This is a genomic window from Hippea sp. KM1 (assembly GCF_000526195.1).
Taxonomy (GTDB): Bacteria; Campylobacterota_A; Desulfurellia; order Desulfurellales; family Hippeaceae; genus Hippea.
This window is the reverse complement of sequence record NZ_JAFP01000001.1, coordinates 470,001-527,671: the sequence shown is the minus strand read 5'-3', so window position 1 is coordinate 527,671 and position 57,671 is coordinate 470,001. Positions and strand designations below refer to the sequence as shown.

General features: G+C 41.2%; 50 protein-coding genes, 2 tRNA genes, 2 rRNA genes and 1 CRISPR repeat array (2 of these 55 cut by a window edge). Of the genes, 27 read left to right on the top strand and 27 right to left on the bottom strand.

The features are described from left to right. From D891_RS0102690 to D891_RS0102665, 6 genes are all read right to left on the bottom strand, one after another. Positions 1–445: the beginning of a PDC sensor domain-containing protein gene (locus tag D891_RS0102690; protein WP_025209495.1), read on the bottom strand. The gene continues 749 nt to the left of window position 1, outside the view; the window shows 445 of its 1,194 coding nt (coding positions 1–445); the start codon lies at positions 443–445; its stop codon lies off the left edge, out of view. Then, the gene (locus D891_RS0102685; RefSeq protein WP_025209494.1) at positions 438–1,478 is read right to left on the bottom strand and encodes a sensor histidine kinase; all 1,041 of its coding nucleotides are present in this window, start codon (positions 1,476–1,478) and stop codon (positions 438–440) included. The genes D891_RS0102690 and D891_RS0102685 overlap by 8 nt, the downstream gene beginning before the upstream one ends. A gap of 64 nt (positions 1,479–1,542) precedes the next feature. Next, complete coding sequence (gene purB / locus D891_RS0102680) at positions 1,543–2,838, bottom strand: adenylosuccinate lyase (RefSeq protein ID WP_025209493.1); 1,296 nt, start codon at positions 2,836–2,838, stop codon at positions 1,543–1,545. Further along, positions 2,835–4,241, bottom strand: a complete 1,407-nt coding sequence (locus D891_RS0102675) for an Rne/Rng family ribonuclease (RefSeq protein ID WP_025209492.1) — start codon at positions 4,239–4,241, stop codon at positions 2,835–2,837. Before D891_RS0102675 ends, purB begins: the two co-directional genes overlap by 4 nt. After that, positions 4,238–5,323, bottom strand: a complete 1,086-nt coding sequence (gene rodA, locus D891_RS0102670) for a rod shape-determining protein RodA (protein WP_029951933.1) — start codon at positions 5,321–5,323, stop codon at positions 4,238–4,240. Before rodA ends, D891_RS0102675 begins: the two co-directional genes overlap by 4 nt. Then, complete coding sequence (locus D891_RS0102665) at positions 5,323–6,108, bottom strand: ABC transporter permease (RefSeq protein WP_025209490.1); 786 nt, start codon at positions 6,106–6,108, stop codon at positions 5,323–5,325. The genes rodA and D891_RS0102665 overlap by 1 nt, the downstream gene beginning before the upstream one ends. 440 nt (positions 6,109–6,548) lie before the next feature. Between D891_RS0102665 and fbp the strand changes: the two genes are divergently transcribed. The 3 genes from fbp to D891_RS0102650 are packed head-to-tail and all read left to right on the top strand — an operon-like array spanning position 6,549 to position 10,306. Further along, positions 6,549–7,535: a class 1 fructose-bisphosphatase gene (gene fbp / locus D891_RS0102660; RefSeq protein WP_025209489.1), complete on the top strand. Its 987-nt coding sequence runs from the start codon at positions 6,549–6,551 to the stop codon at positions 7,533–7,535. Continuing rightward, the gene (gene trkA / locus D891_RS0102655) at positions 7,535–8,869 is read left to right on the top strand and encodes a Trk system potassium transporter TrkA (RefSeq protein ID WP_025209488.1); all 1,335 of its coding nucleotides are present in this window, start codon (positions 7,535–7,537) and stop codon (positions 8,867–8,869) included. The genes fbp and trkA overlap by 1 nt, the downstream gene beginning before the upstream one ends. Beyond that, complete coding sequence (locus tag D891_RS0102650) at positions 8,870–10,306, top strand: TrkH family potassium uptake protein (protein WP_025209487.1); 1,437 nt, start codon at positions 8,870–8,872, stop codon at positions 10,304–10,306. Here D891_RS0102650 and lysS read toward each other — a convergent pair whose 3' ends face one another. The 5 genes from lysS to ubiE form a co-directional block, all read right to left on the bottom strand. Beyond that, positions 10,307–11,818 (bottom strand): lysine--tRNA ligase, encoded by a 1,512-nt coding sequence (gene lysS / locus D891_RS0102645; protein WP_029951932.1) that lies wholly within the window; start codon positions 11,816–11,818, stop codon positions 10,307–10,309. It lies immediately after the preceding gene. Then, a protein-coding gene (gene prfB / locus D891_RS0102640; protein WP_198014773.1) for a peptide chain release factor 2 occupies positions 11,815–12,895 on the bottom strand; the annotation gives its coding sequence in 2 pieces (ribosomal slippage) (positions 11,815–12,837 and positions 12,839–12,895; 1,080 coding nt in all). The genes lysS and prfB overlap by 4 nt, the downstream gene beginning before the upstream one ends. 13 nt (positions 12,896–12,908) lie before the next feature. Then, complete coding sequence (locus D891_RS0102630) at positions 12,909–13,235, bottom strand: type II toxin-antitoxin system PemK/MazF family toxin (RefSeq protein WP_025209484.1); 327 nt, start codon at positions 13,233–13,235, stop codon at positions 12,909–12,911. After that, positions 13,213–13,428, bottom strand: a complete 216-nt coding sequence (locus D891_RS0102625; RefSeq protein WP_025209483.1) for a hypothetical protein — start codon at positions 13,426–13,428, stop codon at positions 13,213–13,215. The genes D891_RS0102630 and D891_RS0102625 overlap by 23 nt, the downstream gene beginning before the upstream one ends. Before the next feature lie 11 nt (positions 13,429–13,439). Next, a complete protein-coding gene (gene ubiE / locus D891_RS0102620) occupies positions 13,440–14,123 on the bottom strand; it encodes a bifunctional demethylmenaquinone methyltransferase/2-methoxy-6-polyprenyl-1,4-benzoquinol methylase UbiE (protein WP_029951930.1) in 684 nt (227 codons plus the stop codon). A gap of 100 nt (positions 14,124–14,223) precedes the next feature. Here ubiE and D891_RS0102615 point away from each other — a divergent pair, with 100 nt between their 5' ends. The 4 genes from D891_RS0102615 to D891_RS0102600 are packed head-to-tail and all read left to right on the top strand — an operon-like array spanning position 14,224 to position 18,669. Further along, on the top strand, positions 14,224–15,339 hold the full coding sequence (locus D891_RS0102615) for a polysaccharide deacetylase family protein (RefSeq protein ID WP_025209481.1): 1,116 nt from the start codon (positions 14,224–14,226) through the stop codon (positions 15,337–15,339). Further along, on the top strand, positions 15,336–16,403 hold the full coding sequence (locus D891_RS0102610) for a glycosyltransferase (protein ID WP_025209480.1): 1,068 nt from the start codon (positions 15,336–15,338) through the stop codon (positions 16,401–16,403). The genes D891_RS0102615 and D891_RS0102610 overlap by 4 nt, the downstream gene beginning before the upstream one ends. After that, on the top strand, positions 16,400–17,380 hold the full coding sequence (gene hemB / locus D891_RS0102605; protein WP_025209479.1) for a porphobilinogen synthase: 981 nt from the start codon (positions 16,400–16,402) through the stop codon (positions 17,378–17,380). The genes D891_RS0102610 and hemB overlap by 4 nt, the downstream gene beginning before the upstream one ends. A 2-nt stretch (positions 17,381–17,382) precedes the next feature. Beyond that, positions 17,383–18,669, top strand: a complete 1,287-nt coding sequence (locus D891_RS0102600; protein ID WP_025209478.1) for a diguanylate cyclase — start codon at positions 17,383–17,385, stop codon at positions 18,667–18,669. A 3-nt stretch (positions 18,670–18,672) separates the two neighbouring features. Here the strand turns inward: D891_RS0102600 and D891_RS0102595 are convergent, their stop codons facing one another. Then, complete coding sequence (locus D891_RS0102595) at positions 18,673–20,205, bottom strand: bifunctional ADP-dependent NAD(P)H-hydrate dehydratase/NAD(P)H-hydrate epimerase (protein WP_025209477.1); 1,533 nt, start codon at positions 20,203–20,205, stop codon at positions 18,673–18,675. A gap of 64 nt (positions 20,206–20,269) precedes the next feature. Here D891_RS0102595 and D891_RS0102590 point away from each other — a divergent pair, with 64 nt between their 5' ends. Genes D891_RS0102590 through flgE form a run of 4 tightly spaced genes read left to right on the top strand, consistent with a single transcriptional unit; the run spans position 20,270 to position 26,923 of the window. Next, positions 20,270–22,285 (top strand): flagellar hook-length control protein FliK, encoded by a 2,016-nt coding sequence (locus tag D891_RS0102590; protein WP_025209476.1) that lies wholly within the window; start codon positions 20,270–20,272, stop codon positions 22,283–22,285. Positions 22,286–22,294: 9 nt separating this feature from the next. Continuing rightward, a complete protein-coding gene (locus D891_RS0102585; protein ID WP_025209475.1) occupies positions 22,295–22,975 on the top strand; it encodes a flagellar hook assembly protein FlgD in 681 nt (226 codons plus the stop codon). Next, positions 22,972–24,741 (top strand): flagellar hook protein FlgE, encoded by a 1,770-nt coding sequence (locus D891_RS0102580; protein ID WP_025209474.1) that lies wholly within the window; start codon positions 22,972–22,974, stop codon positions 24,739–24,741. Before D891_RS0102585 ends, D891_RS0102580 begins: the two co-directional genes overlap by 4 nt. 19 nt (positions 24,742–24,760) lie before the next feature. Continuing rightward, positions 24,761–26,923: a flagellar hook protein FlgE gene (gene flgE, locus D891_RS0102575; protein WP_025209473.1), complete on the top strand. Its 2,163-nt coding sequence runs from the start codon at positions 24,761–24,763 to the stop codon at positions 26,921–26,923. Here the strand turns inward: flgE and D891_RS0102570 are convergent. The 9 genes from D891_RS0102570 to D891_RS0102530 are packed head-to-tail and all read right to left on the bottom strand — an operon-like array spanning position 26,913 to position 36,168. Then, positions 26,913–28,085 carry an amidohydrolase family protein gene (locus D891_RS0102570; RefSeq protein WP_025209472.1) on the bottom strand — a complete coding sequence of 391 codons (1,173 nt, stop codon included), beginning with the start codon at positions 28,083–28,085 and terminating at the stop codon, positions 26,913–26,915. The two genes, flgE and D891_RS0102570, sit on opposite strands and share 11 nt — an antisense overlap. Beyond that, on the bottom strand, positions 28,066–29,394 hold the full coding sequence (locus tag D891_RS0102565; RefSeq protein ID WP_025209471.1) for an MATE family efflux transporter: 1,329 nt from the start codon (positions 29,392–29,394) through the stop codon (positions 28,066–28,068). Before D891_RS0102565 ends, D891_RS0102570 begins: the two co-directional genes overlap by 20 nt. A gap of 3 nt (positions 29,395–29,397) precedes the next feature. Beyond that, on the bottom strand, positions 29,398–30,768 hold the full coding sequence (locus D891_RS0102560) for a M23 family metallopeptidase (RefSeq protein WP_025209470.1): 1,371 nt from the start codon (positions 30,766–30,768) through the stop codon (positions 29,398–29,400). Beyond that, on the bottom strand, positions 30,765–31,289 hold the full coding sequence (locus D891_RS0102555; RefSeq protein WP_025209469.1) for a CvpA family protein: 525 nt from the start codon (positions 31,287–31,289) through the stop codon (positions 30,765–30,767). Before D891_RS0102555 ends, D891_RS0102560 begins: the two co-directional genes overlap by 4 nt. Continuing rightward, positions 31,276–32,871 (bottom strand): Rqc2 family fibronectin-binding protein, encoded by a 1,596-nt coding sequence (locus tag D891_RS0102550; protein ID WP_025209468.1) that lies wholly within the window; start codon positions 32,869–32,871, stop codon positions 31,276–31,278. Before D891_RS0102550 ends, D891_RS0102555 begins: the two co-directional genes overlap by 14 nt. 27 nt (positions 32,872–32,898) lie before the next feature. Beyond that, positions 32,899–33,099 carry a 30S ribosomal protein S21 gene (gene rpsU, locus D891_RS0102545; protein ID WP_025209467.1) on the bottom strand — a complete coding sequence of 67 codons (201 nt, stop codon included), beginning with the start codon at positions 33,097–33,099 and terminating at the stop codon, positions 32,899–32,901. A 44-nt stretch (positions 33,100–33,143) separates the two neighbouring features. Continuing rightward, a complete protein-coding gene (gene priA / locus D891_RS0102540) occupies positions 33,144–35,090 on the bottom strand; it encodes a replication restart helicase PriA (RefSeq protein WP_025209466.1) in 1,947 nt (648 codons plus the stop codon). Next, entirely contained in the window at positions 35,090–35,974 is an 885-nt protein-coding gene (locus D891_RS0102535; protein ID WP_025209465.1) for an ATP-binding protein, read from the bottom strand. Before D891_RS0102535 ends, priA begins: the two co-directional genes overlap by 1 nt. Beyond that, the gene (locus D891_RS0102530) at positions 35,971–36,168 is read right to left on the bottom strand and encodes a hypothetical protein (RefSeq protein WP_025209464.1); all 198 of its coding nucleotides are present in this window, start codon (positions 36,166–36,168) and stop codon (positions 35,971–35,973) included. The genes D891_RS0102535 and D891_RS0102530 overlap by 4 nt, the downstream gene beginning before the upstream one ends. 62 nt (positions 36,169–36,230) lie before the next feature. On the opposite strand from D891_RS0102530, the gene D891_RS0102525 reads away from it, so the two are divergent. The 13 genes from D891_RS0102525 (at position 36,231) to D891_RS0102465 (ending at position 52,245) form a co-directional block, all read left to right on the top strand. After that, positions 36,231–36,689 (top strand): NfeD family protein, encoded by a 459-nt coding sequence (locus tag D891_RS0102525; protein WP_025209463.1) that lies wholly within the window; start codon positions 36,231–36,233, stop codon positions 36,687–36,689. A 74-nt stretch (positions 36,690–36,763) separates the two neighbouring features. Next, positions 36,764–38,542, top strand: coding sequence for a sensor domain-containing protein (locus tag D891_RS0102520; protein WP_025209462.1), 1,779 nt, complete (start codon positions 36,764–36,766; stop codon positions 38,540–38,542). 20 nt (positions 38,543–38,562) lie between these two features. Then, on the top strand, positions 38,563–39,285 hold the full coding sequence (gene cas6 / locus D891_RS0102515; RefSeq protein WP_025209461.1) for a CRISPR-associated endoribonuclease Cas6: 723 nt from the start codon (positions 38,563–38,565) through the stop codon (positions 39,283–39,285). Continuing rightward, positions 39,282–41,006: a type I-B CRISPR-associated protein Cas8b1/Cst1 gene (gene cas8a1 / locus D891_RS0102510; protein WP_025209460.1), complete on the top strand. Its 1,725-nt coding sequence runs from the start codon at positions 39,282–39,284 to the stop codon at positions 41,004–41,006. Before cas6 ends, cas8a1 begins: the two co-directional genes overlap by 4 nt. Then, positions 40,999–41,892: a type I-B CRISPR-associated protein Cas7/Cst2/DevR gene (cas7i, locus tag D891_RS09115; protein ID WP_198014772.1), complete on the top strand. Its 894-nt coding sequence runs from the start codon at positions 40,999–41,001 to the stop codon at positions 41,890–41,892. Before cas8a1 ends, cas7i begins: the two co-directional genes overlap by 8 nt. 34 nt (positions 41,893–41,926) lie before the next feature. Beyond that, positions 41,927–42,646: a type I-B CRISPR-associated protein Cas5b gene (cas5b, locus tag D891_RS0102500; protein ID WP_025209459.1), complete on the top strand. Its 720-nt coding sequence runs from the start codon at positions 41,927–41,929 to the stop codon at positions 42,644–42,646. After that, a complete protein-coding gene (locus tag D891_RS0102495) occupies positions 42,639–44,885 on the top strand; it encodes a CRISPR-associated helicase/endonuclease Cas3 (protein ID WP_025209458.1) in 2,247 nt (748 codons plus the stop codon). Before cas5b ends, D891_RS0102495 begins: the two co-directional genes overlap by 8 nt. A gap of 49 nt (positions 44,886–44,934) precedes the next feature. Next, on the top strand, positions 44,935–45,399 hold the full coding sequence (gene cas4 / locus D891_RS0102490) for a CRISPR-associated protein Cas4 (protein ID WP_198014771.1): 465 nt from the start codon (positions 44,935–44,937) through the stop codon (positions 45,397–45,399). Continuing rightward, on the top strand, positions 45,392–46,093 hold the full coding sequence (cas1b, locus tag D891_RS0102485) for a type I-B CRISPR-associated endonuclease Cas1b (RefSeq protein WP_051453548.1): 702 nt from the start codon (positions 45,392–45,394) through the stop codon (positions 46,091–46,093). Before cas4 ends, cas1b begins: the two co-directional genes overlap by 8 nt. 90 nt (positions 46,094–46,183) lie before the next feature. Continuing rightward, positions 46,184–47,287, top strand: a complete 1,104-nt coding sequence (locus D891_RS0102480) for an IS256 family transposase (protein ID WP_025209016.1) — start codon at positions 46,184–46,186, stop codon at positions 47,285–47,287. Then, positions 47,288–47,638 carry a CRISPR-associated endonuclease Cas1 gene (cas1, locus tag D891_RS0102475; RefSeq protein ID WP_025209456.1) on the top strand — a complete coding sequence of 117 codons (351 nt, stop codon included), beginning with the start codon at positions 47,288–47,290 and terminating at the stop codon, positions 47,636–47,638. It begins immediately after the preceding gene. Beyond that, positions 47,639–47,920 carry a CRISPR-associated endonuclease Cas2 gene (gene cas2, locus D891_RS0102470; RefSeq protein ID WP_025209455.1) on the top strand — a complete coding sequence of 94 codons (282 nt, stop codon included), beginning with the start codon at positions 47,639–47,641 and terminating at the stop codon, positions 47,918–47,920. Positions 47,921–48,019: 99 nt separating this feature from the next. Beyond that, a CRISPR array of direct repeats spans positions 48,020–51,173; the repeat unit is 29 nt; unit sequence GTTTTAGCACCCAATCGTGGGATTTAAAG. Positions 51,174–51,201: 28 nt separating this feature from the next. Next, positions 51,202–52,245, top strand: coding sequence for a phage minor head protein (locus tag D891_RS0102465; protein WP_025209454.1), 1,044 nt, complete (start codon positions 51,202–51,204; stop codon positions 52,243–52,245). Here D891_RS0102465 and D891_RS0102460 read toward each other — a convergent pair. Then, entirely contained in the window at positions 52,220–53,485 is a 1,266-nt protein-coding gene (locus tag D891_RS0102460; protein ID WP_051453547.1) for an ISL3 family transposase, read from the bottom strand. The genes D891_RS0102465 and D891_RS0102460 overlap by 26 nt on opposite strands. A gap of 408 nt (positions 53,486–53,893) precedes the next feature. Between D891_RS0102460 and D891_RS0102450 the strand changes: the two genes are divergently transcribed. Both D891_RS0102450 and D891_RS0102445 read left to right on the top strand, forming a co-directional pair. Next, positions 53,894–54,253 (top strand): hypothetical protein, encoded by a 360-nt coding sequence (locus D891_RS0102450; protein ID WP_025209451.1) that lies wholly within the window; start codon positions 53,894–53,896, stop codon positions 54,251–54,253. 61 nt (positions 54,254–54,314) lie between these two features. Continuing rightward, positions 54,315–54,698, top strand: coding sequence for a baseplate J/gp47 family protein (locus D891_RS0102445; protein ID WP_025209450.1), 384 nt, complete (start codon positions 54,315–54,317; stop codon positions 54,696–54,698). 56 nt (positions 54,699–54,754) lie between these two features. Here D891_RS0102445 and D891_RS09820 read toward each other — a convergent pair whose 3' ends face one another. Both D891_RS09820 and D891_RS0102430 read right to left on the bottom strand, forming a co-directional pair. Then, positions 54,755–54,952, bottom strand: coding sequence for a hypothetical protein (locus D891_RS09820; protein ID WP_156919052.1), 198 nt, complete (start codon positions 54,950–54,952; stop codon positions 54,755–54,757). Between the two features lie 305 nt (positions 54,953–55,257). Continuing rightward, positions 55,258–55,344: transfer RNA gene (locus D891_RS0102430), tRNA-Leu, on the bottom strand. 112 nt (positions 55,345–55,456) lie between these two features. Here D891_RS0102430 and D891_RS0102425 point away from each other — a divergent pair. Further along, on the top strand, positions 55,457–57,262 hold the full coding sequence (locus D891_RS0102425; protein WP_025209449.1) for a FapA family protein: 1,806 nt from the start codon (positions 55,457–55,459) through the stop codon (positions 57,260–57,262). A 57-nt stretch (positions 57,263–57,319) separates the two neighbouring features. Here the strand turns inward: D891_RS0102425 and D891_RS0102420 are convergent. The 3 genes from D891_RS0102420 to D891_RS0102410 form a co-directional block, all read right to left on the bottom strand. After that, positions 57,320–57,396: transfer RNA gene (locus D891_RS0102420), tRNA-Met, on the bottom strand. Positions 57,397–57,454: 58 nt separating this feature from the next. After that, positions 57,455–57,569 (bottom strand): 5S ribosomal RNA (gene rrf, locus D891_RS0102415). A 40-nt stretch (positions 57,570–57,609) separates the two neighbouring features. Continuing rightward, positions 57,610–57,671: ribosomal RNA gene (locus D891_RS0102410) — 23S ribosomal RNA — on the bottom strand; it runs 3,245 nt beyond the window's last position.

The window sequence follows — 57,671 nt, the reverse complement described above, 5'->3', positions numbered from 1 at the left end:
CCTCAGATTTTGCAAGCTTGCTTACATACCTTTTAAGCACATCCACACACTCGAAAGTGGGGTATCTATCCAACAGCTTACCATTTGAGTCAAATATGGCTATCACTCGCATATCCAACACATTGTTCATCTCGCTAAAAACGCTCTGAAGCAGCTCAGGAAGCTGGTGTTTATTTGAGGTTATCTCCTTTTCCACCGCCTCGCCAAACATATACGAGATGCTCTCTTTGGCATCCATAGCATCCTTCAATATCTTCGCATAGGAGACGACCTCTCTTTCTAAATTCTCATCGGCATTTTCCTTAAATACATTCTCCGTCTTCTTAAGGGCATACTTCTTCAGTGCCATGATGGTGAAGATAGAACTCATGCTAAATATGAAAAGTGTTATCAACACAAGGGTTGTGGTATATACAACAACCTTGGTCGAAAGCCTCTTAATCATACAGCCTCTTTATCCTTATGTCGTCCCTCTTTTCCATCGGTATGGTTATACTGACACTGGTGCCTTCGCCCTTCTTGGACTCAATGAGCAGCTCCCCGTGATAACCCTCTATAAGGAACTTGGCCAGGGAAAGGCCAATGCCCATATTCGACGGCTTTGTGGAATAAAACGGAATGGTTGTCAACGGCAACTCCTCCTCTTCAATCCCCTTGCCGTTATCCTTTACAACCACAAATGCGTTCTTGCCCTCTTTAAATACCCTTATCTCTATCTGCGGGTTATCCATGCCCTCTGTCGCATCTATGGCGTTTTTCACAATCTCCTCAATCACAAAGCTCAAATGCATACGATTGGCATACACACATACACTCTTTAGGCTATCCCTTGATACATATACGCCCCTGTCTGCATACTTTTTAGCAATCTCATCGGCAAGATCCACCAAGTTGATTCTCTCTAAGCTTACGGGAAACGAGTTGCTCACAACCTCTATGTTAGCTATTATACTAATAATTCTATAGAGGCTTTTTTCAACCACCTCTATATACTTTATCAGCTTCTCATCACCCTCTTGCGATAGTTTTGCCCTTATCCTTGACAACATGCCACCAGCCGACATGATCGGGTTTCTTATGGAATGGGCTATGCCCTGGCTCATGTATTTCAACACCTTGGCATAGCTGGAGTCGCTTATGGTTGAAACCCTCTTCTCCATCGGGCTTAGGTCAAATATCTCAAAGACAAACGCATCCTCATACACAAACACATTGAGCCAGCAGAAAATCAGATCGCCGTCTTTGTCAATAAAACGCATAAAGTTGGAGTAGGGTTTGCCTTTCTTGGCCAAGCTCAACACATTGTCTAAGAATATCTCCCTATCGTCATCCTTCAGTATGCTGCTAATACTATCGCCCTCTTTTAAGCCAAACTTCTCCTGGGCCGACCTATTTAGAGTCAATACAACCCCGTCTGAATTAAATACAACTATACCGTCATTTAATTTATCTATGAAATCCTTTACTAAAGAGTTCATAAACCCCTTTTACTCACCCCAAAATAAAAAACTCTTAAACTGATAAATTTTACTAAAAATAAAACTATCCGTCAAAAACTCTTCTGAATATGTCATCCATCCTTCTAATATAATAGTTGGGGTCGAAACACTCCTCTATCTGGCTTCTACTTAAATATTTGTTAATAAACTCATCGTTAAGCACCAGCTGTTTAAAATCACGCTCGTTCTCCCAGGAGTCCATAGCGTTCTTCTGAACAGCCTCATAGGCATCAATCTTGTCAGCACCAGCCTCAACAAGCTTAAGCATCAACCTCTGGGAATATATAACCCCCCTTGTCAGATTGAGGTTCTTCATCATGTTGTCCTTATAAACGGTAAGATTGGAAAGGACATTGTTCAGCCTGTGCAACATAAAATCGATGGCGATATTGGAATCGGGCAGGATGATCCTTTCATTGGATGAATGGCTTATGTCCCTCTCATGCCATAAGGCAACATTTTCAAGCGCCGCAATGGAGTTTGATTTTACAAGCCTTGCCAAACCGCACAAATTCTCACTCAAAACAGGGTTTCTCTTGTGCGGCATGGACGATGAGCCCTTCTGACCCTTGTGGAAGAACTCCTCTGCCTCCCTCACCTCTGTCCTCTGATAGTGCCTGATCTGGGTTGCAATCTTCTCAATGGTCGAAGCTATGATGGCAAGGGTCGTCATGTATTGCGCATACCTATCACGCTGAATAATCTGGCTGGATATCGGTGCGGGCTTTAGACCCAACTTCTTACAGGCATACTCTTCCACCTCTATAGGCACATTGGCAAATGTCCCCATTGAACCAGAGATCTTCCCGTAAGAGATAATCTCCTTTGCCTCCTCCATGCGCTTTAGGTTTCTCTTCATCTCGGCATACCAGAGTGCCAGGACAAAACCAAAACTGATGGGCTCACCGTGAATGCCGTGTGATCTGCCAATCATCAGCGTATCCTTAAACTCAAACGCCCTCTTTTTCAGCGTATCCATAACCATCCTTATGTCTTCTATAATAATCTGAGCCGAACGCTTCAAGGCCAATGCCATCGCTGTGTCAATTGTGTCAGAACTCGTTATACCAAAGTGCAAATAATCGCCCTCATTACCCAAGCTCTCCTTGACATTCTCCAAGAATGCCACCACATCGTGGCGTGTTGTCCTTTCTATTTCCTCTATCCTCTTTATATCGAACCTGGCGTTCTGCCTGATCTTGTCGGCTGTGCCTTTAGGGATCTCGCCAATGCTTTCCCAACCCTCGCAAACGGCGATCTCGACCTCAAGCCAGCGTGAGAACTTGGCCTCTTCCGTCCACAACTGACCCATCTCTTTTCGGGTATACCTTTCAATCATCCCACCACCTCTAAAATATATTCTTCTGCATTGCAACTATTGCTTATCTGATACTCTATGGATTTATCCTTAAAGTCTGCATACCTTTTAAACTGATCAATCACACCCGGTGTGGCCTTAAGCCTAAACCGCGTTTTGTTGGAGTATTTAATCTTCTGATAAATCTCAGAACATATAAATGTCGTGCTCTTTATAAGCCCGCCGTTATAACAGTCGGGGCACTTCTCAAACATCTCATCAAATATATCTGTATTGTTCTTTCTCCTTGATATCTCAACCACACCCAACTCGCTCATCTTGCTTACATAGGTTTTTCTTTTATCCTCCTTTGCAAGCCTGCAGAGCACCTCTTCTATCTTCTTTTTATACTCGGGATTGTTCATATCTATAAAGTCCACAACTATCAACCCGCCCAAATCCCTTAAGTTTATCTGCTTGAATATCTCATAGGCAGCCTCAAGATTAACCTTAAATATAGCCTCATCCGCATTGTAATCCCTGTAATGATAGCTGCCCGCATTGACATCTATAGCAAAAAACGCCTCGGTCTTTTCGATAATTATATAACCGCCGCTTCTTAGGTGCACCACATTATCCTGAAGCTGTTTGATGTCCTTATCTATTCCGTAATACTCAAACAACGGCCTGTTCTTATCAAACAGGATCAATTTATTCTTGCAGGCGTTATACATCTCCCTTAAGTATGACTCTGTTTTATGGTAGGTCTCCTCATCGTCAAATATGATCTCATCGGTATCATCATCGCAATACTCCCTTATCACCTTAAGGGGCAGCTGCGGCTCCTCATACAACAGAGCCGGCGCCCTGGATGAGGCAAAACTCTCATCTATGCGCTTTGCAAGCCTCTTCAGATAATTCGCCTCAGACCTAAGCTCATCTATAGAGGCAAACCTCGAGGCAGTTCTTGCTATAAATCCTATTCCTTCCTCCTTCAACTCAGAAAGCATCTCCCTCAACTGTTTATTCTTCTGCCTGTCTGTAATGTGTTTGGACACACCAACAAAATCCGTACCCTTAAGCAGAACAAGGTAATTGCCCGGGATGGTGATATTCAGGCTCACCTTTGGGCCTTTGCTGGAGGCTATGGGCTTTAGAACCTGAACCATAACCTCCTGATTCTCTTCTATCTTGATCCCCAGCGATTTTATGGATTCAACACAAGCCGTATCTAAACACAAAAAGGCGTTCTTGTCCAGGCCTATATTGACAAATGCCGCACCCAGTTGAGGGGCTATATTCTCAATGACACCCTTGTATATGTTGCCGATGATGGAAGAGGCGGATTTATCTTTCCTCTTCATAACAAAAACCGTCAATCTATTACCCTCAACCTTTGCCGCCCTCAAAACAAACGGGTCGGATGAGATAAGAAGCCTCGTCATACCTTACTCCTCAATGCAACGGATAGTAAAACACCCACAGAAAAGAACGCCGTTAATGTTGAACTGCCACCATAACTAAAAAACACCAACGGTATACCCACAACAGGCAAAAGACCAAGTGTCATGCCTATGTTGAAAACCACCGAGATCCACAAATATGTAATTATACCCACACAAACCAATCTATCAAAGTCATTATCCGCAGCCCTTGCAATGGAAAACGCCCTGTAAAGCAAAACAAAGTAAAGCCCCAAGATAACCATGCAGCCAACAAATCCCCACTGCTCTGAGAACACAGAGAATATGAAATCGGTGTGGCTTTCTGGCAGAAAGCTCAACTGGGTCTGTGTGGCGTTATGCAACCCCTTACCCCAAAGACCACCAGAACCCACGGCAATCTCCGATTGTATGGTGTTGTATCCATAGGTGGTCGGAGCACTGTATGGATCCAAAAAGCCCATAATTCTATCCTTCTGATACGGTTTAAGCTTACTCCATGCAAAGGGCATAAACACCAAAGCAACCAATATACCCTTCAACACCAAAGACCTATTAACACCGCTTGCCAAAATCATGCTCAAGGCAATAACAAACACCGCTATGGCAGTGCCCAAATCCGGCTGCTTAATTATAAGCAAAACGGGCAAAAGAACAACTCCCAAGGGATAGGCAAGCTCTTTTATAGAATACGGCTGAGTCTTCGGATTTTCATCAAAATAGGCCGCCAGCATAAATATAACCGCAATCTTAACAAACTCAGACGGCTGTATATGTATAAACGATACGGCTATCCACCGCCTCGCCCCGTGGCTTAAGATACCCTTAACAAACACAAAGATCAACATAGCCATAACAAGCAGATAGAACAACCAGGCGTTTCTCTTTATATGCCTTGTATCCAGATTGGCACTGATAAGCATCACAACTATGCCTATGGATACCCACAAAATCTGCCTTTTTGCAAATAGAACCCCGTTTGTGGTGGATGAAATGGTGATTATGCCCACAGCGGAAATAGCGATGACAATAAAGAATAGAAAATAATCGAAGTATTTTAACTTCTTTCTGTCTATCTGAAACATTACTTCTTAAGCTTCTCGCCTATAATGGTGAAGGAGATAACCGTTAGAAAAATAACCATGCCCGGGAAAAAACTCATCCACCAGGCAACCTCTATTACATCCTTACCCTCAGACAGAATACTTCCCCAGCTTGCAGTCGGCGGCTGCACACCTAAACCCAAGAAACTCAAAGCCGATTCTGCAAGTATGGCAGAACCCACACCCAGCGTCGCATAGACAACAACAGGCGATAAACAGTTTGGTATTATATGCCTAAAGAGTATGTATATATCGCTTTTGTTTAACAGTTTAGCCGCCTGCACATAGCCCAACTCCCTTATCTTTAAACTTTCAGCCCTTACTATCCTGGCTATACCCATCCAGCCGGTCAGGCCTATAACAACCATAACATTGAATATACTCGGCCCAAGAACCACCACCACAGCCAATATCAAAAAGAAAACGGGGAATGTAAGCATAACATCCACAAATCGCATCATTAAAGCATCCACCCAGCCGCCAAAATAACCGCTTACAGCTCCGTAAATCACACCTATCGATGTTGAAATACCAACGGCGATAAAGGAGACCTCCATCGATATCCTTGAAGCGTAAACCACCCTTGAGAACACATCCCTGCCAAGCCTATCCGTGCCGAACAGATGGTGTATGTTAGGGGGCTTAAGTATGTTGTTCGGGTCTATCTCATAGGGGCTATACGGAGCAATATGAGAGGCAAATACGGCAAGGATCACCACAAGTCCTATATAAGATAAAGACAACCAGAACAAAGCATCCCTTTTCACAGGTAAAAACTATCAAAAGCATACCCTTTTTTCAAGCCAACTGGATAATTTCATTTTGCCCTTTTTTGTTCCTGTATATTGAAATTCCTTTAACCATATTCAGAAAACCGAGAAAAAAAGTAAAATTTTTTATATCAAAAAATATGCGATTATGGGCTTTGGGTAAAAAAAGAAAATTTTTTTGCAATTTTTTTGACGATTTTACTTGACTTCTGTGTTCTTTTTATTAAACTTACCTGCCGAGTGTGGGGGTGGTAGCCTTCCTGCAAGAAGAACCCGCAAGGGTTCGCACATCTCTTCAATTTCCTCTCTTTTTGCCCTCCAATGTGTCCGCTCAAATTAAGACCCGCTTCGCAAGAGAGGCCCACACTCCTTTTTTTATTTGTATTGCCATATAACCTTTGATAACATTTAAGGACAAACTCTTAAGGAGGCGAGGTATGTCTGAGGCTGTAAGCTTAAGCAGATTTATCTTGGAGGAGCAGAGAAAATACCCCGAAGCCGTTGGTGACTTTACCCTGATTTTGGAGCAGATTGCCTTTGCCGCTAAAATAATCTCAAGAGAGGTAAACAAGGCCGGCCTGGTGAATATCCTGGGCAGTATTGAAAGCAAAAATGTGCACGGTGAGACGCAACAGAAATTGGATGTATATTCAAACGAGCAGATGGTAAAGGCCTTAGACCCAACGGGTAAGGTTTGCGCAATGGCATCTGAGGAGATAGAGGAGATGCTGCCTGTCAGCGATAAGAGCCTGGAGGGCAAATACGCCGTTGTCTTTGATCCGCTTGATGGCTCAAGCAATATCGATGTAAATGTAAGCATAGGTACAATATTCGGTATATATAAGCGCTTAGAGGATGAGGACTGTGAAAAATCGCTGCTTCAGTGCGGTAAGAACCTCGTCTGTTCAGGCTATGTTATTTACGGTTCAAGCACTATGTTTGTCTATACAACCGGACAGGGCGTAAACGGCTTTACACTTGACCCAAGTATAGGTGAGTTTCTGCTTTCACACCCAAATATAAAGATACCCGAATACGGCAAGATTTACAGCATCAACGAATCGAACTACTTTAGATGGCCAAAGGGCATTCAAGAGTATGTAAACTTCATAAAGCAACACCCAGACAGGCAATACACGCTCAGATGGATAGGCTCACTCGTTGCCGATTTTCACAGAAACCTCCTAAAGGGCGGTGTATTTTTATATCCTGAGGACTCAAAGAACAAAAACGGCAAACTCAGGCTGGTTTATGAGGCAAACCCAATGGCCTTTATCATAGAAAACGCAGGCGGAATGGCAACAGACGGCAAACAGAGAATCTTAGACATTAAACCCCAGAGCCTGCATCAAAGGGTGCCATTGATCATCGGCTCAAAATACGAGGTCGAAAAGTATTTAGAGTTTAAGGAAAAATACGGCTAATGAACATAGTAATAGCCGGTGCTGGTGGGGTTGGTTTCCACATAGCAAAGCATTTAAGCGAGGAGAAAAAGGATGTATCCATCATAGAAAAGGATGTTGATAAGGCCAACTTTGCCAGTGAGAGGTTGGATTGCCTTGTCGTTCAAGGTGAGGCAACCGATGTCAATGTGTTAAAAGAAGCAGGCTGCGACAAAGCAGACATGTTCATAGCCGTCACCGATTCGGATGAGGTCAACATGGTTTCCTGCTTTGTGGCAGCCAACAACTTCAATATAGAGAAGAAAATAGTCAGGCTCAGGAACATTCAATACACCCAGAGCTTCTCATCATTCAAAAACATAGGCATAGATTTTGTCATAAATCCAGAGATTGAGGCGGCAAAAACCATTATCAACACGGTAAACTTAGGTGCATCGACCGATGTTATAACATTCGACATAGACATACAGATGAGGGGCATACACATTGACGAGGAATCACCCTTCAGAAACAAAACCATCTCAGAGATCAAGGCCAAAATCAACAGAAACTTCATAATATCGGCCATAAAGAGGGAAGAAGGTCAGCTTATAATACCCAGCGGTTTTGATAGGGTAAAGGAAGGGGATTATCTCTATGTTGTGGCAAAAAGCGACACGATAAACGACATAGTTGAACTTGCAGGCAAAACCAAAATCAGAATAAGGGATATAGCCATATTCGGTGCGGGCAACATAGGCTTAACCATAGCCAAGGGGCTTTCTGGCAGAAAAAGAAACATAAAATTGATAGATAAGGATTATGAACGGTGCAAGAAGGTGGCAAGCATCTGTAAAAAAGCCACGGTAATCCACGGTGATGCAGACGATGCAGAACTGTTTGAAGAGGAAAACATAGGGGAATTCGATGTGGTTATAACCGCAACGGATAATGAGGAGGTAAACCTGCTATCGGCCATATATGCAAAAAACCTCGGGGTCAAGCGATCGATAGCATTGGCCGATAAGGCAAATTACATAGCCATGTCCAACAAACTCAACATAGACATAGTAATAAGCCCGAAGCTTGCCACGGTAAACAGCATCTTACGATTTATAAGGAAAGGCAAGATTGTGGGGGTCTATTCGATATTTGGTGGCGAGGCTGAGGCGCTTGAATTCATCGTCTCTCCCAACTCAAGGATAAAAAACAGGGCATTGAAGGATCTCGACCTGCCCAAGGGCAGCCTGATAGTGGCAATAAACAGGCAAAACAAAAACATCATACCAGACGGAAGCTTCGTAATTAAGGAGAATGACAGGGCTGTTATATTTACCAAGAAGGAGCATATTCCGCAGATAGAACAGATAATATAGATGAAACTTAAGCTCATTGGCAGATTCATAAGCATACTGTTGATTATCACCGCTCTTTTTCTAATTGTGCCTTTGGCTTTCTCGTTTTATTACAAAGACGGCGCAAGCACCGGGTTTATCATTACCATACTGCTTAATGTGTCCGTTGGGCTGTTTGGATTTGTTCTAACAAGAAACCCACCCAGGAGTCTATCAAGAAAAGAGGGCTTTATACTGGTCGTATTAAGCTGGGTTGTGGTGTCTATATTTGGGAGCATCCCCTATGTAATCATAGGCAATCTAAGCTTTACGGATGCATTCTTTGAAACCATGTCCGGCTTTACAACGACCGGGGCCTCGATACTAAAAGATATCGAAGCCATGCCCAAATCCCTTCTATTCTGGCGCTCCTTGACGCACTGGCTTGGCGGAATGGGTATAGTCGTTTTAGCCGTTGCCATACTGCCCATGCTGGGCATTGGAGGAATAAAACTCATAAAGGCCGAAGCCCCAGGCCCAAGTGTGGAGAAGATCTCGCCACGCATAACAGAAACAGCCAAATACCTCTGGTTTGCATACATATTGCTTAGCGGCATAGAGACAATCCTTCTTCTCATCGGCGGCATGGATCTTTTTGATGCACTAACCCACACATTTGGCACAATGGCCACAGGCGGCTTCTCACCCAAAAACAGCTCTGTTGCCTATTTTCACTCCGCTTATATAGATTGGGTCATAACCCTGTTTATGTTCATAGCTGGAGCAAACTTCTCCATACACTTCAAGGTCATAACCGGCAGGTTTTCTTCTTTAAAGGATGAGGAGTTTTTGGCCTATTCGGCTATAGTTATTATAGCAATACTCCTGGTCAGCTTAGATAATCTGGCTACATACAAAGATTTCTTAAACTCCTTAAGGTTTAGTGCCTTTCAGGTTGTATCAATCATAACAACAACCGGTTATGCCACAGCCGACTATGAGAAGTGGCACTCGCTCTCTAAAGTCATACTGTTCATTTTGATGTTCATTGGCGGATGTGCAGGCTCAACGGGTGGAAGCATTAAAGTTATAAGGATTTACACGCTCCTAAAACAGGCAGTAAACGAGCTAAAATACAACATCCATCCAAAGGGTGTATTCAGTCTAACCATAAACGGTCAAACAATCAGGAAAAACATAGTCTATTCAATAGCCGGATTCTTTTTCTTATACATAGCCACATTCTTTGTTGTCGCCTTATTGGTTTCGGTATTTGGCGTTGATCTTCTAACCTCTCTTTCAGCCTCGGCTGCAACATTGGGTAATATTGGCCCGGGCTTTGGTGGCATTGGCCCAACCGATAACTATGCCTGGTTGCCAAGCCCGGCCAAGTGGGTTCTGAGTTTTGCAATGCTATCTGGCAGGTTGGAGATATATACCGTTTTTGTTTTGTTCACCCCGGCATTCTGGAAGAAGTGATCAATCCTCTTTCTTATCCCTCATCAGCGGAAAGAGTATAACATCCCTTATCGAGCTATTGCCCGTCAGGAGCATAACAAGCCTATCTATGCCTATGCCCTCACCCGCTGTTGGAGGCAATCCATACTCAAGCGCCCTGATGTAATCCTCATCATACATAGAGGCCTCCTCATCACCCCTCTTTCTCTCCTCAAGCTGATTCAAAAACCTCTCCCTCTGGTCAAACGGATCGTTCAGCTCACTAAAGGCATTTGCTATCTCCATCGCACCTATATAAAGCTCAAACCTATCGGTAATATTCGGATTATCCCTGTTTCTCTTTGCAAGCGGACTTATCGCCACGGGGTATCCAACAACAAATGTCGGGTTTATGAGTTTAGGCTCAACAAGGGCATCGAATATCTCAGCCAATATCTTTTCATGGCTAAAGCTCTCATCCACCTTCTTTTCAAGCTTCAGCGCATACTCCAATGCCTTTTTCTTGTCGTTTAATATATCATCGCCCACACCGGCTATCTCTTTAAGACCCTCATAAAAATCGAGTCTCCTCCAGGGGCGAGAGAAGTCTATCGTGTTGCCATCAAACTCCACCTTTTTATCCTCTATACCCAGGCTGTTTAAGACATGTTCAAACAACTCCTCTGTGAAATCCATCAAGAAGTTGTAATCCTTGTATGCAATATAAAACTCCATCATTGTAAACTCTGGATTGTGCTTTAGATCCATACCCTCGTTCCTGAAGTTCCTGTTTATCTCGAATATGCGCTCAAGGCCACCGACAACCAGCCTCTTGAGGTAAAGCTCCGGTGCAATCCTAAGATATAGCGTCATATCGAGGGCATTGAGGTGCGTTATAAACGGTTTTGCCGCTGCACCTGTAACGAGTTTGTGCAGCATAGGGGTCTCAACCTCAATAAACCTGTTCTTTATCATAAATTCCCTGATGGCGCTTATGATCTTAGCCCGCTTTATTACGGTCTGCTTCGTCTGATCATTTACTATAAGATCCAAATATCTCTGCCTGTATCTAAGCTCTTTATCCTTCAGACCGTGCCACTTCTCTGGCAGTGGCCTTAGGGATTTTGTAAGCATAACGATCTTTTGTGCCTTAACCGTCAATTCGCCGGTTTTTGTCTTAAATAGCACACCCTCAACGCCTATGATGTCTCCTATATCGAGCTTTTTGTAAAGCTTAAAGTCATCCTCAGATAGGCTCTTCTTCTCGGCATAAACCTGTATGATGCCTGTGAAATCCTTAAGCTTTAAGAAGCCGGCCTTACCAAAGCTGCGGTAAGCCATGATCCTGCCTGCAACCCTAACCTGCTTATTCAGCCCTTCAAGCTCATCCTTATCCTTATCGTCAAACTCATCGTGCAGATCAGAAGCAAAGCTGTCGGGCTCAAACCCGTTAAAATACGGATCAATGCCTTCTTCCTTTAGTTGATTCAGCTTTTCTATCCTTCTTGCTATAAGCTTATTCTCAGCCTCTTGAATATTAACCTTATCACTCATAACCTCTTCAACGCCTCCCTTATAAACTCATCTATTTCTCCGTTTAAAACCGCCAAAGCGGCAACATCCTTTTTTTCAACGCCTGTTCTGTGATCCTTGACCATCTTATACGGATGCAAAACATAGGAGCGTATTTGACTGCCCCACTCTATCTTTTTCTTTTCACCCTCCAACCTTTCAAGCTCTTTTTTCTTCTTCTCCTGTTCTAATTGATATAGCTTAGCCTTAAGAATTTTCAAGGCAAACGCCTTGTTTTTATGCTGACTCCTCTCATTCTGACAGCTTACCACAATGCCCGTGGGTATGTGAGTTATCCTGATGGCAGAATCGGTCTTATTAACATGCTGACCGCCAGCCCCCGATGCCCTGAATGTATCTATCTTCAAATCCTTTGGGTCTATCTCTATCTCCGTATCGTCTTCTATCTCAGGCAGAACAGAAACAGAGGCAAAGCTGGTGTGCCTGCGCTTGTTGGCATCAAACGGCGAAATCCTGACAAGCCTGTGGACACCGTTTTCGTTCTTCAAATATCCATAAGCCTTCTCACCATTCACAAGAAAGGTGATGGATTTATAGCCCGCCTCATCGCCCGGCTGCAGATCCATTATCTCTATCTCATAGCCGTTATTATCACACCACATAGAATACATCCTGAACAACATAGAAACCCAATCGCACGATTCGGTTCCGCCTGCACCTGAATGTATCGTTACTATAGCATTGCTAAAATCATGCTCACCGCTTAAGAAGGTTTCGGTTTCTGCCTTTTCAACCCTCTCCTTCAAATCCTTTAGGTTGTTCTCCAACTCCCTTTTGTATTCCTCATCATCCTCAATAAAATCACTCAACTCCAATAGCGTATTAACATCGTCTTCTAATTCCTTTATCATCTTTAGCTTCTGTTCTATGGAACTCTGCTTTCTCTTTAGGCTCTGCAGAAGCTCATAGTTATTCCAGACAGAGCTATCCTCAAGTTGCTTCTGTATCTCTTTTAACTCCTCTTCCCTCTTTGGAGGGTCAAAGATACTCCTTTATCTTGTTTATTTTATCGGCAAGCTGAACGATCTCATCTTTCATCTTGCGCACCTCCTCACAGTTCAAATAGCTTCTTCAATATCTGTTTGGCGTTTTTTATATCCCTGTCGTCTAAACGGCTCATCTTCTTCTTTATATCCTTTCTATTCAGGGTAGCTATCTTGGATAGTCTAACATAGCTTTCCCTCAGAAGCCCCTTCTTTTGCCAATTGCTTATGTAAAGGTCGGTCTCAATATCCCTTTTCTGCGATGTAATCTTGCAGACTATGACATCCTCATCCCCTATATCAACAAGCACCATGGCAGGCCGCATAACGGCGTTATTCATATTGGTAAACGGGAAGCCTATGATAACAATATCACCGAAGGAGTATCTCGTCATTTAAACAGTCTTCTTCTTGCTCCTTATCGTAAAAGAACCTGTTATACACGATAACATCCCAGCAGTTGTTATCCTCGTTTATGACGATCTCAGCCCCACCACCGAGTTGTTTTAGCTTATAAACAAAGGCCTCCTTCTCCTGTTGAGTTCCGCAAAAATGAAACCCAATCTTACACTCTATACTCTTTTTCATGGCACCCCTTTTTAAGGCTTAACGCCCGTGTGTATGAAGGAGACTCCAAAGGTTAAGGCAAAATAGTCAACATCAACAAAACCCACCCTCTCCATCATACCCTTTAAGAACTCAACATCGGGAAACCGCCTGATAGAATTGGGCAAATAGGTGTAGGCATCTGGATTGCCCGAGATTATTTTACCCAAAAAAGGCATAACAGTAAAGGAGTAAAACTCATACAGCTTGCCAAAAACCCTATTGGTCGGCGTATTAAACTCCAATATAACCAGCCTGCCCCCGCTTTTTAGAACCCTTTTAAACTCAAACAGGGCAGACACCCTATCAACCACATTCCTTATGCCAAAGGCTATGATAGCCCCATCGAAGGTATTATCCTTAAAAGGTAGATGCTCTGCAGGTGCACATACAAGCTCTATATTCCTGTTTTTGGTCTTCTTTTTCCCGACCTTTAGCATATTTAGGCTCAAATCCACCCCAACAACCCTTGAATCCTTCTTGTCTTTTGTAATCTGAATAGCAACATCGCCTGTGCCTGTGGCAACATCCAAAAACAGGCTACCCTCAAGCAACGAGACGGCCTTTTTGCGCCACATCTTATCTATGTTAAAGCTCAACAGGTGGTTTAAGAGGTCGTAGGTGGGTGCTATGGACGAAAACATGGAGGCAATCTCTCTGTTCTTCGCACTTAACATGTTAGAGTTTCTAACAAAAATAACAAAACAAAGCAAGAAAAATAGCAATCCTTCAAAAAAAATAGTATAAAAAAACAAGAACTAACGGGGAGGTATGGGTATGCAAACAAGCATTCCGGTTTTGCTTTATCACCACATAAATTACGATGACGATGTGCTTTCGATACCACCCGAGCTGTTTGAGGAACACTTGAAGTTTTTAAAAAGCGAGGGGTATGAGGGTATTACAAAGGAGCAACTCGGCCAGTATTTGATTGACGGAAAGAAGAGCTGGAAGGATAAGGCCGTTTTGATAACCTTTGATGACGGGTATCTGGATACATGGGTGTACGCCTATCCCTTACTTAAAAAATACGGCTTTCAGGCTATGGCCTTTATCGTTACATGGACAATCGAGGAGGATGAGTATTGCGGCTTCAACCTTGAGGATTACTGGAACGGTAAGATAAAAAAGGAAAACATCCCAAACTGCTCATCGACCTATTCTATAGAGCATGGATACAAGATAAAAACTGTGAGGAGGCTATGCTGGGAAGAGGTAAGGGAGATGGAGCGAAGCGGCATCATAGACATACAGCCCCACAGCAAAACCCATAGAAAGATATACGCCTCAGACAACATTATAGACTTCAACCATCCAAGGGATAGGCTATCGGCCTGGACAATGATAAGGGGCGATGAACGCTTTGGAACGCCGGATTTTGAAAGAAAACCCGAGCTTGCCGCCAGGGAGTTTACCGCCGATGAGGAATTAAGAAACAGATTATACAAGCATGTCATAGACAACGGGTTTATAAGGTTCTTCAAAAAACCATCATGGAGGGATGAACTTTTTAAGATTGTCGAGGATTACAAAAAGGAAAAGGGGAGTGAAAAAATAGGAGAGTTTGAATCAGAAGAAGAACAAAGAAGAAGAATAAAGACTGAGCTTGAGGTGGCAAAGGGTGAAGTTGGGTATGAGGTAAGGAAGATCTGCGAGGCATTCTCGTGGCCCTGGGGGGCATACACGCCACTGTCGTTGGAGATAGCCAAAGAGGTGGGCTTTAAATACCTATTCACAACAAAACGGGGGTCAAACTCACCAGGCGATTCACCCCTTGAGATCAAGCGTTTCGGTGTATGGAAGAAGGATTTAGACTGGTTCAAATCACGGGTAAGGCTGTATTCAAACAAGCTCCTATCGAAGGCCTACGGGGCGGTTTATAGGAAGATATGAGAATACTCCATGTGGATACGCAAAGGGGGTTTAGAGGCGGTGAGCAGCAGTTGTTGTGGCTTGCCGTTGGATTAAAAAATAGGGGCATTGAAACGGCGGTTGCATGTATAGAGGATGAGCTTTACTCAAGGTGTTTAGAAAACGGCATAAAAACAATTAAACTTAGCAGAAACAGGCTTAAAAACATCTTAGAGGTTGCAAGGATAGGCAAAAATTTTGACATCATACATGCCCATGCCTCACATGCCCATACAATCTGCGCATTCTCAAAAGTACACAACAAAAAGCCCCTGATCTACACGCGCCGTGTCGATTACAAACCCAAAAAAGACCCAATCACAAAATTCAAATACAGAAACACGGATAAAATCGCCTGTGTTGCTCGATATGTCTGTGAGGTCTTAAGACACACAATAGGCATTGAAGAATTTGAAGTGATACACTCTGCAACAAACCCACTGTTGGAAGAAAGCGTTGATTTAGAAAAGGTTGAATCTATTAAAGGACAGTTTAAACACTCAACAATCATAGGAACGGCAACGGCATTGACGGAGCAAAAAAACATACCCAATCTTATAAGTGCAGCCGAGATCATCTTAAGAAAGCGCAAGGATATTGTGTTTCTGGTTTTGGGTGAGGGGCACTTAAGGGAAAAGCTTGAAGGCTTGGTAAAAAGGAAGGGTTTAGAGAACAGATTTAGGTTTATGGGCTTTAAAAAGGACATAGAGAATTACATAAAGGCGTTTGATCTGTTTGTATTGCCATCCGACTATGAGGGTTTAAGCGGGGCGGTCTTGAATGCCATGCTGTTAAAAGTGCCTGTTGTATCAACGGATGCGGGTGGCTTGAGCGAGGCTGTGTTTAATAGGGAAACAGGGATTCTGGTTGAAAGAAACAGGCCTGAAGATCTGGCAGAAGCTATAGAAATCGTGCTTGACGATAGGGATTTGGGAGAAAAAATCATAGAGAACGCATATAAATTGGTCAAAGAAAATTTTTCCGTTGATAAAATGGTTGAAAAATATGTAGAATTGTATGAGCAGTTGATGGAGGTAAAGCGATGAACTTTCCAACAGTAAGACCAAGAAGGTTGAGGAGAAATCAAATAATAAGGGATATGGTGGCAGAAACCACACTATCCATCGACGATTTTGTCTATCCCATATTCGTAATCGAGGGCAAAGACATCAAAAACCCCGTCAAATCGATGCCGGGCATATATCAATTGTCCTTAGAACATGCGATTGAGGAGGCAAAAGAAGTATTTAACTTGGGAATAAGGTCAATAATCCTCTTTGGTATACCAGAGAAAAAGGATGAGATGGGCAGTGAGGCCTACGCAGAGGATGGCATCATCGCAAGGGCAATACAAAAGATAAAATCCAACTTACCCGAGCTAATCGTTATAGCCGATGCCTGCCTGTGTGAGTACACATCCCACGGCCACTGTGGTGTTTTAGACAAAAACGGCAATGTGCTGAACCATGCGACACTTGAGCTATTGAAAAAAGAGGCCTATGTTTACGCCAAGATGGGTGCAGATATCATAGCGCCAAGCGGCATGATGGACGGCATGGTCAAAGCAATACGGAAATCGCTGGACGAAAACGGTTTTGAGGATGTAGCAATTATGTCGTACTCTGCGAAATACTCATCGAACTTTTATGGACCTTTTAGGGATGCGGCAGAGTCTGCACCCGCCTTTGGTGATAGAAAGTCTTACCAGATGGACTTTAGAAATGCAAACGAGGCAATTAAGGAGATGATGCTTGATATAGAGGAAGGCGCCGACTTTTTGATGGTCAAACCGGCTTTAGCGTATTTGGATGTGATCAGAATGGCAAAAGATCAGTTCCCTTATATACCCCTTGCTGCCTACAATGTGAGTGGTGAGTATTCGATGGTAAAGGCAGCCAGTCAAATGGGCTGGATCGATGAAAGGGCCATAATGGTCGAAATACTAACGGCGATTAAAAGAGCCGGCGCAGACATCATAATCACATACTTTGCAAAAGACATAGCAAAGATACTCGGAGGTTAACAATGAAGAGAATACTGGTTTGTGATGACAGCTCTTTCATACAGAAAATGGTCAAAAGGGAACTCGAAAGCTCATTTGAGGTTATGATCTTCTCAGACGGTGAGGAGGCATACAGACACCTTAAAGAGGATCCAAACTTCGATTTTGCAATAATAGACGGTGAGATGCCGAATATGGACGGCTGGGAGCTAATCAAAAAGATAAAAGGCGAATTAGGGCTCATAGATCTGCCTGTGGTTATGCTTACAGCCAGCGATGGGGACTATTTTAAGAATCAGGCATTCGATCTTGGAGCCTTCGATTACCTAAAAAAACCGTTTAAACAGGGTGAGCTTTACGATTACATAAAGGTATTTTTCAAATCCGACGGATTCTCCACAGGAAGGGTTTTGGTGGTTGAGGATTCGAAGCTTCAGAATAAAACCATATCCCATCAGCTAAAGGAAAAGAGCATACTGCCCATAAGCGCATACAGCGGTGAGGAGGCCTTAAGGCTTTTGCTTGAAGGGGTTAAGGTTGACACGATACTGTTGGACATCAATCTGCCCGGGGCAAGCGGGTTTGAGGTGGCCAAAGCCCTAAAAGACGATTCGAGGTTTAGCTGGATCCCCATAATAGGCATCACGGCAACAAAGGGAGAAGAAGGCATAGAAACAATGAAAAAGGCATTCGAGAGCGGGGTTGACGATTTCCTTACAAAACCATACTCGATGGTGGAGTTCTATGCAAGAATCAAGGCCAACATACACAGGGGAAAACTCGTTGAGCAGCTGAAAGAGGAAGCCGAGCTGGATTTTCTAACAAAGCTGTATAACCGCAGGCTGATGTTTAGATTCCTAAAACACCACATAGAGTTAAGCAGGAGAAACAACGAAGAGCTATCGTTTTTAATGATAGACATAGACAAATTTAAAGTGGTTAACGACACCTATGGACACCAGACAGGCGACGAGGTTTTAAAGGAACTTGCCAATATCATAAGGGCAAACATCAGGAAAACCGATATTGCCTGCAGGTTTGGCGGGGAGGAATTTTCCGTTCTCCTGATAGATACATCCCTAAAGGATGCCTGCGGTGTGGCAGAAAAGATAAGAGAGGCAACAGAAAAGACAACAATAGACATAGAGGGCAGTCAAATACGCATAACCATCTCGATAGGCGTTTCATCGTTAAAGGAGAAAGATGATATAAATAGCCTCATAAAGAGGGCCGATGATGCCCTGTATAAGGCCAAAGAGGCAGGCCGAAACAGAAGCTTTTTTAGTGATGGTTCCATTTCGGCCTGCTAAGGGTCATTCCCTCATCGTTCTTATGGCTTGATTTATGTGGTCTATAACATCTGAAGGCGTTAGGCTTTCATAGGTTATGCCACTATCAACAGCTAAATCGGCTGCCAAACCGTGCAGATAAACACCGTTTAGGGCTGCCTGCAGTGCATCGTAACCTTCTGCTAAAAAGGCGCCAATCATGCCACCTAATACATCGCCGCTGCCGCCTGTTGCAAGACCCTGATTGCCGGTTGTGTTGATATAGAGCTTACCGTCTGGTGTTGCAATCAGTGTGTCTGCCATCTTCAAAACAAGATAGACACCGTATTCCTTGGCAAACTCAACAGCCAAATTCAGCCTATCTTTAAGCACATCCTTTGTCTGAATGCCCCTTAGGCGTGAAAACTCCTTGGGATGCGGGGTTAGTATGGTCGGGGCCTTTCTGCTCTTTAGCTTATCGACACAGAAGGACAGACAGTTTAAGCCCTCTGCATCTATTATCATAGGTTTGTTGATCTGGAGCAACTCCTCCGTTAGCTTTTTGGTCGAGTCGGTTATGCCAAGACCCATACCGAAGCAGATAGCCGATTTATCTGATACAAATTCAACAACGCTGTCTATGGAGTCGATTGAGAAAAAGCCAGACTCATCATCAACAGGATAGCTCATGGCCTCAAGGAGTCTTGATTCAAAGGCCGTGTTTATGGATTTTGGCACAACGGCACTCACAAGGCCAACGCCTGTTTTTAATGCAGCCTTAGAGGCCATAATCACCGCACCGGATTTACCTATAGAACCGCCGACTATGGCCAAATGACCAAAATCGCCCTTGTGTGAAGTTGGGCTTCTAAAGTCCAAGTATATCTCATCACTATTTAGAGCAAGGAAATTCGGTTCAAATTCATCTATCACATGCCTTGGTGTCGATATATCCACAACTTCAACATCGCCTGCATACGCCCTGCCCGGATATAAAAAATGGCCCGGTTTTGCCAAAGCAAAAGTCGGGGTCAGATCGGCCTCAACGGCTATACCCATAACCTCGCCTGTATCGGCCTTTATACCACTTGGAATATCAACGCTAACGATAAATGCAGGTGAGGAATTTATTAGTTCAATAGCCCTTTTAAACCTGCCCTCAACCGCTCGGGATAAGCCTGTTCCAAATATGCCGTCTATGATTATATCGCACTCTCTTATGAGTTCCTCGTTGAAATCATCCTCATTCTGAACAAACCTAAATTCTATCCCCATGTTTTTTATTATCTCAAAGTTGGTTTTGGGTGATGGGTTGAGCTTTGCCTCATCAATCAACATATAAACAAACACATTGGCGCCGTTGTTGTAAAGATGCCTTGAGATAGCCAAAGCATCACCGCCGTTGTTGCCCGCACCAACAAAGACAACAGCCAAGGAGCCCTCAACGCTGCCGTAATAATCCAATATCTTATAGAAAGACTTAATGGAGGCGTTCTCCATTAGAACTATGTCCGGTATGCCGGCTTCGATGGCCTTCTTATCCATCTCCCTCATTTGAGCAGCGGTGGATAGCTTCATTTTAAACCTCCTAAAGGAACATTTTTTGCTAACTAATCCCCAGCACAAGAGTGCGAGGTGAAAGATGCTAAAAGTAGCTTTAATTGAAAGTATAGCACCAAAGCAGGCAACATCAAGCCAAAAAGAGACGAAAACATCGAGCGATTTCAAAAGCACGCTGGAGAGCGCAATAAAATCGCAAACAGAAAAACCAACAAAAGAAATAACAAACTCGACAGTAGAAAAACAAGAAAAGGATAAAAAAGAAAAGCATGTTAAAAAAGAACAAGACAGCGAACAGACACCCATAGGAGCAGTTTCTCAGACAAAACCCAAAGACCAAAAAAGCGATAAAAAAACAGATAAAACGGAAGGTAAAGCCGTAAAAATCACAGACAACCAAGACAGGCCAACACACAAAATAACAAAGGAAGGTCTAAAGATAACAGCCAAGGTCAAATTGCAAAATCATCAATCTGAAAATTCAGCAAAAATAGCCACAAAAATACACCATGACGGCAAAAATACAACAGCAAAACCTAAACAAACAGAAGAATCAATTAAGGGCATTAAAGATAAAAAGCTTGAGGTTTTACTAAATAAACAGAAAGAAAGCAAAGAACAAAAAACACAAGATAAAACAACAAACACCAACAAGATAATTTCTGCTAAAGCAGACATAAAACAAAAGATAGAGAGGGAAGCTCAAAAAACAGAAGACAAGAAAACAGGGGATAACAGGGTTGCAAACACCATCAAAAAAACAAACCCAAGGATTGAGAATGAAAAACACCCAACAAACACAGATAGCAAACAAAAAGAAGATAGCCTAAAAATCCGCACAGACAAACAGGATAAAAGCAGTGTTGCCAATACAAAGCCAAAACAGCACAAAGCTGTGGATTCATCGAAAAACCCAATAAAGGTCGATGGCCCAAATCCAAAGGAGAACTCGGCTCTGGCAGAATTACATCAAAAACTGCAAACACACAAAAAAGAAAATACAGAAAAGCATACGGTTTCAGAGGACAAACCAAAAATCGGAACAGAACAGACAAAAAACACACAGAAAGAGAAAGCATCAATAAAGATAAAAGAGGATAAACCCCCCAAAGAAACAATAAAAACAGCCAAAGCTTATCAACATGCCATCGATCAAAGCACAGAAAAAACTAAAATCAAGGCCGCACAACCAAAAAACAAACTCACAGAAGAAATACAGAAGAATAATACAGAAAACACCTCTGACAACAAAGAGGTTCAACAAAAACAAGCCCAGCAATACACACTTCACACAAAACAGCTAAAAACAAACAACAAAGAGGCAAAACCAACAAAGACACAGAAAACCAAAAACAAGACAGCAACAAAAGTAAACCCAAGGAATTTAGCAGAAACAGACCAGACTCAGCAAAAGGATCAATACCTAACAAAAACAGAACGCAAGAAAGAAGCCGTTAAAACCATCAACGAAAGGGTAAAACACAAGGAAAAACCAGATAGCAAAGAGGCTTACTCGCATAAAGAGATAGATACGAAAGAGACCCCAAAAACAGAAAAACAGGACAATCAGGCCACGCTTGTATCGCACATTCAACAAACAAACAACCAAAATCAAGATAACACACAACCAAACAAGGTTGCATACCCCATGGATAAGATCATAGAGCATATAGACAAAATCATAAAGAACAAACCACCCTTTACAAGAAGTCTAAGCATAAGTCTAAACCCACCCCAATTAGGAAAGATAGACCTAAAAGTTGCTTTAGATAAAGCAAAGTCCATAACAGCAACAATTACGGTGCACGACAAAAATATATACAAAACAATATCAAGCCACATCGATAGCCTAAAAGAGTATCTGACATCGCAGGGCATAAAGATAAATAACATAGATGTCCACAACTCATTTAACGAAAACCTAAGCAACCAATTCTCAAACGGGTCAGGAGGCTTTGGGCAACAAACGCATCACAATTCCCAACAGGAGTTTAATTTCTCCAGCTATTCACCGTTTGAGGCCAAAGAAAAGGGGATGGATTTTATAAAAAACACAAAACCGGATCCTATCAAGAAGGGTCTGGACATAACCGCATGAGGTGGAGATATGGATATAGCAAACATAGCAAACCAGGCAAATATTGCAGAAAGCATGAGATCGGATAAGGTAGAGAACCCCAAGGCCACGCTGGATAAGGATGGGTTCTTAAAGCTGCTGGTTGCCCAGCTGCGTTATCAGGATCCCTTAAATCCAATGAACAACGACCAATTTATACAGGAAAATACGATGTTCTCCCAACTCGAACAATTGATGAACATGAACAAAACAATATCAACGCTGCAAGAAAGTCTCACAACAAACCCAAGAGAGTATGCAGCAAGCTATTTGGGCAAATACATATCCACAGGCGAGAATAAGATCAATGTAAGCTCAAGCCATATCGATAGCCTAAGTTTCAATCTCAACAAAGACGCAAAGGTCACAATACACATATCAAACTCAAAGGGAGAGGACATAGCAGATATTGATTTAGGTAAACTAAAGGCAGGCACACATTCGTTTACCTGGAACGGTAAGGACAACAAGGGCAACAGCGTGGCAAACGGCGAATACAGTGTAAGGATAGATGCCGATTACGGGAATGGCATACCCGTAACACTGGATAAAAGCGTTGGAAGGGTGGTTTCTGTAAAATTTGAAGCAGATAAAACCATCCTTATAACCGACACAGGCAAATCCATTCCGCTCTCTGAGGTTCAAAGCATATCAGAGGGAGGTAATCAATGATAAGGGCGCTGTATACCTCAAGCAACGGGCTATTTGAGCAACAGTTGGGGGTGGACAGCATAACAAACAACATAGCCAATATCAATACGGTGGGGTATAAAAAAACCAGACCAACATTCGCATCCCTTCTATATCAGACCCAGCAAATCGGGCTACCCGGCCAAAACCCTATGCAGATAGGATTGGGCACAAAACTTCAGTCCACAGATACAATAATGACCGAAGGCACCATAATAAGCGGTGATAAGGATACGGATCTGGCTATTGAGGGTGATGGCTTCTTTACGCTTTTAGACCCAACCAACAGGGAAGGGACATCTTATCTATTCACCAGGGCGGGTGATTTTTCATTCGATGCAAACGGCGATCTGGTAAACCCAGATGGATATAAGGTTGTTGGATGGCTTGCAGAACAGTCTCAAACAGGCACAGGATACTATATCCCTGAGGATCCAAATACGGGCCTGCCAACCGGCACGGTTGAGCCCATCAACATATCCAACTATGAAAGCGTCCCGGCTGTGGCCTCAACATACATAAGGTTCAAAGCCAACTTAAACTCCTCAAGCGAGGTGGAGGAGTATACGCCATTATCCACATACAGCGACCCCAACCTCCGGGTAAACTTTAATTCTGTATTCAACGACGACGGCAAGCTATTGAATGTTCAAGACGGAGACAACTTCCAGATCAGCTATGATGGCGGAAATACCTGGCATACATACGAATACGATAGCGATGGAACTGTAAGCACAGGAGCAGAGGGGTTTACAACCATAGACGATCTCTTAAGCGACATACAAAACGACCTATCATCCTCAGGTATTACAGCAACAGCCTCCCTTGAAAACGGCATGATAGTTATAGAAAACACGGGAAGTTCAGATATAAACATAAGGGTAAGGCCAACCACAGAGGATCCAACATTTCCAAATCCACAGGAAAACCAAAAACTAACCACGATATTTGAGAATCTGAATCAAATCATAGAGCCAGGAAAAACTGCCTCAACACAACAAATGGAGGTAGCAACGCACACTGTTCATTCCATATTTTACGATTCAACAGGAGAGAAACACAAAATAGATGTAATATTCAAAAGAATCAATCAAAACAGGTGGTCTTATGAGGTTGTTTTACCGGATAATGACGGCACATTAACCAACAACACGGGCATAATAAATTTTGATAGCGGCGGAGGGCTTTCAACATCAACCACCTCGCCAACCGTAGATGTATCATTAAACAACGGAGCCCAACCCACGCAACTACTGATCAATCTGTGGAATACAGACAGTGGTCAATACGAAGGCAACCAATTTACCGGTCTTACTCAATTTGCCATGGATTCAGATACGAGCTTCCAAACGCAAGACGGTTCAACATCGGGGTTGCTAAAAAAAGTGTATGTAGATCAAAACGGAAGCATAATAGGAACATATTCCAACGGTAAATCTTATTCAATAGCCAAGTTAGCCATTTCAAAATTCATGAATCCTCAAGGCTTAAAAAGAGTTGGCAAAACCCTTTTTAGGATAACACCAAATGCCGATTCAGGAGATGTATTATCGTCAAACGGTTTTATAGGTGTTGCAAACGAAGGCGGCAGGGGAAGCGTTCTATCCAAACACTTAGAATCAAGCAATGTAGATTTAGGAGAAGCATTTGTCAATCTCATAGAGTTTCAGAGGGGGTTTGAGGCCAATTCAAAAGGTGTAACGACAGCCGATCAAATGCTTCAGGTGGCCATTCAACTAAAAAGATAGGAATAGGAGGTGAAAAACCATGTTAAGATCGCTCTGGAGCGGCGTTTCCGGGTTAAAATCCGAACAACAGGGAATGGATGTTGTGGGAAACAATGTGGCGAATGTAAACACCATCGGCTTTAAAAAGGGCAGAATAAACTTTGTGGATGTATTGAGTCAAACCATGAGTGCAGCAACAGGACCCGAAGGAAACATAGGAGGAAAGAATGCAACACAGATAGGATTGGGCACAACAGTGGCCGTCGTAGACAACATATTCTCCCAAGGAAGCCTCCAGGCAACAAGCAAAATAACAGACTTAGCAATCCAAGGCGACGGATTCTTCATTGTGAGCGACGATGGAGGAAAAACCTATAGATACACAAGGGCTGGTGATTTTACATTCGATGCCAATGGAAACTTGGTTAATCCCGAGGGCTTCATCGTTCAGGGTTGGCTTGCAAACGAAGAAACCCACAAGATAAACACGGCTGCAAGCATAGAAAACATAGTGGTACCGCAAGACAAAACAGTGCCTGCAGGTGTAACTAAAAACATAACAATCAAAGCCAATCTAAACGGCGGTGATACCATAGAGGAAATGGCTCCGGCCCACGGGACTGTGGATGAGAACAACAACACAGTTGAACCGGACGATATGTCCGTTCTGTTTGATGTAAACGGTGAAGCTATAAATTTGGGAAAGGAATTGGCAACATTCGCAGAAGACAGCACTTCTTTTGGTAGCCTATACGACATAAACGGCAACCAAATCCAGCTATCAAGTGGGGCAACAATATCCATGGATATAACATACGGAGGTATAACATCAACCGCAACCGTAAGCTACCCCTCTGACTTCAAAACTCTTGGAAGCTTTGCAGCTGCTTTAAGTAATGCTGTAACCTCAGCAATAGGTACAAATATACTAAGCTTTAATGTTACAGATGACGGCATGATTCAGGTAAAAAACCTAACAGCCTCTGCCAATGTAACGATTGCAAATATTGCAACAACAAACGATCTAAACAGCTATCTAAAACACGCCCTCATAAACCTGCAAGGTGGAGAGGGCAGAAGCGCCACAATAGCAGCAGGCAAGACACGCACAACGCTGCCGTTCCTTTCGGCAAAAGGCGATGTTCTTGCAATGAGCTTTGATGGGGGTGCCAATTACGACGCATATCGATATGTCCAGTCCGACACAGGAGTGGGAAACAATGACTTTCACACCATAGAGGATTTAAGGGCAGAGATAAACAACGATATTGTAAATGGAGGAAATGGAGAGGCCTGGGCAACCTCAGGCTCATCATCCGATTGGGTCACGATAGATCCAAAATCGGGAGAGATAGTTATAAAAAATAACGGCACAGAGGATCATGTTATCGGTGCTGTTTACTCAAACAATCTAAAATTTGCAACAATCATGGGAACCCTATCAGGCTTGGTGGGAAGCGGTTCTGAGGTAACATCACAGCCATTTGAGGCTGCCGTCCATGTCACCTCAATAGATGTATACGACTCTTTGGGAAACAAACATACGGTTACATTTACCTTCAGAAAGAAGTCATTTGATCCCATAACAAACTACACAACATGGTCTTGGAAAGCCTCGGTTCCTGAGCCAGGAGAGGTGTCAAACGATGAGGGAGAGATACAGTTTGACCAAACCGGTAAGCTTGTGTATCTTTCAAGTCCCCTGGCTATAACCGTGGATTGGAGAAACGGAACGGCATCTCAGGTTATAAACTTAGACTTTGGGGATATAGGTTCATTTGACGGCCTGACACAGTTCTCATTACCATCCCAGACAACAGCCCAGACACAAGACGGTTATCCTGGAGGAAGCCTGCAGAGAATCATGATCAACCAGGACGGTGTTATTGTGGGCATCTTCTCAAACGGAAAAAGCTATCCCCTTGCACAAATAGCTATGGCCAAGTTCGCAAACAACGAGGGATTGATGAAGGAAGGGGGTTCCATGTATTCAGAAACAGCAAACTCCGGAGCACCTTTAATAGGCACTGCAGGGACAGGCGGCAGGGGGACATTTGCACCAAGCCATCTCGAGATGAGCAATGTGGATTTAGCAGAGGAATTCACCAATATGATAATTTACGAGAGGGCATTCCAGGCCAATTCAAGAAGTATAACAACATCGGATCAGATGATTCAGGAGCTTCTGAATCTCAAGCGTTAAAGGGAGGGGGCAACCCCCTCTTTTTTTCTTCCAATATCCCATCCAAGGGCTTTGAGCCTGAAGCCCCTAAGAAATACGGCCTTGCATAATAGCCCCTAAAGAAACCCAGCCGTATCCCCAAAGCCTTAGCTCCACCACTGCTTACCCATCCAAACAACTCCTCACTATCAATCAAAGGAAAGGCCTGCTTTATAAGGGCTATCTCTTTTAATATATCTAAATCCCAATTACTGGATAAGCTATCTGTGCCGATGGCAATATTCACACCGCTTTCCCTTATTTTATACACATCGGGCAATTTTTTTGATATATACCAGTTGCTCCTTGGACAAAGGACCACACTGCCGCCTATATCCTTGATCTTTTTAAAGTCATCCCTGTTGGCAAAAACGGCATGAACAAACAACATACCCCTCTTTATGCAACCCACATCCTTTAGATAATCCCAGACATCTCCATAATCAAATTCACAATCAACCAAACCAAGACCATCCAAAAACCCATACAGTTCGCCTTTTTTACAGACAAACGCCCTCTCGTGTTCACTCTCCAAAAAATGAAGACTCTTAATGCCGGGCAAATTACAGATAAAGCGCATAAGCTCAGGATGGGAGGAATACACAGAATGCGGGCTTACAAAAACCCTTACAGGAAAAGAGTTTATATGCTCAATCTCCCTTTTAAGCCTTTCAACAACCCCCCTTGCCCTTTCCAGATTCAAGGAGTAATTCTCACAAAACACAACGGAGCGAGGAAGTTCACTTGACAATATATTAACCGTCTTAAGCGTATTTGATATATCACCAACGGCAAAAACACCAGACCCCTTAATCTCCTTTACGGCCTCGTTTATACCCCTCTCAATATCCTTATCATCAACATCTATCGATTTTATGTTCATAATGGACGATAGCCAGCGGATAAACCCACCAAACGGCTCTATCCTGTTTTTCGTGTAAGTCAACTCTATATGCGTATGGGCATTGACGAAACCGCAAAACAGAACACCCTCACCGTAATCAACCACATCTATATCCGGGTACGCCCTCTTCAATACAGAAAAACCATCCACATCAACAACAATATCGCCATCTATAACGACACCTTTATCAACGGACAACCTTAAACCGTCGAATATGTATTTAGCCCTTAGCAGTCTCATAAATAGCCCTTCTTATGTTGAGTTTTAACAAAACCATATTTGCTAAAAAAGCAGTAAGGTTGGATACGGCTATAGAGGCCCAAACCCCCTTAACGCCGTAATGCTTAGAAAGAATATAGGCTAAAGGCAGAAGGAAAAACCACAGGTTAAACAGGTTAATCATACTCGGTCTCTTTGTATCGTGCAAAGCCATGGACGACCTTGCTGCAATGGTTGAGGCTATAACAAACGGATAGCTCAAAAAGTAAAAGAACAACACATCCCTTGCAATACTGAAAACACCTGATGCATTAACAAACAAACCCAGCATAAAATCCCTATTCAAATACAAAACCACATTCAACAACCCCACAAAGCATACGCCAAAGAGTATAGCATACCAGGGGGCCCTCTTTAGTCTATCAACCCTCTTTGCACCAAAGTTCTGACCCACAACAACAAAGGATGCATTGGCAATCCCAAAGACCAAAAACAGAAGTACCTGATATATCCTTATTACCACAGAATAACCAGAGATGGCCATCTGCGATATGCCGCCTATTATCCTTATTAAAACAAGCATGCTAACTATACGGAAAAACAGATGGAGGCTGGCATAAACGCCTTTTTTCACTATTCTTTTGATAATCTCAAGCCTGACTCTAAAGGCTATATAAAACCCTCGCCTGAAGAGAAAGTAAAGTTGCAAAGCAAGCCCCAAGAAAACAGACACTATCGTTGAAAAGGCAGCTCCTTTTATACCCATCTTCAAATAAAAGATAAACAACGGATCCAATACGGCATTGAGTGAGTTGGTTAAAACCATAACAATCAAAGCTAAAGACGGCAACGATATAGACCTCAACGAGGAGTTATTGAGGCTGAATAAGAAGTTTAGCCCCAAACCCAAAACCGAGACAGAAAGATAGTTATAGGCATACACAAAAACATCCCCCTTTAAACCTACAAGGGATACAATATCCCTTAAAAAGAAGTAAAATACGGCAACAAGAACAAGGGAGAGAACAACTATAAACCCAAAGGCGTTGGAGTAAAAAAAATAGGCCCTGCTGAACTTTTTAGCCCCCCAGAAATAGGCAATATACATGCCGCATGCCGTTGATATGCCTATGGATATGGAATATATGACCATCATGGTTATGCTGGAGCTTACGAGTGCACCTATGGCCTTATACGATATTCTTGAAACAAAGTATGTATCGACCAAATTAAAGAGGTTCTGAGCCGCCATCTCAAGCATCATGGGTATAGAAAGCAAAACTATGCTTTTTAGAAGCGGCTCTTTCGTAGGATCAACGCTTTTGAACACAACCTATTGACTCAAGAGTGAAAGGCGGGTTTTGGATTCATCTATAACCTTATAAATGTGGGTCTTGATCCAGTGCCTATCCCACCACTCTATAGGGTCAACATAATAACCATCCACGATTATATCAAAGTGCAAATGATCCCCTCCTGCCAAACCCGTTGTATCCGTGATTGCTATATACTGACCCCTCTTTACAAAATCGCCCTCCTTAACCAGAAAGCTTTGAAGGTGGCCATACAGACTAAACACGCCGAACCCGTGATCTATAATTATTGTGTTGCCATAAACACCTAAATAGCCCTCAAACACCACCTTACCCGAATTGGCGGCATTCACCCTTGCGTTCCTAATACTTGCAAGATCATACCCCTTATGAAACTTTGTATCCTTAAGCTCACCCTTGTAATAATACAGCCTCTCATCGTTAAACTTGGCTGTAACCTTTGAATCCTTAAGCTGTAAAAACCTACCCTTCCACAAGAAGCGGGGCTCAGAGTTCGAACATATCTTTCTGATTGTTTCTGTGTTTTTCTCCCTTATCTTTCTGTTAACATACAAGAAATCCTGAATGAGGTTCTCCTTCTTTTGAATCCCCTCCCTTTGAAGTATAGTCCAGACCTTGGTCTTTATGAAACTATCGGTGATATTTATCTTACTCTTCCTTATAGGCCTTCTATTGTAATAGACGGGTATATGAACAATCGTCTCGTTGCCTGCCTTGTCTATAGCATGAATATCCGTCGAATAATCCCTAAGCTTGGATAATTCATAGGTAAAGAAACTCAAATACACATTTGGGTCTGAAAACACACTGCTGGCCTTGTAAGCCCTGAATGGATACTCCTTGCCATCGTGCCTGACGGTTAGATACACCCTTGATAGATTCTCATCCTTAACATAATACACAGCCAGGGCACTGCCGCCTATCGTTATCCTGCTTGTTCCGCTTAAAAGTATCACCTTCGGTGGGGTTGAATCGACTATAACAGGAAAAGAGACGGTCTTCTTAAAACCATTTAAGTAATTGCCCTTGCTGTAATCCTCCACCTCGACAACAAAGGTTGCCTTACCCTCAGGAACAACCTTATTAGCCCTAAAGCTTAAATCAAAACTCTTCAGAAAAGGCTCAGTAAAGGTCTTCTTAAACAGGACAACATCGGTATTTAAAGAGACTATCTTAACGGTAATCTGCTTAAGGGGAGCATATCTATCCTTCACATGTATAACGATATCCTTATTCGAAGAGTAATAGGCCTTTGGACTATCGACCGATATAAAGATGCCATTACCCCTCACAAGGGGCGTGTATTGATAAACCGCATATACAGCAGCAATGAGAATCACAAGAAAAAGCAGCACCCTACCCTTTTTCATTTCTTACCCCCGTTATTCACCCTGGCTTTTTTCTGTTTCAATCTATTTATAAGCTGAGTTATATCCATCTTATTTAGATTTCTATCAACAAAACCGTATATATACGACTCCTTTTTAAGGTTCATAGATAAACCATAAAAAGAGGGAAAGGCATTCAAAACAAACGCCACAACGGCTATCATCAAAAGCCCCTTAAAGGCTCCGAATATAAAACCAAAAAACATATCCAGACCACCAAGCTCGATCTTCTTTGCCATAGAAGACAGAATAAAACCGACAAAGATCAAGACCAGATACACAATCAAGAATATAGAGAAAAACGCAAACCCGTATGCAACAACAGGGGCAACAGGGAATGTGTGTTCAATATAGCTGCCAACCCCCCTGCCAAACATATGGGCAGCCAGAACACCACCAACAAGGGCAGCCAGACCAAACACCTCCCTTATAAGCCCCCTGATTAGGCCCCTTATAGCAAGCACTAACAAAAACAACCCCAAAGCTATATCAACTACATTCATCCTTCCTCACCCTGATTGTTTTAAAGTTAGAGTAAATAACCATTCCCGTTTTGGCATTCTTGGGCTTTTTCACATACTTAGCCTGCGTATAATCCACATCGACCATCTCTAATTTTTTAGCCCCGCTTCTGCATGCCGCTATTCTTGCTGCCTTTATTTTAACACTATCATCAACATCTTGCAACTTCGAGGGCACCTTTAAAACCACATGAGAGCCCGCAATACCCTTTGCATGAAACCATAAATCGTTCTTTGAGGCAAGTTTAAGGCTGACTATATCGTTGCCATATGCATTCTTGCCCACATAGGCATCATACCCCTCTATTACCATGTGTTCATACGGTAAGTAATCAAGCCCCTTGCGTTTTTTTGGTTTCAGAGGGAGCTTTATCAAACCCTCCTTCTGCGCGATAGACTTTATACTTTCAACATCATCAACCGTTGTGGCCTGCTCAAGGTCAAACAAGAGCTGCCTGATAAATCCTATCTCCTCTTCAGTTTGAATAAGCCTCTGTTTTACTATCTCTATACTGTGTTTGGCCTTCTTGTACTTTTTATAGAAATTCTGAGCATTCTCAAAGATGTTCAACTCTGGATTTATGGGTATTTTGATACTTTCCTTCGTATAGAGATCCTCAACCTCGACAAAACCCTCATAACCCACCTTGAGATTGGGCCTTGCAAAGAGATTTTCTGCATAAATCCTGAATTTATCGTAATCCTCCGCCTTTTTAAGCTCACCCCTAACCTTCTCAAGCCTCCTCTTTAAGGAGTTAAGCCTTCTTGTAAAGACCCTCCTTAAGTTCGATTTTATATTGTCAAACTCAACCCTTTGCGGCTTTTCTATGAACATATTGTAGAGAAACCCATTATCAACACGGCGAACGGATATGGGCATATAAAACGGATAGACCTCATTTTTAGGATACAGGTGCAGCTCAAAGCTTCTTTTTTCAAAGGCATCCCTTGCAGACCTAACAAACCCTAAAAACATCCGTTCATCGGTCAAAAACCTCCTCAAATGCCCAGAAAGCCCCAATATATCTTCATTATGCCTATACTTTAACACCAGGAGGGCCTCATCATCCTTTAAAATATCGGGCATATTGGATACAGGCGGAATGTAAGGCTTTTTGGGGGCAATCTGCCTCGATGAATCTGTGTATTTATACGCCTGAATAACAGCCCCTTCCCCATCGGTTAATATCAGATTGGCCAGTCTTCCCATTATCTCAAAGACCAATCTATACTCATAAACAATATGGCCCCTTTTGTCCTCAAGGATAAAATACACAACCCTTTCAGAATAGCTCTGCTGAATCCCTGTAAGCCTTAGCCCCTTTAGTTTCTTAGACAGAAACATCATAAAGTTAGGGCAATCCTTAATCTCATCCTTTAGCTTATCTTCAAAGGGCATCAAAAAGCTGTTCTGGGGTGATAGGCTAAAATACAATCTTTTATTAGTATCGTAAAACGAGATAGAGTAAATACCAAAAGGATGACAATGAAGGGATCTAACTTTTTTTTCTAAGAATATATCCCTTGATTGCTCTATGGCGTATTTAAAAAGATAGTGATTCATGAAAAGCAAAAAAGAGGCAGCATCAAGCTACCTCTTTTTCATCATCTTGAGGCGTTTAAGGAGCTTCTTTCTTGCTGCTAAAGCCTTCTTCTTCCTTCTCTCGCTGGGTTTCTCGTATCTCTCCCTCTTTTTGATTTCTGAGAGTATCCCAGCCCTTTCACACTGCTTCTTAAACCTCTTCAGAGCCTCCTCGAAGTTCTCATCCTCCCTTACAATAACGCCCGGCAACCAAATCACCCCGCTTTCTGTTCTTTATCTTAATAGGAATTATATTAAAAAAAGCTTATAGGGTCAACATCAAAATACAGTCCACCCTGCCCACCCTTTTGCTTACCTTTCATAAGTTCATTATAAACACTACCCTTCAGGTATGCTATATCCTCAATAATAGAACTGCTTTTTATGATTATATGATACCTGTATCTATTTCTCAACCTAAAAATAGGGCATCGTGAAGGCCCAAGAAAATCAAACCTACCCTCAAGCCTCTCCTTCACCAAACCTATCAACTCCCAGGCCTTATCTTTATTGGTGGACTCAGAAACCACCCTGATAAGCCTGCTAAAGGGGGGATAATTCATAAGCCTCCTAATTTTGAGGCCACTCTCAACAAAACCCTCATAATCATGCTCCTTTATGTATTTTAGAAAGGGGTTATCCTGGCTATTCAGCTGTATTATAACCCTGCCCGGCTCCCTTCTGCCGCTTCTGCCGGCTGTCTGCATGATTAAAGAGACCGCCCTCTCCTCAGCCCTAAAATCCGGCATAACAAACAGCGATTCAAAATCAAAAACCACAACAAGCCCTATCTGCGATATATCATGCCCCTTGGATAACATCTGGGTGCCTATGAGTATGTCTATCTTCCCATCCCTCAGGCTATTTATAATCCTGTTGAATTCGCCTTTTTTAGCCGTGGAGTCCCTATCAAACCTCTCTATAACAGCCCCAGGAAAGGCCCTTTTTAGCTCCTCCTCAATCATCTGAGAACCCACACCCCTATGGAGCACATTCAAAGAACCGCACTTAGGGCAACTCCTAAAAACCTCAAATACACCGTCGCACCAGTGGCACTTTAAGACATCCTCCTTCTTGTGAAACTTCAACGATACACTGCAATTCGGGCAAAGAAACACATAGCCGCAATCGCCGCAGACCAGATAGTTAGAAAAACCCCTCCTGTTTATGAGCACCGCCACCGTCTTTTTTGAGTTCAGGGTATCACCGATGGCCTCAAGCGTCTCTTTAGCAAATAACTCATCGCCATCGGGCCTAACAAACTCCACCTCGGGCAACCTTATCCCGCCGACCCTTTGATGCATTTCAAACATCCTGAACTTCCCCGTTTTTGCCTTGTAATATGTTTCAAAGGAGGGTGTTGCAGAGCTCAAGATAACGGGAATCCCCACGCTTTTTGCCCGATAGATGGCAACATCCTTTGCGTTGTATAGCGGCTGGCTCTCCTGTTTATACGACTCGTCGTTCTCTTCATCAACAACAACAATCCCCACATCCTTGAAATTGACAAACACAGCCGATCGGGTGCCAATAAGAATAGGCCTTCTGCCTGTATTGAAATCAATCCAGTTGTCAAACTTCTGCCTTCCGGTAAGCCTGGAGTGTATAACACTAATGGCCTCATTGGAGAAACGCTGAGAAAAAACATCTATGTATTGAGGTGTCAGAGCGATCTCTGGCACCAAAACAACGGCCTTTTTACCCCTCCTCAAAACCCTCTCTATAAGGCTTAAATACACCTCTGTTTTGCCGCTTCCAGTAACCCCGAAGATTAGATTCACAGAAAAGCCTTCCGTATCTATGCTATTTACAATCTCCTCTTGCTGCATGTTCAGCTTAAAAGGCCTTTCTCTGAATTCTAATGAGGCAACGACGGGTTTTAAATCTATGGGTTTTTTTGTTTCGAACAGCTTTTTAGGAAGAGCACTCCTAAGGAGCATGCCTTTGGCTGCCATGAAATAGAAGGAGAAAAACTCAAGGGTCTTAATAAGCTCACAACTTACAACGGGTTCTTCATCTAATTGCTCAATTACAGGCTTTGTTTGATAATCGGGTTCATCTTCTTCTTTTAAAACAACACCTATCCTGACCCTGCCCTTAAAATCAACCAGCACCCTCTGGCCAACCTTCAACCTTTTATCCGACCTATAGACAAAACCTTCATCTATAGCCAAAGGAAAGAGCACGCTATAGAAAAACACTATTCAAAACCCTTAAGCCTGCAAACAAAACAAACATCGCCAAATGTGGGATAGCCGCAAACCCTGCAGTGGTGAAGCTCCTCTTTTGCCTTTTTCTTCAAAAGAGGCCTTAAGTTTTTCAAAAAACCCTGATAGAAGTCTATCTTTGTGGCGGGCGATTCATACTCTATCCTGTTTAGGTGCCTCTTGTAAGAGGAGAATGTCGCCCCCTTGCTAAAGGGACATCCGCTTGTTAAATAATCGATGCCTTTGAAGAATGCATAGGCCGCAATCTCAAACTCAGTCAGTCTAAAAAACGGCTTAACCTTCCTTAAAAGTCCATCTTCGTCAGGTAAAACCGGCGCCTGATCCTCGAGGTATTCCATCTTCCAATGCAAAACATTGGAAAAGAGCCTCGATGTCTCATCGTCTAAATTATGACCGGTTGCCAATACATCAAAACCGCCCCTTAAGCCCTCCATATTGAAGTAATAGCGCTTAATCCTTCCGCAAACAGCACATGCAGGCCTTTTTAGCTTTTTAACCACCTCGGGTATGGGTATACCCTCTTCTTTTAAATCAACAACCCTAAGCGGAGCATTGAATCTTTCTGAAAAGGCCACAACCTTCTTTCTTGCCAGCTCACTAAATCCCGATATACCCAAATCCACAAATAAGGCCGTTACATCATAGCCAAGCTCAACTAAAGCAAGCCACAACGACATGCTATCCTTGCCACCCGACACAGCAAGAAGTATCCTCTGCTTTTTGGTAAACATTCTAAACTGTTTTATAGCCTTGTTTAGCTGATTGTAAAAAAACAGCAAAAAGCAGTCCCTACAGAACGCAGCATTGTGGCTTCTTAATTCAACCTCAGCCTCTTTCTTACACCTTCTACACTTCATCCTTTAGAATACACCACCCTCAACAGAATCTTTTCATCTCCACGAATAACAACATCCCTCGTTAGAAGCCTATCCTTGCAGATCACCAATACCTCAAACGGCAAAAAACCCAACTCTTTTAAGATTTTACCCACACTCACAGGCGTTCTAAATTCAAAAACCCCAGTCTTCCCTTCTATCATTACCTTAACCATAGCCCCTCTATTTAATCATAAAATATTGCATTTTCAAGATAATTTGTGGTAATTATTACCTGATGTGTTCCTTTATAGAATTTCTGATGGTGTTTGCATTCATACTGATAATCATAGAATTCCTCATAAGCAGCGGAGGCATATTTGCTTTTTCGGGCATAACAGCCTTTATTTTAAGCATGGTGCTTTTGTTCATAATGGATATAACCATACCAAGAATTGTTTTGGATGTCGCTATACCATCCTTCATAATACTCGCATCACTAAGCCTGATAAGTGTATATCTCGCCTACAAAGCCCAAAAAAGGAAACCCATTATCGATGGAAAACAGATCATCGGCAAGACGGCCGTATGCACAAAACCTATAACCCCCCAGACTGAAGGACAGATAGAGGTGGACGGCGAAATCTGGACAGCCACAGCAGAAGAGGCCATCGATAAAGGCGAAAAGGTTGTTATAATCGATCAGGATTCACTCAAGGTAAGGGTCGGAAAGCTCACCGATCAGCAAAATCCCTAATAAAACCTTGCATTTCTCCAAAAAAGGTGTATAGTGGGAGTTGTAAAATTACACCATATAAACAAGGTGAGAAGATGGAAGATAGGTCTTTTGGTTTGTTTAGCAAGAAAGAATGCAAACAGATGCGGATGCTTCTTAATGCCCTTCAAATACCATCTCTTCTAATAAACAGAAAGCACGAGATACTCTTTCAGAACAACATGTCAAGGCGGTTATTCGGGGCAAAGATTGGCGGTATCTGCTGGGAGGAGTTCTGGGGTGGTAAAACACTCCCAGATCATCAGAAAAACCTATACAGGCATGGCATAATAACAGACGATATGCGTTGCACATTTTGCGAGTCAGACAGGGCCCTTGATGAGAAAAAGCCCATAATGAAAGAGTTAAAGCTGGCTAACAACTATTGGGAATCGTGGTGGGTGCCCATAACCGACGATATATTCCTTCACTATTTCATAAACATAACAAAAATCAAAGAGAGCGAAGAAAAATACAGGGAATCGGAGAAATTCCTCAGGCAGATAGCAGACCTGGTGCCGGATTTAATATGGGCAAAGGATGTAAACAAAAGATTTATCTTCACAAACAAAGCCACATGCAAAACACTTCTAAACACAGAAAACACCGACGAGCCGATAGGCAAAACATTAGATTACTTCGTTAGAAAGATAAAACAAAAAAGGCCTTCTGATGATAGCTATTACACAATAGACAAGATCTGCAACCAAACAGATAACAAGGTCCTGGCATCCAAAAAAGCTGAGCAGTTTGAAGAAGCGGGAAACATAAAGGGTAAAAGGGTATACCTCGATGTCATAAAGGTTCCATGGTTTGAAGAAAACGGCTCCCTAAAGGGCATAATAGGCACAGCAAGGGATATAACAAAACAGAAACTAATAGAAAACGAACTAAAGAAAACGCAAGAAGAGCTCAAACAATCGCTATCCTATCACAAAGCCCTGTTTAAAAATAACGCCGCTATGATGCTCGTGGTAGATGAAAAAAGAACAATCATAGATGTAAACCCGGCTTTTCTTAAGGCATTCAAATACACAAAAGAAGAGTTGGTAGGCAAAAACACATCAATCCTCCACATAAACAAAGAGTATTACGAAAAATTCTTTCTGCAATACAAAGACATACTCGATGGAAAGAGGGAAACAGATACAACCGAGTTCTGTTTCAAAAGAAAAGACAACACACTGCTGTGGGCCGAGGTTAAGGGATCGTATATAAAACTATCAGAAGGCAAGACGGGCATTATCTGGAGTGCGATAGATACAACGCAAATCCACCAACTAAAGGAACAACTGAAACATCAGGCAATGCACGACCAATTAACAGACCTATACAACAGATATGCATTAGAAGAAGAGCTAACAAGAGCCATAGAAAGGGCAAAGAGAAACAACACATTGCTTGCCGTTTGCCTTATAGATTTGGATAACTTCAAACCCATAAACGATAAATATGGACATGAGGTTGGAGATATTGTTCTAAAAACCATCGCCAAAAGACTAAAGGCAACGATAAGAAAATCAGACTTTCTTGCAAGGTTTGGAGGGGATGAATTCGTTTTGCTTTTAGAAAACATAAAGGGACAAGAATGTCTTGAGTCCATATTCAAAAAAATAGAAAAAGCTGTAAGGGAACCTATTTACATAGACGGACAAAGAAAAGTAAATGTGGGTTTGAGCATGGGTGTTTGCGTGTATCCTAAAGCCACACCTGACAATCCCGACCTGCTTTTACGCAACAGCGATATAGCTATGTATGAAGCAAAAAAGAATAAGGACAAACGGGATAGGTTTTATCAGATGTATTGCCATCTAACAGCAAACACCTCTCAATAAAACCAAGAAGGGGATAAACTATGCGGTTTGGTGTGAGGTTTAGACTAAATCCTGGGGAGTTTTTGCCTTCGGATTATCGCAGACATGCACTATCGTTTATCAAAGAAGCCCTAAAAACAGCGGATGAGGAGTTGTTTGAGCAGTACTATTCAAAGCAGAACAAACAAAAGCCTTTCACATTCTCGTTAAGCTTTAAACCGTCCCAAAAGAAGGAGAAGGGCAAAATCTACCTACAGTCGCAAGATGTTGTATTTTACTTCTCGTCCTTTGATGCAGCAACTTTAATTGCCTTGTACAACGGTATTAAAGAGATGTCAAAAAACAAGAGCTTGAGTTACTTTAACAACGAACTGTCCGTATCAAAAATTTTTTATGTTAACACAAGAAGCATCACATACACCACCATAACCTTCAAGACGCTATCGCCGATTCTTGTCAGAAACATAGAAGATAAAAAGGGGAAGGGCTTTTTAAAGGCTAAAGATCCAATGTTCTTTGAAAACCTCTTTTTTAATGTAAAAAGCATGGCGCGGGAGTTCTTAAAATATGACCTTCAAAAAGATGAATTTAATGTTGTGGATCACAATCTGACATATAGCATAGCAAGTCTGTATGGCGGTGAGATAGCAAATAAGGGGCTAATAACAATCAATGCGCCTATACCCATATTGGAGCTTATATACCATGCCGGTATCGGCGCAAAGCGTTCACAGGGTTTTGGCATGCTGGAGGTGATGGGGTGAAAGAGAGGGTTTACATTGGTGATTGGCTTTACAATGCGGGAATAGTGGGCTTTCTAAATATAAATTCTCATCTGTGGGAGTTGAAGGAAGATAGATTGCTTTCGAAGGATAAAGATGTTTTATATTTTGGTGATAATTATATAGAGTTCGATAGAAGGATATTTGAAGGGTTTGCAAAGAGGTTTTTTGATTATGCTTTTGAGCAGTACGGGAGATACGAGAGTTTATTGAAACTATTTAACGAGTACATAGAAGACCTAAAAGCTCTAAACAATAAGGAAGATCTGGGCAGGTTGAATAAGAAATACTTTAATGAGAAATTGAAAGGCGAAGAAATAGCAACTAAGCTGCCCAATGAATTGTTGGATAGGTTGAAAAAAATATTAAACGGATTCAGCTTCTTAAAAAATAGAATTGGGAAAGTGCCGACGAAGAACGAGATCAAAAATGACCCTTCTGTTCTTGTATCGACACTTATAAAGGCCATTGAAATTATGAAAGAAAACAAAGGGGAACTGTGGGAGAGCGATGTTCAGATTTATTTAAGAAAAATATACGGTCAAAAGAGCTTTCTAAACAGATCCGTAAATAAAAATCGATTTGATAAATTTTATAAAGATTTTGAGGAGCCGCTGAGCAAGAATAAAACAAAACGAGATCCTGAACTTCGTTGTATTTTTTGCATGGAGAGAAAAGCAAAAAGCAATACCCTTTTTGATACCGGTATTTCAAAGTTTTATGGCCTCAATCCCGATTCTATAAATTTTGTATGGAACTTTGCTCCAAAGCTTCCCTTATGTGATATTTGTGAAATTACCTACTTTTCGTATTTTGCAGGGTTAACGCCTGTAAGGAGAGACAACAAAACGATCTTTTATTTTGTGAATTCCGATAGTTCCATATATGACTTGGTGAAAGAGAATCTGTTGCTAAAGAATGTTTTGACAATGGATGTTTCCCAAAACGCCCTTTTGGATTTCTTTACACAAATAGTTTTGGAAAGCTCATACAGGGAAGCGATTTATACGCTACAAAACATTGCCGTGATGGAGCTCGATCTTTCAAGCGATACAACTCCAAAGGTTTACTCGTTTAATCTATCAACAGAAAAAGCCAAATTCTTAAGGGATTCTAAAAACAAAGACGATCTTAAGGCGCTCTCACGGTGCTACTACAAGATAAAGGATGTAAAGATTTCTGTGTTGCCTGAGGTGATGCATTTGATGTTGGAAGGTAAATTTTACTTTGATTACCTAAATAAACTTACAAAATTGTATATAGCGGCTCGAAACAATTCAAGGAATTACGAAGCAAAAATAAATGCATACCAACTTCAGATCTTAAATAGACTGGTTTTTAATTTTACTACAAAAATAGACGGAGGTGCCAAAATGAACACTTCAGAAAAAGAGATGTGGCATGTATACAAGAAAGGAGAGGAGATGGCAAGTTTGCTTAAATCAAGAAATGCGGAAAATAAGATTTCTTCTGTTTCATATAAGCTTTTAAATTCTTTGAGGATTGGAGATACAAGACAGTTTATGGATGTTTTAATTAGAACATATATGGCCTATGGAAGGGAAATCCCATCATCTTTTGTCAAGGCACTTCAAGATAAGGAAACCTTTTATGCTTTAGGATATAGTTTTCTAAACGGCCTTTTGGGTGAAAGCTACTCAAATCAGATAGCAAATGAAAAGGAGGTTGAGGAGAATGATTAATTTAAAACCGCAGGGTCTAACTGTTTCTTTGATCTTTGAGGCGATGAGTCTAAATTATGGTGAAGGTGTGGGCAATATTTCTGAGCTTAAAAAGCTTTCAAGATCCGGTGAATTTCTATCCTATGAATCCAGACAGGCCTTGAGATACGATGTTTATAGAATGCTTAAGGAACAATTTGGTATAGACTCTGATAGAGAAGATCCGTTAACGGCTGAGCAAGATGTGGTTCAATTCAAATCCGAGGCAAATATAAGGGATTACATAGAGGCTGATCTCTTTGGATATATGAAAACGGCAAAAAGCAAGAGTTCGCTTACAAGACCAGCGGTTGTTAGAATAACGCCGGCTATTTCTCTTGAACCTATGCTTTCCGACATTGAATTTGGAACAAACCTCAACTTTGCTCAAAGAACGGGCGCGAATCCAAATCCATTTCAGTTTGAGCATCATTTGTCTCTTTATTCATACACTGTAACAATAGAACTGGACAGAGTAGGGGAAGACCCAAATGATGTCATCTCTATTGAGCCAGAAGAAAAGGCAAGAAGGGTAAACATGGTTCTGGATGTTTTAAAGGTTTTAAACAGAAACATAAAAGGAAGAACAGAAAATTTAAACCCATTGTTTGCAATTGGCGGTGTTTATAATGTAAAGAATCCGTTTTTCATGGGGAGACTAAGGGTAAGATATAACAGGGAAACAAGGAAACATATTTTAGAGACACCCATTATAGAGTCTGCTCTTGAGATGTCTTTTGGAGGGGAAAATATTAAAGACAGAACCCATATAGGTATAGTGAAGGGGTTTTGGGAAAATGAGGAAGAAATCAGAAAACTTGTTAGTGAGGGCAATTATCACAACATAAACGACTTTTTGAGACCATAAAGCAACAAATCAGAGATTACTACGGTGTGAGAAAATGAAACTGCTAAAGATCAAGGCTTATCAGGTTTTTGCAAATTATAGAAAGCCCATGTGCTTCAACTACTGGGACACGTATCCCTTGCCACCATTGTCGACAATAAGGGGTTGGTTTCATACGGTATTGAGGGCCGATAGATATATACCGATGGCTATGAGTATACAGGGAAGTTTTAATAGTGTTGTTCAAGACCTGCAAAAGATTATAAAGTTCGACAGGAAAGGCAAAGCAAAAGAGAAAGGCTATCCAATACTTGAAGATTTTAATAAAACCTTAAATAAGTCTCCAACTTATGTGGCGAATGTTTACGATGTAAATCTGACCATTTACCTGGAGGCGGAAGTTGGGTATCTTGAAAAATTCAAGGAAAATCTGCTAAAGATAGAGTATCCATCCTTGGGAAGAAGAGAAGATTTGCTCCGAATAGACTATTTAGATTTTATTGAGCCCGTACTGCATGATTTCTCTGAAGACGAACATATAATAGACTACGGAATCTATTTAAACAAAGAAACCGCAAATAAAGTCAGGCTCAGGGGCATAAATTACAGGATGAGTTTTAAATACGATGGGGATCTTCTAAATAAATTGGGGGTCAGGTATTTTGAAAAGAGGGATGTAGTCTACATAGACAACGGATTGATCGAAGAGGGAGAGTTTCTGTTTGACGAACAAGACGGGCGTTTGATTGATTTAATAGGTGATGTTGATGAGTGAATTTTATGCGAAAGTTTATTACAAAAATAAGAAGGCGCGCCCTGAAACCTTGAAGGAGCATACTTTAAACCTTCTCGTTGAGCTGAATAGACTGAAAGAGATCTACGGGCGAGAGATAGGCAGAGAGAGCAATTTTTGGGAAGCCTTAAGGATAGCCTGTATATTCCATGATTTAGGTAAGATATCCTCACACTTTCAGGCAAAGATAAAAAGGCTGTTGAAGGAAAAGCATGAAATACCGACAGAGCTTGATAGAGAGATACCCCATAATTTTTTGTCGGGGATTTTTTTGTACACTCCAGAGGCGAGGAAAGCGATCAACAAAGAATTATTTGCTAAGGTTTTATATTCGGTTTTGTTTCACCATAGCAGGAGTCTGGATTTTGATGAAGAGGATTATAAGAATGTTGTAGAGCACGACCTAAGCAAAAACATTAAATATTTGAGTTGGCTGAAGAATCTTGGTGTAGAAATACCTGAACTTCCAAGGGAAAAAGCTAGGATAGTTTATAAAAAGATAGAAAAGTTTTATAACAACAGGGACGAAATTCCAGAACTTAAAAAATGCAAAACCTTTATTCTTTTAAAGGGACTATTGCATAGATTGGATCATTCAGCATCAGCACACCTACCAGTTGAACAGGAAAGAATAAAGGACCCGGATGGGAAACTTTTGGACTACCTATCGCGAAAACCCGATTTTAGAGGCTTAAAACCCTTTCAGCAAAAGGCGAGTGAATTAAGAGATAAAAATGTTTTACTGATCGCCTCAACAGGCATGGGAAAAACAGAATTTGCAATTAACTGGATAGGAAAGGACAAAGCCTTTTACACGCTCCCCGTAAGGGTTTCTGTAAATGCAATGTATAAGAGGCTTTGTGATATTTTTGATAAAGAACACATAGGGTTGCTTCACAGCGACGCACTTTTTTACGGTTTCGAAGGCTTAGAGAGATTTGAGGATGCCTTATCTTTGGAGGAGCATCTATCACGTGTAGAGGCTACCCGTCAGTATTCAATGCCGATCACGGTAACTACTGCAGATCAGATATTCACCTCCACACTAAAGTATCCCAACTATGAGAAGATCTATGCTACGCTTGCCTACTCAAAGGTTGTTTTAGATGAGCCGCAGAGCTATTCGCCCGACACATTGGCTATAATAGTTAAAGGCTTGAAAGATGTAGCGAGGCTTGGCGGGAAGTTTTGTATCATGAGTGCTACAGTTCAGCCTTTTTTGATGGAGCAGTTAAAGGAATTTGGTGTTGATATCTTACCACCTGTTTTGAGCCAAGAGACAAAACACAGAATAAAACTTGAAAATAGACCCATAAGTGAGCTGAAGAATCAAATTATAAAGGAATTCAAAAAAGGAAAAAAGGTGCTTGTACTGGTTAACACAGTGAAAGAGGCACAAAGCATCTTTGAGAACTTGAAAAAACTGAAGAAAGATTTCGATTTAAATGTGAAACTACTACACTCGCTTTTTATACAAAAGGACAGACAGAAAAGGGAAATGTTAATAAGAAGATATCCGCATCATTCAATTCCTGTCATATGGATATCTACACAAATTGTGGAGGCATCGTTGGATATTGATTATGATATTCTTTTCACAGAAATTGCTACACTCGATTCCTTAATTCAAAGAATGGGAAGGGTTTTCAGGAAGATAGGAAGAAAAATAAATGGGGATGATGAGCCTAATGTCATCGTAGCCACTGATGAACCGTCTGGCAGTGGAAAAATCTATGACAAGGATATAATACAACGTACGCTTGAGGCCTTGAGAGAGTTTGATAACAAGGTCTTAACCGAACAGGACAAGCAGCGCCTTATGGAAGAAGTGTATGATTTAAGCAGAATAGAAAGTACTGAGTTTTACGGAAAATTTCAGAAAAATTTAGAGTTACTGAACTTGGGTTTTGAGTCCGAAGATAAAAGAGAGGCTCAAAAATTCTTTAGAAATGTTATGAATATAAATGCTATTCCTGGAAATGTTTACAAAGAAAATATTGAGTTGATAGAAAAATTAACCGAGACAGCACTTGATAAGTCTAAAGATTATCGTGACAGAATTTTAGCTCTTTACAAATTAAACCAATTTACGGTTAGTATTCCGTTTTTTAAAGTAAAGACTCCCCCTGAGCAAATAGCGAAAGGAAAGCTGTTTACTGTGAACCTTAGATACGATCCGGAAAAAGGTGTAACAGATGAAGAATTGTCAAACATCATTTGATAGAAACTTATTAACCCTTGACCGCTCGCCGATAATCACTGGCACACAGGTGAATTACTTTTTTGTATGCAAAAGGAAGTTGTGGCTTTTTAGCAAGCAGATCGGCATGGAGCATACTTCTGAACTTGTGCAGATTGGCTCTGTTATACACGAATCATCTTACTCAAGGAAGAGGAAGGAGATCGAGCTTGAAGGTATAAAGATAGATTTTTTTGAGAAAACGAGGGGTTTGATCCATGAAGTAAAGAAATCAAGGGCGATAGAAGATGCCCATATTTGGCAGCTGAAGTACTACCTGTATCACTTCAAGCTGTTAGGCTTGCAGATTAGCGGCGTTTTAAATTATCCGCTCTTAAGAAAAACATTAAAAGTGGAACTTACAGAAGAAGACGAAATAAGACTTGAGGAAATTCTGAGACAAATAAGACAGATAGTAGCTAACTCCACACCACCTGAGCCTATAAACGCAAGTCTTTGCAAAAAGTGCAGCTATTTTGAGTTTTGCTATGCGTAACTACTATATTTTCAGATCAGGGCGCATAAAAAGAAAGGACAACACGATATTTTTCGAAACCCAGGAGGGAGAAAGAATACCATTGCCGATAAATGACATAGATTCCATATACCTATTTGGTGAAATAGACCTAAACACAAAACTTTTAAACTTTTTGTCACAGAACAACATTATGGTCCATTTTTTCAACTATTACGGATTTTACACAGGGACATTCTATCCTAAAGAGTTTCTAAACTCCGGAGAGGTTATTGTAAGGCAGGTTGAGCACTATCTCGATAGAAACAAGCGATTACTTTTGGCAAAAGAGTTTGTTAGAGGCGCTATTTACGGTAGCATTCAAAACTTAAAAAGGTACAAGCATAAGCTTGGCGATGAGATTGAAAAGTTAACGCAGTTATACGAAGCCTCGGCTGTTCAGGATTCGGTTGAGCAACTCATGGGCATAGAGGGCAACGCAAAAGATTTGTATTATTCGACGTTTGAAAAGATAATTGAGCAGGATATAGACTTCAAAAGGCGGGTTAAAAATCCGCCGGATAATATGATGAATGCCTTGATTTCGTTCGTTAATAGCATTATTTACTCAGAAATCTTAAAAGAAATCTATAAAACCCAACTCAACCCTACAATAAGTTATCTCCACGAGCCTGGGTTTAGGAGATTTTCGCTATCTTTGGATGTTTCAGGGTAGTGTAAAATTACTTGTGTCACCCTTTGAAGGGAGAGGGGTTATATGTTATAACCCCTCTTTGACACTAACCCTTCAAAGGAGGAAAAACACATGTATGATTTGATTTTTACACAATTGAAGGAAGAATTCAAGTCAATGATTGAAAGGATCATGAAAGAGGAAAGAGACAGGTACTTAGAAGAGAACAAATCAACAAGGGCAAATGGATATTACACAAGGTCACCAAAAACAATATTAGGTCAGATGGAGCTTTCCATCCCCAGAACAAGGGACGGCAAGTTCAAAAGCGATGTATTGCCTGAGAGAAAGAGGGTGATGTTTCTCCTTGATGACATAATAAGGGCAATGTTCGTGTCTGGAGTCTCATCAAGGAAGGCAGGCAAGGTTTTAGAAAATCTCATTGGATGTTCCATATCATCCCAGTTTGCAAGCTATATTTCCGACATACCAAAAGAGGTCATAGAGGAGTTCAAAAACAGAAGGTTGGATGATGAGTATCCAGTCCTATACATAGATGCAACATACCTGCCTCTGAAGAGGGACAGTGTAGAAAAAGAAGCAGTTTATGCTGTTCTGGGATTGAGATACGACGGCAGAAGAAACATACTTGCATACTTCCTACCTGGAGGCAATGAGAATACACAGATGTGGAGAGAGATATTTGAGGACCTAAAATCAAGGGGACTAAAGAATGTCAGAATGATAATCAGCGATGATCTAAAAGGGCTCTCAAGATCAATAGAGGAGGCATTCCCCAAAGCAAAGCATCAGCTATGCTGGTTTCATCTGAAGAAGAACATAAAAAGCAAGGTGAGAAAGAGACACTGGGATGAGATGCTGAAAGAGCTAAACCAGATAATGGAGGCTAAGACCCAAGAGGAGGCAGAACTCTTGATGAATGAGTTCATCGACAAATGGAGTAGGCTCTATAAATCCCTAAACAGCCTAAAAAGTAAAGTCAAGAACTATACACACTTCTCAAACCTCAATGAAAAGATAAAGGTATACTTTTCAACAACAAACTGGATGGAGAGGTGTTTCAAGGAATTAAAGGATTCTTTAAGAATTAGGGGTTATCTCCATTCTGAGGACAGTGCTGAAAAGTTCCTTTACCTTTTCTTCAAAGATAAGGATGAGAAGTATTCATCAAGAAAGCTCAGATACTCTGAATACCTGATGGAGGCTTTTGGATAGATGGGGAAACTAAGTGAACCAAACAGGAAGAGGGGTGACACAAAAAAGTTGACATTGCCTGTTTCAGAGATTTTTAAGCCAATTTTTGGAGATAGAGTGATATTCGAGCTTTTAAATGATGGCAAGTTGAGTAAAAAGCATTTCGATAAGAGCCTTAATTTTGCGTATCTGTTGGAAGAGGGCAGAAAAATAGTGGTTCAAGAGATAGAAAACAAGCTAAATAAAACCATTTTGCATAAACAATTGAGAAGAAGAGTAAGCTATAGGAGGTTAATCCGGCTTGAGCTATACAAGCTTATAAAGCACCTTTTAAAAGAGAAGGTTTACAAGAGCTTCAGGATTTGGTGGTAGATGTACATTGTTGCTGTTTATGACATATCGACTATAGAAAAATCAGGTCAAAGAAGGTTAAATAGAATAATGAAGCTGTTCAGAAAGTACCTTCACCATACGCAAAAATCGGTTTTTGAGGGTGAGTTGAGCGAAGCAAAATTTTTCTCGCTAAAGAGGGAATCTGAAAAGATAATAAACCCCAAAGAGGATTACATTGTATTTTACAGAATTGACAACCCCCGCAATGTGGATAGAATAACAGTGGGTTTGGATTTCGACCCAACTGATAATTTTATCTAATGCACTACTTGAGGTTGGAGAATTTTCGGAAGCAAAACTGTAAGTTTGATTTTAGAAAAAGCCTTACGCAAAAAGGAATTTCGTTGTTCGGGAAGATGGGTTTTAGCACCCAATCGTGGGATTTAAAGGAGACAGAGGAGACAAAAAGCGTCATTGGAAGGATGTTTTAGCACCCAATCGTGGGATTTAAAGAGACCGCATCGTTCAAATTATGGACAATGCTTACAGTTTTAGCACCCAATCGTGGGATTTAAAGGAAGGTTAAGAAAAGCCTTACTGCGCTTGCCAAGAAAGTTTTAGCACCCAATCGTGGGATTTAAAGTAAGGACGCATTCACCAGTGAGGACTATCGTGTTCGTTTTAGCACCCAATCGTGGGATTTAAAGTGTGTTGTATCTCCTCTATGGCCATTAGCAGGTTGAGGTTTTAGCACCCAATCGTGGGATTTAAAGGACTTTACTTTTCATCTGACAGAAACTAAAAATTTCGTTTTAGCACCCAATCGTGGGATTTAAAGCAAGGAAGCAGCTGAGCGGTCAGGACAGGAATATACGTTTTAGCACCCAATCGTGGGATTTAAAGATCGGTTTTGTTGGTGGTGCAGCTGCCATCGTTTACGGTTTTAGCACCCAATCGTGGGATTTAAAGTAAAGAAGCTCCCACGGCTTGAGTTCGCAAATGAGTAGTTTTAGCACCCAATCGTGGGATTTAAAGCACTTTGACAGCACTTGACAGCAAATTGCCGTCATTGTTTTAGCACCCAATCGTGGGATTTAAAGTTGCTAAAAGGCAGGATGTCTGGGCTCCAGGCGACCTGTTTTAGCACCCAATCGTGGGATTTAAAGGAGGCTCATTTTGCCGTATTCCCAGAGGATTTGCCTAGTTTTAGCACCCAATCGTGGGATTTAAAGCAACAAGAGATATGGCTATAGTCTTAATTGCTTGCAGTTTTAGCACCCAATCGTGGGATTTAAAGACAGTCTTAGTGTTTGTTTTGGGCTGTTCTGGCCTGTGTTTTAGCACCCAATCGTGGGATTTAAAGTCAAAAGTGGCAACAGATAGAGTTGGGTTTACATGTCGTTTTAGCACCCAATCGTGGGATTTAAAGGCGTCTCTGCATGGCTTTGATGTTTAGATTTTCTACGTTTTAGCACCCAATCGTGGGATTTAAAGGTATTCAAGCAAGTTCTCTTGTCCTCATTACTATAAGTTTTAGCACCCAATCGTGGGATTTAAAGAAATTAATGTTGCAACTGAAATAATCGGCGAACTAGTTTTAGCACCCAATCGTGGGATTTAAAGGAAGGACAAACATAAGTTACAAGATAACCACATTGAGTTTTAGCACCCAATCGTGGGATTTAAAGTTTTGCGTCTGTCTTGCGCCAAAATACTTAAGCGGGTTTTAGCACCCAATCGTGGGATTTAAAGAACTTACAGGTATTATGTATAATTTAGCACAAAAAGTTTTAGCACCCAATCGTGGGATTTAAAGAAGAAAAAGAACCAATACAGAATAGTCCCTGTCCCTGTTTTAGCACCCAATCGTGGGATTTAAAGATCAAAGACATAGTCTATTCAAAGGAAAAAGGGGTAAGTTTTAGCACCCAATCGTGGGATTTAAAGGGCGTAGAATTTACTTTAATTTAAAGTTATTTTAGGGTTTTAGCACCCAATCGTGGGATTTAAAGTTCTTTATCTTTGTCTTTGTTTTTACCCCGTGCCTTGTTTTAGCACCCAATCGTGGGATTTAAAGGACAAAAGTCGTGAAGCGCTCGGACAAAACACTGCGGGTTTTAGCACCCAATCGTGGGATTTAAAGTTGAAGAGTTAAACTTCAACAATCCCAACGAGTTTGTGGTTTTAGCACCCAATCGTGGGATTTAAAGTGTTTTTGCAGTATGAAACAGCCTGGTCGTATGTCGTTTTAGCACCCAATCGTGGGATTTAAAGGATCAAGAGGCTGCAAAGGCGTTCCTTGCTCTGACGTTTTAGCACCCAATCGTGGGATTTAAAGCTGAGTCTTTTCTTAAATCATCTAAATCGTATGTTTCGTTTTAGCACCCAATCGTGGGATTTAAAGCTGAGTCTTTTCTTAAATCATCTAAATCGTATGTTTCGTTTTAGCACCCAATCGTGGGATTTAAAGGTGCAGCGCAGAGTTTGCCGAATATCAGAAAATCCTCGTTTTAGCACCCAATCGTGGGATTTAAAGCAGACCACTTTTTATAAAGCTCCTTGTCAAATGCGGTTTTAGCACCCAATCGTGGGATTTAAAGTCTTTTATGGTTGGGGACATTGAGTTGCCCCTGACGTTTTAGCACCCAATCGTGGGATTTAAAGAATAGCCTGCAGATGGCGTTTATATCTCTGGCAATGTTTTAGCACCCAATCGTGGGATTTAAAGGCGATTATCGTCAATCTGGCTTTAAAAGCCGACCAGGTTTTAGCACCCAATCGTGGGATTTAAAGACACGATCAAGGATGCTATCAAAAATGGTGTCCTGCGTTTTAGCACCCAATCGTGGGATTTAAAGCAAAGTGGGGAGAGGCTTATGATGCAACATTCGAGAGTTTTAGCACCCAATCGTGGGATTTAAAGTATACCTCACATAAAACTTTACACCCAGCCCATCCTGTTTTAGCACCCAATCGTGGGATTTAAAGGACAAGTTTATGGACAAGATCATAGCCCTTGCCGGTTTTAGCACCCAATCGTGGGATTTAAAGTAAATACGGGCAAATTAAGAAATCGACCGCCCAAGTCGTTTTAGCACCCAATCGTGGGATTTAAAGACCGCTTCGCTACACGGGGCTATCCGCCTCACTCACTGTTTTAGCACCCAATCGTGGGATTTAAAGCCTGCCTACTATCCTTGCGGAATTCGGCTCGAGATAGTTTTAGCACCCAATCGTGGGATTTAAAGGCGATTGTGGCTTTGCCCGCCTCTGGCGGGGTCGCAGTTTTAGCACCCAATCGTGGGATTTAAAGTCATCTCCCCACCAAAACACAAGGACACGCGCTATCGTTTTAGCACCCAATCGTGGGATTTAAAGACCGCTTCGCTACACGGGGCTATCCGCCTCACTCACTGTTTTAGCACCCAATCGTGGGATTTAAAGCCTGCCTACTATCCTTGCGGAATTCGGCTCGAGATAGTTTTAGCACCCAATCGTGGGATTTAAAGGCGATTGTGGCTTTGCCCGCCTCTGGCGGGGTCGCAGTTTTAGCACCCAATCGTGGGATTTAAAGCACCTTAAAAGAACTTATTAAAGTTTTTATGCGCTTTTTTAATAGAAAAAAAGATGAGGCTTTAAAAGAAGTTTTGCGTTTTTATAGAAATTTTGTTGTTTTTGATGAATTCGCTAAGTATCTACTATACAAAATCGAGGAAAAGACGGCCCTTGATGACAGGACGAGGAGTGAGTTGCTTAAAATATTTCGGAAATTTTATGAAAAAGAGAAAAAGGATGCATTAAAATCTTTTGATGCGGAATACAGCTTTCGGCAGTCTGACGAGCAAGCAATTGCGTTTGTAGATAGTTTAAATGATTATTATCTTGGAAGGTTTTTTCAGGCAGATTCCAGAGTAAAAAAAGAGGTATTATCCTGGATGAGTAAGTATTATCTTAAAAACGGCAACCCTATTGGTAAAGGTCAGAAAGGGATAGCTGAGTTTTTGGATAAGTTCGGTGGTTATCTGTCTGAAAAAAGCGAATTAAAAGCAAGGCAAATAATAGATACCACAATGAACACGATGCGAAATTTTGCACGCATTAACTCTTTTATTGAAGCAGGTGTTGAGCGGTTTAGATGGGATGCCACAAATGACAGACTGACCTGCCCAGCTTGCCGCAGTATGGACGGCAGGATTATTGAGACAAAGGCTGCGAAAGAACAAATAGACCTTGTGATAAATTCAAAACCTGAAGATTTGCCAAATATCAGACCTATAGCAACAAATTACTATAAAGGCAAAACATCTAACTTCCCTCTCAAAACCCCGCCCATGCACCCTCTATGCAGGTGCACAGTAGCGGCAGAGTTTGAAAGCACTCCTGTAAAATACAAAGTAGGTAGGCCTGCTGATGCTCCAATTACTTCTGAGCAACTTGAACTTGAAGAGATGTTTAACAACCTGTCAAATGATGAAATACATAACAAGGTGAAGGCCCATCTTGGAGATGTCTGGGCGAGGCCACCTGTAAAACCAAAAGATAAACATATCAAAAATTTTCTCGATAATCATATCCAAAAAAAAGGCTCTTTCCACTTTCTTATGGGTAACTCCCACAACACTAAATCCCCCTCAAACTCTTGTTGACCAGACTGAAATCAAGTTTGCCTGTTAGAAGGTATACTATAATTCTGTAGTTTTTAAATGTCCTATATCCTCTTGCTTTTGCCTTTGCTGCCTGAATAACAGAGTTTAATCCCTCAAGTATTCCATTGTTGATTCTGCTTCTAAACCAATTTATGATTCCATTCCAGTGTTTTTTAATTGTTTTTGCAGACTCTATTATGGGTTTTAATCTTGAATGGGTTGCCCAGAAATACCATTTTTTCAGGTAGGCTGTAAACTCTTCTTCTGTTTCTGCATTATAGATGTCTTGAAAAGACTGTCTTATGTTATATGCCCTTATAGTTTTCAGATTCATATTTGATATTGTCAATTCTTTCAAAGCCTCTCTCTGTTTTCTTGTGAGATTCTGTTTATTCTTAAGCCAGATATATTTGGTTCCTTTCAGCAGTTTATTTTCTTTGGATTCTTGTTTTCTTACACTATCCACTGCCTCATTGATAATCTTAAGGATATGAAATTTATCGAATGTAATATCGGCATTGGGTATGTATTCTCTTACTCCTTTGATAAATGCAGGCGACATATCGCAACTGACATTTCTAATGTTGTCTATCTCTGCTTTATGCTCTTTAAAGTCTTTTACAAACTCTTTGACTGTTGATGCATCTTTGCCCTCTGCCACAAACAGTGTTCTCCTTTTGTTTAAATCCACAAACAGGGTGATGTATTCATGTCCCTTGGCTATACTTGTTTCATCTATACCTACAGAATCAATATTGGAGGAATCTTCATATTCTTTTGCTTTATTCACATATTTATCAAGCATATCCCATATTTTATCATTATGGACATTGATGAGTTTAGATACCTGATTAACAGGCATGGATGAGCATAGCTGCAAAAGTAAAGCTTCAAAAAGCAGACTAAATCCACTGCTTACACCCTCCCAGGGAGCTTTTATTGTTTTTATAGTTCCATCCGGCAGTTTTACCCTTGGGATTCTTGCATGAAGATAACACTCATGCTCAAAGAAATTCAGATGTCTCCACTTCTTTGTTGTAGTATCATAAGCGCTTAAATTAGAGAACTCTTTGTTGTTTTTATTATCGAAATAGCTGAATTTGGAACCTCTTTTGAAATTTATGTATATGTCCAATCTTTTCTCATCTTGACTAAACTCTATCCTTTCTATAAACCAGGGTGGTGCAATACCCAATGCCTTTTCAAACAGTTCCTGCATAACATTAGCCACAGAGCTCATCCTCCAATAAAAAGGTAATAAATGAATGCAACACAACAGATGCAGCCAATAACAACATAATTCTGGGTAATTCTAACTTCTTAAAGAGAAGAATGCAAAGAATAATTTGCCAATTATTCTTTGCATAGTTTAACATCTCCAACAGAGTCTGAATTACCCATAGATTTTTGGAAAGAGCCAAAAAAAATTTAGAAAACATGTGCTCGAACAAAAAGAGTTTGCCGGAATTAATACAGTTGAAGAGTTTAAGGATAAGGCTTATAGTATTATAAGAAAACCGGATAAAGTGTATGTTGAAGTTGCTCGAGACGGAAATTACTATTTTGCTTTTTTTAAAGAAGATGTGCTTGTGATAACTTCTGACGATAACATGTCTATAAATAGTATGTATAAAACAGAGGATACTCAATGGTTAAAAAAAGAGAGAAAAGCAGTTATCAGAATCTATTAAAGGAATTAGACGCCTATCTCGATTGGCCGGAAAATTGGCCGGCTGTTTATAATTTTTATGAGAGTTATATCGCTTTGGAAACGAGAGAACTCTTATTTCACTATCCAATCACAGAAGATTTAAAAAAATTGGATAAGAAAATCATCAGAGGTTTAAAACAATATATCGCCGAACTTAATAGGAGATATGTTGAGAATGATGATATTAAAAAATGGTGGTGGCATTTGGATAAGATACAAAAGGGCACCTATCCGTCGGAGCTTTTGCCAGATTATCTCAAAGAAGAATATTTTAAGCTTCACCCTCACCTGAAATAGCCATAAAGTTATATTTCACATCTTTATTGGAAAAACAAGCATCAATAAATAGCATTATTGTATGAATTTTGTAAATATTGATACATCCCAGATCGAGGCCGAGATTCTGAAAATATACGAGACCATTTCCAACAAGAAGCTTTATCCTGCAGATCCTGTAAGACTTATACTCGAAACAGTTGCTTATGTTGTTGCTATTTTAAAAAACGACATAAACTATACAGGTAAACAGAATCTCCTTGCTTATGCAAAAGGGGAGCACTTAGATAAACTCGGTGAGCTACTTGGCGTAAAGAGACTTCAAGCCACAAGTGCAATTACGACTCTCAAATTTTCAGTGAGCGAGCCTCTTTCTTTTGATGTTGTTATACCAAAAGGGACAAGGGCTTTAGCACCCTATCGTGGGATTTATGTTACTTCGGCATGGGCGAGGTGCTTTCGATGAGCCTGGATGAGTTTGGGTTCTGGCGTGGAGAGTTGGAGAGGTTGGAGAGAGAAAACTCAGCTGTTGAAAAAGAGGTAAACGCTCAAAATGGCGCTTAGAAATGGAATGATGATGTATGATATCTTTTGCATCTTCAACTCAAGCTCATCTGGCTTGACGATGGCATTTGTTAAGCCCATGCCTGCTCTTAATGCAATGTATGAGATAAAGAAGGAAAGTATAAAATACCCAAACATTTTTAACAAATGCTCCATAAGGAAAGTATAGGTATGTTTAAAGACATTTTCAAGTTGACCTGTACAGGATCTTAGTTTGTTCTAACCTATAGATTGATTATTTAAATACCTTGCTTTTTGCACACCTTATCAAGGCTGCTTTATGTGAGGATAAAGCTTAAAATATTCCTCTTTGAGATGGCCTAAAAAATTATACAGGATAAATGTCTCTATATCTTAATTTATCCACTACTCACCCCTATTGATGCTCATAACTGCAAAAAGCCACATATCAACTTTTAACTCAATATATCCACATATAAAAACTGAATTCATCTCAAGAATGGTGCCGGGGGCGGGACTCGAACCCGCACGGGGTCGCCCCCACTGGATTTTGAGTCCAGCGCGTCTACCAGTTTCACCACCCCGGCTTAACAAGAAGCGATTATATACATTTATTGACCTGTGTCAATATTTTACTTGATAAAAGGGACATTTTTTTGCTATAGATAACAAGATCATGAACAGAAGGCAGGTGAAAAAATGGAAGAGTTCCAAACGATAGAAAGAGAAACAGACAACATACAAGAAGCGATAGAGGAAGCTGCCACTACATTAGGATACCCTAAAAAATTTTTAGACTTTGAGATATTACAAGAGAGAGAAGAAAAAGACAATGTAGGCAATATAAAAAAAGTATATAAAATAAAAATTTTCATAAACGAGAAAAAAGCAAAAGACAAACTAAACAGCATAATATCCATCGAAACAGAACCAGGAAAGCATCCGATGAAGGCCTTTGTTTGCGTGGACACACTAAAACTCGATGAACCGTTAACGGATATAGATGAATCAAGGATAATAGAACTGCTAAAAAAAGAGATAGCCAAAAACGGCATAGTATTCGGTGTAAAATCCAAAATACTGCCAGCCATAGCACAGGAAATAAGAAAAAGACTATCACCATCTTTTAAACCATTTAAAATACTTATAGCAGAAGGGAAAAAACCCGTAAGAGGAGAAAACAGTAAGCTTATCTTCCACTTTGACAAATACAAAGCAGCAGGCACTATATACAAAAATGGCAAGATAGACTATAAAAACAAAAACTTCCTTGTGCCAGTAAAAAAGGGTCAATTATTGATAGAATTTTTCAAACCCACCCAGGGCGAGGAAGGATATGATGTCTTGGGTAATATATTAGTGCAAGATGTCGGTGTAATGATTGATGACTTAGAGGAAGTGAAATTCTCACCAGACTCCGTTGAAAAAATAGAAGAAGGAAGAGTTGTAAAGGTAATATCCAACAAAGACGGTGTCATAGTATTTAAAAACGGCATATACGAAATAGACACCTCCGTATCCATAGATAAAGTCGACATAAAAACAACAGGAAATCTAAATGCCGACGGCGATGTAGAATTAGAAATTGGAAGTGGCCTAAATAGCGGCATAGAAGACACCATAGCAGCAGGCATGAAGGTTAAAGGGAAAAAAGTAGTGGTAAACGGTGATGTAGGCCCCAAGGCAACAATCGAGGCAGAAGAGGTGGAGATAAAAGGGAGCGTCCATCAAGATGCATTCATAAAGGCAAAAAAGGCCAAAATAGCTATATGCAGGGGAAGGGTGGAAGCAGACGAGATAGATGTAGACCTATCAGAGCATGCACGCCTTACGGCAAAAAACAAGGTAAACATAAACAAGGCTGTGGCAACAAGGATATTTGCACCCAAAGTCCAGATAAACGATGTCATGATGTCATCCTGCATAACCACATCTTCAGATAGTGTATTAATAAATAAAGTAGAGGGTGGGGATAACATAATATCGATAAAACCATTAGAGCTCCCATGGATAAAAGAAAAATACAAAGAACTATTAATGAAGGAAAAATATGCCAAAACAATTCTCAAGGGTCAAGAAAAAAAATTCTTCGCAATCAGGGATAAGATAGAAGCAGAAAAAGAAAAGCAGGAGGACATTCTAAAAACTATACAGAAACTAAAAAAAGACGGTAAAAATGTGCCTAATGCTTTACTTGTAGCCGTTAAAAAGTTTAAAGAGCTTCAGGAAACATTCAAAAAAGAAAAAGAAGAATATGATAGCATAAAAAAAGAGGTGGAAAACCTCCATAAACAGATAGAAAATCTAAGAAATAGCTATAAAGACGGCCATATTATAATAAAAGACACCATCCCTTCCAACAACATTATAGAATTTGATGATAACCTCAAACAAGTGTTAGACAAAGAGCACAAAAAAGTCAAGATATATGTAAGAGAGATTCAAGGCAAAGAGTCTATAGTAATAGAGCCAGTTGTAGAAGATGTAGAAACAGATGACGCCTAACCATCCACCCATTCAGGCATTTTGATTTTAAGATTCATGATTGCCAAAAATAAAAGATGGTAGCGGCGCAGGGACTCGAACCCCGGACACTGCGGATATGAGCCGCATGCTCTAACCAACTGAGCTACGCCGCCCCTTTAGAAAAGAAGAAATGAGAAAAATAAGTATTAATTGAAGTTAAAACTTTTTACCCCCTGGCAATACCTACTCTCCCACGGGCTCTCCCGCAGTACCATCGGCGCATGCAGGCTTAACTGCCGTGTTCGGAATGGGAACGGGTGTTTCCCTGCATGCTATCCTCACCAGGGGGAAAACTCAAGCACCTAACCATTAAAGAACATGGATATGAGCCTAAGCCTCACGGTCTATTAGTACTGCTCAGCTCCACCCATTGCTGGGCTTCCACCTG

Coding starts and splice junctions, on each gene's coding strand:
- D891_RS0102685 (WP_025209494.1), bottom strand. CDS start 1,478: ATGAACTCTTTAGTAAAGGATTTCATAGATAAATTAAATGACGGTATA.
- purB (WP_025209493.1), bottom strand. CDS start 2,838: ATGATTGAAAGGTATACCCGAAAAGAGATGGGTCAGTTGTGGACGGAA.
- D891_RS0102675 (WP_025209492.1), bottom strand. CDS start 4,241: ATGACGAGGCTTCTTATCTCATCCGACCCGTTTGTTTTGAGGGCGGCA.
- rodA (WP_029951933.1), bottom strand. CDS start 5,323: ATGTTTCAGATAGACAGAAAGAAGTTAAAATACTTCGATTATTTTCTA.
- fbp (WP_025209489.1), top strand. CDS start 6,549: ATGTCTGAGGCTGTAAGCTTAAGCAGATTTATCTTGGAGGAGCAGAGA.
- trkA (WP_025209488.1), top strand. CDS start 7,535: ATGAACATAGTAATAGCCGGTGCTGGTGGGGTTGGTTTCCACATAGCA.
- D891_RS0102650 (WP_025209487.1), top strand. CDS start 8,870: ATGAAACTTAAGCTCATTGGCAGATTCATAAGCATACTGTTGATTATC.
- lysS (WP_029951932.1), bottom strand. CDS start 11,818: ATGAGTGATAAGGTTAATATTCAAGAGGCTGAGAATAAGCTTATAGCA.
- D891_RS0102630 (WP_025209484.1), bottom strand. CDS start 13,235: ATGACGAGATACTCCTTCGGTGATATTGTTATCATAGGCTTCCCGTTT.
- D891_RS0102625 (WP_025209483.1), bottom strand. CDS start 13,428: ATGAAAAAGAGTATAGAGTGTAAGATTGGGTTTCATTTTTGCGGAACT.
- ubiE (WP_029951930.1), bottom strand. CDS start 14,123: ATGTTAAGTGCGAAGAACAGAGAGATTGCCTCCATGTTTTCGTCCATA.
- D891_RS0102615 (WP_025209481.1), top strand. CDS start 14,224: ATGCAAACAAGCATTCCGGTTTTGCTTTATCACCACATAAATTACGAT.
- D891_RS0102610 (WP_025209480.1), top strand. CDS start 15,336: ATGAGAATACTCCATGTGGATACGCAAAGGGGGTTTAGAGGCGGTGAG.
- hemB (WP_025209479.1), top strand. CDS start 16,400: ATGAACTTTCCAACAGTAAGACCAAGAAGGTTGAGGAGAAATCAAATA.
- D891_RS0102600 (WP_025209478.1), top strand. CDS start 17,383: ATGAAGAGAATACTGGTTTGTGATGACAGCTCTTTCATACAGAAAATG.
- D891_RS0102595 (WP_025209477.1), bottom strand. CDS start 20,205: ATGAAGCTATCCACCGCTGCTCAAATGAGGGAGATGGATAAGAAGGCC.
- D891_RS0102590 (WP_025209476.1), top strand. CDS start 20,270: ATGCTAAAAGTAGCTTTAATTGAAAGTATAGCACCAAAGCAGGCAACA.
- D891_RS0102585 (WP_025209475.1), top strand. CDS start 22,295: ATGGATATAGCAAACATAGCAAACCAGGCAAATATTGCAGAAAGCATG.
- D891_RS0102580 (WP_025209474.1), top strand. CDS start 22,972: ATGATAAGGGCGCTGTATACCTCAAGCAACGGGCTATTTGAGCAACAG.
- flgE (WP_025209473.1), top strand. CDS start 24,761: ATGTTAAGATCGCTCTGGAGCGGCGTTTCCGGGTTAAAATCCGAACAA.
- D891_RS0102570 (WP_025209472.1), bottom strand. CDS start 28,085: ATGAGACTGCTAAGGGCTAAATACATATTCGACGGTTTAAGGTTGTCC.
- D891_RS0102560 (WP_025209470.1), bottom strand. CDS start 30,768: ATGAAAAAGGGTAGGGTGCTGCTTTTTCTTGTGATTCTCATTGCTGCT.
- D891_RS0102555 (WP_025209469.1), bottom strand. CDS start 31,289: ATGAATGTAGTTGATATAGCTTTGGGGTTGTTTTTGTTAGTGCTTGCT.
- D891_RS0102550 (WP_025209468.1), bottom strand. CDS start 32,871: ATGAATCACTATCTTTTTAAATACGCCATAGAGCAATCAAGGGATATA.
- D891_RS0102535 (WP_025209465.1), bottom strand. CDS start 35,974: ATGAAGTGTAGAAGGTGTAAGAAAGAGGCTGAGGTTGAATTAAGAAGC.
- D891_RS0102530 (WP_025209464.1), bottom strand. CDS start 36,168: ATGGTTAAGGTAATGATAGAAGGGAAGACTGGGGTTTTTGAATTTAGA.
- D891_RS0102525 (WP_025209463.1), top strand. CDS start 36,231: ATGTGTTCCTTTATAGAATTTCTGATGGTGTTTGCATTCATACTGATA.
- D891_RS0102520 (WP_025209462.1), top strand. CDS start 36,764: ATGGAAGATAGGTCTTTTGGTTTGTTTAGCAAGAAAGAATGCAAACAG.
- cas6 (WP_025209461.1), top strand. CDS start 38,563: ATGCGGTTTGGTGTGAGGTTTAGACTAAATCCTGGGGAGTTTTTGCCT.
- cas7i (WP_198014772.1), top strand. CDS start 40,999: ATGATTAATTTAAAACCGCAGGGTCTAACTGTTTCTTTGATCTTTGAG.
- cas5b (WP_025209459.1), top strand. CDS start 41,927: ATGAAACTGCTAAAGATCAAGGCTTATCAGGTTTTTGCAAATTATAGA.
- D891_RS0102495 (WP_025209458.1), top strand. CDS start 42,639: ATGAGTGAATTTTATGCGAAAGTTTATTACAAAAATAAGAAGGCGCGC.
- cas1b (WP_051453548.1), top strand. CDS start 45,392: ATGCGTAACTACTATATTTTCAGATCAGGGCGCATAAAAAGAAAGGAC.
- D891_RS0102480 (WP_025209016.1), top strand. CDS start 46,184: ATGTATGATTTGATTTTTACACAATTGAAGGAAGAATTCAAGTCAATG.
- cas1 (WP_025209456.1), top strand. CDS start 47,288: ATGGGGAAACTAAGTGAACCAAACAGGAAGAGGGGTGACACAAAAAAG.
- cas2 (WP_025209455.1), top strand. CDS start 47,639: ATGTACATTGTTGCTGTTTATGACATATCGACTATAGAAAAATCAGGT.
- D891_RS0102465 (WP_025209454.1), top strand. CDS start 51,202: ATGCGCTTTTTTAATAGAAAAAAAGATGAGGCTTTAAAAGAAGTTTTG.
- D891_RS0102460 (WP_051453547.1), bottom strand. CDS start 53,485: ATGAGCTCTGTGGCTAATGTTATGCAGGAACTGTTTGAAAAGGCATTG.
- D891_RS0102450 (WP_025209451.1), top strand. CDS start 53,894: ATGGTTAAAAAAAGAGAGAAAAGCAGTTATCAGAATCTATTAAAGGAA.
- D891_RS0102445 (WP_025209450.1), top strand. CDS start 54,315: ATGAATTTTGTAAATATTGATACATCCCAGATCGAGGCCGAGATTCTG.
- D891_RS09820 (WP_156919052.1), bottom strand. CDS start 54,952: ATGGAGCATTTGTTAAAAATGTTTGGGTATTTTATACTTTCCTTCTTT.
- D891_RS0102425 (WP_025209449.1), top strand. CDS start 55,457: ATGGAAGAGTTCCAAACGATAGAAAGAGAAACAGACAACATACAAGAA.